Below are 57,671 nucleotides of genomic sequence, written 5' to 3'. Positions count from 1 at the left end.
GGCCGCGTCCACAAGTTCCTGGGCCTCCAGGTCGGCTGCATCCTGGCCAACATGACGCCGGCCCAGCGTCGCGAGCAGTACGGCTGCGACATCACGTACGGCACGAACAACGAGTTCGGCTTCGACTACCTCCGCGACAACATGGCGTGGTCCAAGGACGAGCTCGTCCAGCGCGGCCACAACTTCGCCTGTGTCGACGAGGTCGACTCGATCCTGGTCGACGAGGCCCGTACGCCGCTGATCATCTCCGGCCCGGCCGACCAGGCCACGAAGTGGTACGGCGACTTCGCCAAGCTGGTCACCCGCCTCACCAGGGGTGAGGCCGGAGTGCCGCTCAAGGGCATCGAGGAGACCGGCGACTACGAGGTCGACGAGAAGAAGCGGACCGTCGGCATCCACGAGTCCGGCGTCGCCAAGGTCGAGGACTGGCTGGGCATCGACAACCTCTACGAGTCGGTGAACACCCCGCTCGTCGGTTACCTGAACAACGCCATCAAGGCCAAGGAACTGTTCAAGAAGGACAAGGACTACGTCGTCATGGACGGCGAAGTCATGATCGTCGACGAGCACACCGGCCGTATCCTCGCCGGCCGCCGCTACAACGAGGGCATGCACCAGGCGATCGAGGCGAAGGAAGGGGTGGACATCAAGGACGAGAACCAGACGCTCGCCACGATCACCCTGCAGAACTTCTTCCGCCTCTACGACAAGCTCTCCGGCATGACCGGTACGGCCATGACCGAGGCCGCCGAGTTCCACCAGATCTACAAGCTCGGCGTCGTCCCGATCCCGACGAACCGGCCGATGATCCGCAAGGACCAGTCGGACCTGATCTACCGGACCGAGGTCGCCAAGTTCGCCGCCGTCGTCGACGACATCGCGGAGAAGCACGAGAAGGGCCAGCCGATCCTCGTCGGTACGACGTCGGTCGAGAAGTCCGAGTACCTCTCGCAGCAGCTCTCCAAGCGCGGCATCCAGCACGAGGTGCTCAACGCCAAGCAGCACGACCGTGAGGCCACGATCGTCGCGCAGGCGGGCCGCAAGGGCGCCGTCACCGTCGCCACGAACATGGCCGGCCGAGGCACCGACATCAAGCTCGGCGGCAACCCGGACGACCTCGCGGAGGCCGAGCTGCGCCAGCAGGGCCTCGACCCGGTCGAGCACGTCGAGGAGTGGGCCGCGGCCCTCCCCGCCGCCCTCGAGCGTGCCGAGAAGGCCGTGAAGGCGGAGTTCGAGGAGGTCAAGGAGCTCGGCGGGCTGTACGTGCTCGGCACCGAGCGCCACGAGTCGCGCCGGATCGACAACCAGCTGCGCGGCCGTTCCGGCCGTCAGGGCGACCCGGGCGAGTCCCGCTTCTACCTCTCCCTCGGCGACGACCTGATGCGCCTGTTCAAGGCCCAGATGGTCGAGCGCGTCATGGCCATGGCCAACGTGCCGGACGACGTGCCGATCGAGAACAAGATGGTCACGCGCGCCATCGCCTCCGCGCAGTCCCAGGTCGAGACCCAGAACTTCGAGACGCGTAAGAACGTCCTCAAGTACGACGAGGTCCTCAACCGGCAGCGCGAGGTCATCTACGGCGAGCGCCGCCGCGTCCTGGAGGGCGAGGACCTGCACGAGCAGATCCAGCACTTCATGGACGACACGATCGACGACTACATCCGCCAGGAGACCGCCGAGGGCTTCGCGGAGGAGTGGGACCTCGACCGGCTCTGGAACGCGTTCAAGCAGCTCTACCCGGTGAAGGCGACCGTGGACGAGCTGGAGGACGCGGCCGGCGACCGCGCGGGCATCACGGCCGAGTTCATCGCCGAGTCCGTCAAGGACGACATCCACGAGCAGTACGACGCCCGTGAGAAGTCGCTCGGCTCGGACATCATGCGTGAGCTGGAGCGCCGCGTGGTCCTCTCCGTGCTCGACCGCAAGTGGCGCGAGCACCTCTACGAGATGGACTACCTCCAGGAGGGCATCGGCCTGCGCGCGATGGCCCAGAAGGACCCGCTGGTCGAGTACCAGCGCGAGGGCTTCGACATGTTCACCGCCATGATGGAGGGCATCAAGGAGGAGTCCGTCGGCTACCTGTTCAACCTGGAGGTCCAGGTCGAGCAGCAGGTCGAGGAGGTCCCGGTGCAGGACGCGGCGCCGTCCCTCACCAAGGACGCGGTGCCGGCGGGCCGCCCGGAGATCCGCGCGAAGGGCCTGGAGGCCCCGCAGCGTCCGGACCGGCTGCACTTCACCGCGCCGAAGGTGGACGGCGACGGCAGCGTCGTCGAGGGCGACTTCGTCAGCGAGGACGCGTCGGCCGGCGGTGACGGGATGACGCGTGCGGAGCGTCGCAAGGCGCAGAAGAGCACGGGCGGGCGTCGCCGCAAGAAGTAACCCCTGGTGGGGGAGGAGGGGCCGGACACCTGGTGTCCGGCCCCTCCTTTTTGCATGGCTTCAAGGGCAGGCGGGCTGGGGTGGCACGCGCGCGTGGAGGTCGTCCAGCTCCACGGCCGCGCAGCGCCAGCGGCGGTCGGCGCCGAGTTCGAGGCGGAAGGCCATGGCCCGTACGCCCCGGCCCGTGGTGACGCTGGCGAAGGCCTCCAGGCCGCCGGTGGTCGTGGGCTGGGCGTGGCAGCGGCGGAGTACGGGGCGGATGCCGTGACCCCCGAAGGGGGTCGTGGGGGCGAGCTGGACCAGCTGCTCGTACGCCTCGCCCACGGTCTGGCCCAGCATCCAGTGGACGGGCCGCTGACCGCTCAGGACGAGGAGCAGGCGCTCGGCGAAGTAGGCGTGGGTGGGGAGGGCGCGGGCGGCGGTACGGGGAGTCGTACGGGCGTGGGGAGCCGTGGCTCCCGGGCGGGCGCCGGCACCGCCGCGGGGGCCGGTGCCGGCGGGGCCGCGGGGGCGGGCCTTGGCGGCGGGCGTGTGCGTGGTGGTGCCGGTCATGCGGGTCCCCGTTCCTCGTGGCCGGTGCTCTACCCGGCGGTAACTTCTGTTGGGGATCTTGTACGGGGGGCGTTCAGGGCGTCGCAAGGTGGGGGAACGCGCCTGGTGGGGGGTCGGCAGTTTCACCTATCAGGGTGACGGGGCCCGTACTCCGGGTCTGCTGGCGTGGGGTGGGGGATCCCTCGGGTGGACCGGCGAGAGCGTCGCCCGAAGACCCCGATGGGGTACTCCGCACGTATCCTGAGGGCGTTTCCGACTACGAAAGCGGCCAGCCATGCGCGTGTACGTCCCCCTGACCCTTCCCGGTCTCGCACAGGCGCACAAGGCGGGCGAGCTGGGCCCCGGTCCGCTGACCGCCTACGCCGTCACCCCCGCGCTGCGCGAGTGGTACGTCTCCGACGACATCGAGGAGCTCGAGTACGCGGCGCTCAGCCGGGCCGCGGCCGCGTCGCTGCGGATGCTCGCCGGGGACCCCTCGGCCGCGCGGCGCCGGATCGTCGTCGCCGTCGACGTGCCCGACAAGGAGGCCGTGGTCGACCCCGACCGGGGGCTCGACGCCGGCTCGCTGGGCGAGGTCCGTATCGCCGGAGCCGTACCGCTGGCCAAGGCGGCCGCCGTGCACGCCGACGCGGACGCCGCCGAGGCGGACGTCTCGGCGGCGGCGGACGCGCTGGGCGCGGCGGACCTGGGGGACGACGACGCCCAGTTCACGGTGGACGGGGCGGAGGACCACGAGCTGCTGTGGTTCGGGGTGCAGGAGATTCCCGGGCTGCTCGGCTGACTCCTCGCGTGTCGGTGCGGGCCGGTACCGTCTTCGCATGGGGACGCACGGGAAGCACGACGGGACGCACCAGGGGAAGCACCAGGGGAAGCACCTGGTCTGGGACTGGAACGGCACGCTGCTCGACGACATCGAGGCGGTCATCGGCGCGACGAACGCGGCCTTCGCCGAGCTCGGGCTCGAGCCGATCACGCTCGCGCGGTACCGGGAGCTGTACACGGTGCCGGTGCCGAAGTTCTACGAGCGGCTGATGGGGCGGCTGCCGACGGACGCCGAGTGGCTGGTCATGGACGACGCCTTCCATCGGCACTACTGGCAGCGCGCGGATGCGTGCGGGCTGACGGCCGGGGCGGCGGAGCTGCTGGCGGCGCGGCAGGAGTCCGGGTTCACGCAGTCCCTGCTGTCGCTGGCGCCGCACACGGAGCTGGTGCCGCTCGTGCGTCGGCACGGGATCGAGTCGCGGTTCGTGCGGGTGGACGGGCGGATCGGGTCGTCGACGGAGGGGAAGTCGGCGCACATGGTGCGGCATCTGGAGGCGCTGGTGGCGCTGGGGGGTGGCGTGGTTGCCGAGCGGGTCGTCGTCATCGGCGACGCGGCGGATGACGCGCGGGCGGCGGCGCATGTGGGGGCGCGGGCGGTGCTGTACACCGGGGGGTCGCACAGTCGGGCCTCGCTGGAGGCGGCGGGGGTGCCGGTGGTGGACTCGCTGGCGGAGGCGGTCGCGGTGGCGGAGGAGCTGGTCTAGGGGTGCGGGCGGCTGGGCCGGGTGCGGGCTGCGGGGCCGGGTGCGGCCCGGCACGGGGTGCGCCCGGCCTCCGGCCGGGCTGGGTGTTCCCACCCGCACCCCACGTGCGAGTGGGATGACAGAGGTGCGGGTCTTCCCGTCCGTGGCCTGGCGCCGTCGGCGGCTGCGGACCGTCAGCCACCCGGCCGCCGTGCGGCGGCGCGCGGCGCTGAGATGGCAGAGGTGCGGGTCCTCCCGCGCGTGGCCTGGCGCCGTCGGCGGCTGCCGCTGTGCGCCGGTTCCGCAGGTGCGTGGCGGTGTGGGTGACTCGTTCGTCAAGGGTCGCCGTGGGCCAAAACGGTGGCCGGCGCTGGCCGGAGTGTCAAAGTTCCGGGCCGGGTTTTGTACACATACGGATCATGACGGTACCCGGGGGGCGGGCGGTAGGCTCAAGGCTGCTGACGGATGGTCATGCGGGCCAACGGGCTTGTGGCCCACGCGTGTTGATCGGAAATTGCCGGCAGCGGCCCCGGGTGCGGAGCGCATCCGGCAGCCCTCTGAACGCGGCGAAGGGAGATCCGGAAGAGGCCCTAGCTTGCCGGCCGGCCTCTCCTCGTGGATCTCCCCTCGCGTGCCAATGGGGGCATCCCCCTGTTGCGAGGAGAGTGGTTCCCTTGGCGTCTCACGACGGTATCTCAGAGAGGGCCCGGCGCGGCAGCCGTGCTCTGGCCTGGTTCACGGCCTGCGTGGGCCTGCTGGCGCTGGTCGTCGCGGCCGTCCTGGCCCTCAGCGGTCATGGCCCGGTGGCTGTCGCCGTGGGTGCGGTCGGTGTGGCTGTCGCCGGTGGCGGTGGGCTGCGGGTGACGGTCAACGTGCGGCGGTGAGTCGGCGGGCGCGGGGTCGGCGGGTGGTCTCGTGTGCGGCTGCCCGCCGAGCCCGCCCCGCCCGCCGCCTCTCAGCCCGCCGCTCGCAGGACCTTCAGGAATTCGCGCATCCACGACGGGTGGTCCGGCCAGGCCCTGGAGGAGATCAGGGTGCCGTCCACCACCGCTTCCGTGTCCTGGAACGTGGCGCCCGCTGCCTGCATGTCCAGTTCCAGGGCCGGGTACGCCGTGACCCTGCGGCCCTCCAGGCCGCCGATCGCGGCCGTCAGGAGGGGGCCGTGGCAGATCTGGGCCACCGGCTTGTCCGCGTCGAAGAAGGATTTGAGGATCTTGCGGAGCTCCGGGTCGTTGCGGAGGTACTCCGGGGCCCGGCCGCCCGGGATCACGACCGCCACGTAGTCGCCCGGGTCCACCTCCGAGAACGCCAGGTCGGCGGGCCAGGTGTAGCCCGGCTTCTCCGTGTACGTGTCGTAGCCCGGCTCGAAGTCGTGCACGACGAAGCGGAGCTGCTTGCGTGCCGGGGCCGCGATGTGGACCTCGTAGCCCTCCTCCAGCAGGCGCTGGTAGGGGTACAGCACCTCCAGCGACTCCGCCGCGTCCCCGGTGACGATCAGGATCTTTGCCATGGTGACTCCCGGATCTCGATTCCTGCCCCAGGACACTGTGTCGCTGTCCATATCGTCAAACTTCCACCCCCTCTTTTGTACACATACGGACCATGACGATCGGGGGGGAGGGAGCGATAGGCTTTTCCCGTGATCAGCGCGATACGCCGAGGGGGCAGCGAAGCCCCCGGCCATCGCCCGGAGCGCCTACGCGGCCGGGCCGACATGGCGTTCGCTGATTTTCACGTCCCGGACGCCGTGCCAGAAATGGCCGATAACGGCTCGGGCATCTCCCATCGCGGCATAACGTCGACATCGACCGGTATCACCGCGTCGTGGCGTTGTGTCCTTTCTTCCACCGACGTCACGCAATGGCGCGCGACAGGAGCCAGAGGACATGCAGACCAAGCTGGACGAAGCCAAGGCCGAGCTGCTCGCACGGGCTGCCCGGGTAGCTGAGACCGGCCCGGTCGGGGGGCAACTTCCGACGGGGCCCGAGAACGGTAAGCGCCCGGACAGGGACACCGTGCTCGACTACCTCCAGCGCTACTACCTGCACACCGCGCCCGAGGACCTCGCCGACCGTGACCCGGTGGACGTCTTCGGCGCCGCTCTCTCGCACTACCGGCTCGCGGAGAACCGCCCCCAGGGCACCGCGAGCGTGCGCGTCCACACCCCGACGGTCGAGGAGAACGGCTGGACCTGCAGCCACTCCGTCGTCGAGGTAGTCACCGACGACATGCCCTTCCTCGTCGACTCCGTGACGAACGAGCTGTCGCGCCAGGGGCGCGGCATCCACGTCGTCATCCACCCGCAGGTCCACGTGCGCCGCGATCTCACCGGCAAGCTCATCGAGGTCATGAGCGGCGAGGCCGCCCAGGGCGAGCTGCCGCACGACGCGCTCGTCGAGTCCTGGATCCACGTCGAGATCGACCGCGAGACCGACCGCGCCGACCTCAAGCAGATCACCACCGACCTGCTGCGCGTCCTCTCCGACGTCCGCGAGACCGTCGAGGACTGGGAGAAGATGCGCGACGCCGCGCTGCGCATCGCCGACGAGCTGCCCAACGAGCCCATGGCCGACGACCTGCGGCCCACCGAGGTCGACGAGGCCCGCGAGCTGCTGCGCTGGCTCGCCGCCGACCACTTCACCTTCCTCGGCTACCGCGAGTACGAGCTGGTCAACGGGGACGCGCTGGCCGCCGTCCCCGGCACCGGGCTCGGCGTCCTGCGCTCCGACCCGCACCACAGCGGCGAGGACGAGAACCACGCCCACCCCGTCTCGCCCTCCTTCAGCCGGCTGCCCGCCGACGCCCGCGCCAAGGCGCGCGAGCACAAGCTGCTGGTCCTCACCAAGGCCAACAGCCGCGCCACCGTGCACCGGCCCTCCTACCTCGACTACGTCGGCGTCAAGAAGTTCGACCAGGACGGGAACGTCGTCGGCGAGCGGCGGTTCCTCGGGCTGTTCTCCTCCGCCGCCTACACCGAGTCCGTGCGGCGCGTGCCGGTTATCAGCCGCAAGGTCCAGGAAGTCCTCGACGGCGCCGGCTTCTCGCCCAACAGCCACGACGGGCGCGACCTGCTCCAGATCCTGGAGACGTACCCCCGCGACGAGCTCTTCCAGACCCCGCCCGACGAGCTGCGCGAGGTCGTCACCAGCGTCCTCTACCTGCAGGAGCGGCGCCGGCTCCGGCTCTACCTGCGCCAGGAGGAGTACGGCCGCTTCTACTCGGCCCTCGTCTACCTGCCCCGCGACCGGTTCAACACCACCGTCCGCGAGCGGCTCACCGACATCCTCAAGGAGGAGCTGGACGGGACCAGCGTCGACTTCACGCTGGTGAGCACCGAGTCCGTGCTCACCCGGCTCCACTTCGTCGTCCGCGTCGCCCCCGGCACCGAGCTGAGCCACCTCACCGAGGCCGACAAGGACCGCATCGAGGCCCGGCTCGTCGAGGCCGCCCGCTCCTGGGCCGACGGCTTCGCCGAGGCGCTCAACGCCGAGTTCGGCGAGGAGCGCGCCGCCGAGCTGCTGCGCAAGTACGGCAACGCCTTCCCCGAGGGCTACAAGGCCGACCACTCGCCGCGCGCCGCCGTCGCCGACCTGGTCCACCTGGAGCAGCTCAGCCGCAGCGCCAAGGAGTTCGCGCTCTCGCTGTACGAGCCGGTCGGCGCCCGCCCCGGCGAGCGTCGCTTCAAGATCTACAAGTCCGGTGACCAGATCTCCCTCTCCGCCGTGCTCCCGGTGCTCAACCGGCTCGGCGTCGAGGTCATCGACGAGCGTCCGTACGAGCTGCGCTGCTCGGACCGTACCCACGCCTGGGTCTACGACTTCGGCATGCGGATGCCCGCCCCCACCGACAACGGCCAGTCGTTCTCCGACGACGCCCGCGAGCGGTTCCAGGAGGCGTTCGCCGCGACCTGGACCGGCGAGGCCGAGAACGACGGCTTCAACTCGCTGGTGCTCTCCGCCGGGCTGACCTGGCGGCAGGCCATGGTGCTGCGCGCCTACGCCAAGTACCTGCGCCAGGCCGGTGCGACGTTCAGCCAGGACTACATGGAGGACACCCTCCGTAACAACGTCCACACCACCCGGCTGCTCGTCTCCCTCTTCGAGGCGCGGATGGCGCCCGAGCGCCAGCGGGCCGGTGTCGAGCTGATCGACGCGCTCCTCGAAGAGCTGGACGCCGCCCTCGACCAGGTCGCGAGCCTGGACGAGGACCGGATCCTGCGCTCCTTCCTCACCGTCATCAAGGCGACGCTGCGGACGAACTTCTTCCAGAACACCGCGGCCGGCGTCCCGCACGCCTACGTCTCGATGAAGTTCGACCCGCAGGCCATCCCCGACCTCCCCGCGCCCCGCCCGGCGTTCGAGATCTGGGTGTACTCGCCGCGCGTCGAGGGCGTCCACCTGCGCTTCGGCAAGGTCGCCCGAGGCGGTCTGCGCTGGTCCGACCGGCGTGAGGACTTCCGTACCGAGATCCTCGGCCTGGTCAAGGCGCAGATGGTGAAGAACACCGTCATCGTGCCCGTCGGCGCCAAGGGCGGCTTCGTCGCCAAGCAGCTCCCGGACCCGTCCGTGGACCGCGACGCCTGGCTGGCCGAGGGCATCGCCAGCTACAAGACCTTCATCTCGGCGCTGCTCGACATCACCGACAACCTGGTCGCGGGCGAGGTCGTCCCGCCGGCCGACGTGGTCCGCCACGACGAGGACGACACCTACCTCGTCGTCGCCGCCGACAAGGGCACCGCGACCTTCTCCGACATCGCCAACGAGGTCGCCGTCTCCTACGGCTTCTGGCTCGGCGACGCCTTCGCCTCCGGCGGCTCCGCCGGTTACGACCACAAGGGCATGGGCATCACCGCCCGCGGCGCCTGGGAGTCCGTCAAGCGGCACTTCCGCGAGCTCGGCCACGACACCCAGACCGAGGACTTCACCGTCGTCGGCGTCGGCGACATGTCCGGTGACGTCTTCGGCAACGGCATGCTGCTCTCCGAGCACATCCGGCTCGTCGCGGCCTTCGACCACCGCCACATCTTCATCGACCCGACCCCGGACGCGGCCGTCTCGTACGCCGAGCGGCGCCGCCTCTTCGAGCTGCCCCGCAGCTCCTGGGCCGACTACAACACCGAGCTGCTCTCGGCGGGCGGCGGCATCCACCCCCGTACCGCCAAGTCGATCCCGGTCAACGCGCAGATGCGTGCGGCCCTCGGCATCGAGGCCGGCGTCAGCAAGATGACCCCGGCCGAGCTGATGCAGGCGATCCTCCACTCGCCCGTCGACCTGCTGTGGAACGGCGGCATCGGTACGTACGTCAAGGCGTCCACCGAGTCGAACGCGGACGTCGGCGACAAGGCGAACGACGCCATCCGCGTCAACGGCGAGGACCTGCGCGTCAAGGTCGTCGGCGAGGGCGGCAACCTCGGTCTGACCCAGCTCGGCCGCATCGAGTTCGCCCGCAAGGGCGGCCCCGAGGGCGAGGGCGGCAAGGTCAACACCGACGCCATCGACAACAGCGCCGGCGTGGACACCTCCGACCACGAGGTCAACATCAAGATCCTGCTCAACGGGCTGGTCGCCGAGGGCGACATGACCGTCAAGCAGCGCAACCAGATCCTCGCGATGATGACCGACGAGGTCGGCGCGCTCGTCCTGCGCAACAACTACGCGCAGAACACCGCCCTGGCCAACGCCGTCACCCAGTCGCCGTCCCTGCTCCACGCCCACCAGCGCTTCATGCGCCGGCTCGGCCGCGACGGCGCCCTGGACCGTTCGCTGGAGTTCCTGCCCAACGACCGGCAGATCCGCGAGCTGCTCAACAACGGCAAGGGCCTGAGCCAGCCGGAGCTCGCCGTGCTCCTCGCGTACACCAAGATCACGGTGGCCGACGAGCTGATCCACACCGAGCTGCCGGACGACCCGTACCTGCGCGGGCTGCTCCACGCGTACTTCCCGACGCACCTGCGCGACCAGTTCGCCGACGCGGTCGACAGCCACCCGCTGCGCCGCGAGATCGTCACCACGGTCCTGGTCAACGACACCGTCAACACCGGTGGCTCGACCTTCCTGCACCGCCTCCGCGAGGAGACCGGCGCGTCGATCGAGGAGATCGTCCGCGCGCAGACCGCCGCCCGCGCCATCTTCCGGCTCGGCGAGGTCTGGGACGCCGTCGAGGCGCTCGACAACCAGGTCCCGGCCGACGTCCAGACCCGGATGCGGCTGCACTCCCGCCGCCTGGTCGAGCGCGGTACGCGCTGGCTGCTCGGCAACCGCCCGCAGCCGCTCCAGCTCGCGGAGACCATCGAGTTCTTCGCCGAGCGGGTCGAGGGCGTCTGGGCCAAGCTGCCGGAGCTGCTGCGCGGCGCTGACCTGGACTGGTACAAGTCGATCCTGGACGAGCTGACCGGGCTCGGCGTGCCGGAGGAGCTCGCCCTGCGGGTCGCCGGCTTCTCCTCCGCCTTCCCGACGCTCGACATCGTCGCGATCGCGGACCGTACGGCCAAGGACCCGATGGCGGTCGCCGAGGTCTACTACGACCTGGCCGACCGGCTGCGGATCACCCAGCTCATGGACCGCATCATCGAACTGCCGCGCAACGACCGGTGGCAGTCGATGGCCCGCGCCTCCATCCGCGAGGACCTCTTCGCCGCGCACGCCGCCCTCACGGCGGACGTGCTGTCGGCGGGCAACGGGACCTCGACGCCGGAGCAGCGGTTCGAGGACTGGGAGCTCAAGAACGCGGCGATCCTCGGCCGCGCGCGCACCACGCTGGAGGAGATCCAGGGCTCGGAGACCTTCGACCTGGCCAACCTCTCGGTCGCGATGCGGACGATGCGGCAGCTGCTGCGGTCGCACGGCTAGTCGTCGTTGAACGGTTCGGGCCCCGTCGGATTCTCCGGCGGGGCCCTTCCGTTGTGGCGTCCTGGGCGGTGCTCCTTCCGTTGTGGAGCCTGCCGTCACTTCCGGGTCGTCGACGTCCACAGGCGGCGCGCCGCAAGCACGGCCGCCGTGAGCAGCAGCGCGTTGCGCAGCACCATGACCGTCACGCCCTCCCAGGAGCCGGCCACCACCTCCTCGTAGAGGACCGGGTACGCCAGTGAGCTGAGCCCGGCCACCGGCAGGAGCAGCAGCGCCACCGGCCGCATCACGGTCCGGCGCGAGGTCAGGCAGACGGCGGCGAGGCCGAGCAGCCAGATCATGTACTGCGGGCTGATCACCCGGCTGGTGACCGTGAAGAGCAGGACCGCCGCGAGCGCCGCGTCCAGCGGGGTCGCCTCGGTCCAGGTGCGTGCCCGCAGCCGCCAGATCAGCAGCCAGACGAAGGCGAGGGCGGTCAGGAGCAGCGCGAACCGGCCGATGCTGGAGACGTACGGGCCGACGTACTCGAAGGCGCCGTAGCGGTACTCGACGGTGCCCGGCCAGATGTCGGCCGCCCGCGCGAGCGAGAGCGCGGTGCCGCCCAGCGACTCGATCTGGATGCCCCGGCTGCCCTGCTGGCGCAGGAAGGCGAGCGAGTCGGAGAAGCAGAGCGCCAGGATCGCGAGGAGCGCGACGACGGTCGTCGCGGCGGCGGTCCAGGCGTCGCGGGTGGTACGTCCCCGGGGCGTGCCGATCAGGGTCAGCACCGGCCACACCTTGACCAGCGCGCCGAGCCCGGCGAGCGCGCCGCCGATCCGGTGTCCCGCGGTCTTGCGGGACGCCACCGCGAGCAGGCCGAGCACGGCGAGGGCGGTGACCTGGACGTCGTACCGGGCGAGGGGGATGTGCAGGAGGAGCGGGAGGCCGGCGACCCAGACCCAGGTGCCGTGCGTGGCGCGGCTGCTGTCGGCGCGGGCGAGCGCCAGGGCGACGGCGGCGTCGGCGAGGAGGGTGAGCGCGACGAAGGCCTCGAAGTACGTGAGCCAGGGCAGCACGCCGGGGGACATGATGACCAGGCCGGCGCCGGGCGGGTACTGCCAGGTGACGTCGTCCACGGGGTAGGTGCCCTGGGCGAACTGGCGGTACCAGATCTGGTAGAGGACGTACACCTCGCGGCCGACCCCGCCGATGCCCAGGCTGTCGCGCAGCAGGAGCAGCAGCATGCCCGCGCGGGTGAGGACCCAGACGACGGTCAGGGCGAGGGCGGGGCCGCGGCCGACGTTGACGAAGGTCGCGGCGGTGAAGGTGTCCGACTCGAAGGGCGAGCCGGTGAGGGCGGGGGGCGCGGGGGCGCAGGCCGATGGGTCGGAGGCCCGCCGCCCGAGTCCGTCGTCGTCGGTCTCGGGCTTCGGCTGGGGCTGCGGGGCGCGGTCGCGATGCGTCGTCATCGAGACCGCACTCTATTGCGGTCTGGGCGGATTTCCAGGGTTTTGTCAGCCCTTCTTGGTGAACGCCTCGTACGCCGCCACCACCTCCTTCGCCGGACCGTCCATCCGCAGCGTGCCCGCCTCCAGCCACAGCGCCCGGTCGCAGGTCTCGGTGATGGTCGAGTTGGAGTGGGAGACGAGGAAGACGGTGCCGGCCTCGGCGCGCAGCTCGTCGATCCGTTCCTGGCTGCGGCGGCGGAACCGGGCGTCGCCCGTGGACAGCGCCTCGTCGATCAGCAGGACGTCGTGGCTCTTGGCCGCCGCGATGGAGAAGCGGAGGCGGGCGCCCATGCCGGAGGAGTACGTCCGCATGGGCAGCGAGATGAAGTCGCCCTTCTCGTTGATCCCGGAGAAGTCCACGATGTCGTCGTAGCGGTCGTCGACCTCGCCGCGCGTCATGCCCATCGCGAGCCCGCCGAGGATAACGTTCCGCTCGCCGGTCAGGTCGTTCATCAGCGCCGCGTTCACGCCGAGCAGGGAGGGCTGGCCACGGGTGTAGATGCTGCCCCGGTTGACCGGGAGGAGGCCGGCGACGGCCTTGAGGAGGGTGGACTTCCCCGAACCGTTCGAACCGATCAGACCGATCGCCTCACCCCGGTACGCGGCGAAGCTCACGCCCTTGACCGCGTGGACCTTGCGCGCGCCGGGCGTGGCGCGGCGCGCGAAGATCCGGTCGAGCGCGGCGGTGGCGCTGCCCTTGCCGGTGCGGGCGCCGTTGACGGTGTACGTGATGTGGACGTCGGCGGCGACGACGGTGGGTTCGCGTTCCGCGGTCTTCGCCGTGGTCGCCGTCAGGGTCTGTTCAGCCACGGCCGTACGTCTCCTCTGCCTTCCAGAAGTAGATGAACCCGCCCCCGAAGGCCACCAGCGCCCACCCGGCGGCGAGCGCCCAGACGTGGGACGGCAGTTGGCCGGCGGTGAAGCTCTCGATCAGGGCGAAGCGCATCAGGTCGATGTAGACGCTCGCCGGATTGCCCTGCAGGGCCGTGATCACCAGCTCCGGGAGCCGGCCGCTGCGCGCCAGGTGGTCGAGGGACCACATGACACCGGAGACGTACATCCAGGTGCGCAGCAGGAAGGGCATCAGCTGGGCGATGTCCGGGGTACGGGCGGCCAGCCGGGCCATCGCGAGCGCCACGCCCGTGTTGAAGAGCGCCTGCAGGAGGAGTGCGGGAACGGCGAGGAGCCAGCTCCAGCGGGGGAACTCGCCGAAGCAGAACAGGATGCCGACCAGCGCGGCGAGCGAGAGCACGAGCTGCTGGAGCTGCTGCAGCGCGAGGGCGATCGGGAGGCTCGCGCGGGGGAAGTGCAGGGCGCGGACGAGGCCCAGGTTGCCGCTGATGGCACGGGTGCCGGTCATGATCGACTGGGAGGTGAAGGTCCAGACGAAGACGCCCGTGATCAGGAACGGGACGTAGTCCGGGATGCCCTCCTGGACGTTCATCAGGACGCCGAAGATCAGGTAGTACACCGCCGCGTTCAGCAGCGGGGTCATCAGCTGCCAGAGCTGTCCGAGCTTCGCGTTGCTGTACTGGGCGGTGAGCCGGGCGGTCGCGAAGGCGGTGATGAACGCGCGGCGGGACCAGAGCTGCCGGACGTACGCCGGGAGGCTCGGGCGGGCGCCGCTGACCGACAGGCCGTGGCGCAGGGCCAGCGCGCGGAGGTCCTCCGGGGCGGTGGCCGGCGGGGTGGTCGTCGTGGGGGCGGTCCCGGTGGCGGGGGTGGGTTTCGTGAGCGTCTCGGTGGTCACGAGGTCGCTTTCGACGAGGCGGGTGGTGTGGGGCGTGGGCCGTGGCCGTGGGCCGTGGGGCGTGGAGCGTGAGGCATGGGTGGGGAGCGTCGGCGGCGACGATGGAACGGGTCCGTATCGTCGCTACGGGGAGAGTAGGACGGAGTCACGTCGCAACGCAACCGTTCCGTCGTGACGTAAGCGTGGCGTTGGCTAGGATCCCGCTCATGACGCCACCTCCCGGAACCCCCCGCCGCGCCCCCGCGGGAGCCGCCGTGCTCCGGGAGGACGTGACCGAGGCCATCCGCGCAGCCGTCTTCGACGAGCTGGCCGCCGTCGGCTTCGCCCGGATGTCCATCGAGGGCATCGCGCGCCGCGCCGGGGTCGGCAAGACCGCCGTCTACCGTCGCTGGAAGTCCAAGCTCTCGCTCGTCCTCGACCTGCTCGGCGCGTTCGCGGCGCAGGGGCTGCCGGCCCCGGCGACCGGTTCGCTGTACGGGGACGTCCGCGCGCTCCTCGTCGTCGGCTCCCACGCCCTGCGCCACCCGGTGGCCTCCCAGGTCATCCCGGACCTGCTGGTGGAGGCCGCGCGGCAGCCGGAGATCGCCGAGGCGATCAAGGCCGCGCTGCTCGACAGCCAGCAGGGCGTGGTGGCGCAGATCGTCCGCGAGGCCGTGGAGCGCGGCGAGCTGCCGGAGGGCACGGACCCGGACCGGGCCCTGGACCTGATCGTGGGGCCGCTCTACTGGCGGCTCGTGGTGGTGCGCGGCGAGCTGCCGAAGGGGTACGTGGACGAGCTCGCGCGCTCGGCGGTGGCGGCGCTCAAGGCGTAGGCACCGGCGCGCTCACTTCACCGCGCCCGCCATCACCCCCGAGACGAACTGGCGCTGGAAGGCGAAGAAGACCGCCAGCGGGATCAGCATCGACAGGAACGCGCCGGGCGCGAGCACGTCGATGTTGTTCCCGAACTGCCGGACCTGCTGCTGCAGCGCCACCGTGATCGGTGGCGATTCGGAGTTCGCGAAGATCAGCGCGACCAGCATGTCGTTCCAGACCCAGAGGAACTGGAAGATCCCGAGCGAGGCGATCGCGGGACCGCCGAGCGGCAGGACGACCCGGGTGAAGAGCCGGATCTCGCCGCACCCGTCGAGCCGGGCCGCTTCGAGGAGCTCCTTCGGGATCTCCGCGAAGAAGTTCCGTAGCAGGAAGATCGCGAAGGGCAGTCCGAAGGCGGTGTGGAAGAGCACGACCCCGAGGGTCGTCTCGAAGATGCCGATCGTCCCGAACAGCTTCGAGACCGGGATCAGCGCGACCTGCACCGGGACCACCAGCAGCCCCACGACCACCAGGAACCACCAGTCGCGGCCGGGGAAGTCCAGCCAGGCGAAGGCGTACCCGGCGAGGGAGCCGATGACCAGGACCAGGAGCGTGGCCGGGACGGTGATGAGGACGGTGTTGAGGAGGGAGCCGGTGATGGTCTCGTTGGAGAGCAGCGCCGAGTAGTTCTCGACGGTCAGCTGGGCGGGGGAGGTGAAGACCTGCCACCAGCCGCTCTCGCTGATGTCGGTGGGGCTGCGGAGGGAGGAGAGCAGCAGGCCGACCGTCGGCATCAGCCAGAAGAGGCCGACGAGGACGAGGAAGACCCGCATCGCGCCGCCGGCGGCCCGGGAGGCCAGCCGCGAGCCGAGCCCGGCGGACGGCCGTGCGGCCGCCCGAGCCTGCCCCCGCGCGGCGGGTGGTGCGGCCGAGCGAGTGGTGGGGGTTGTCACCTGCGGGCCTCCCTTCGCATCCGGCGGATGTTGAACGCCATCACCGGGATCACCAGCAGGAGCAGCAGGACGGCGATGGCCGAGCCCACCCCGAGATCGGCGTCCGTCCCGAACGACGAGCGGTACAGCTGGAGCGCCAGCACGTTCGCGTCGTCCTGGGCCGAGCCCGGCGCGATGATGAAGACCAGGTCGAAGATCTTCAGGACGTTGATCATCAGGGTCACCAGGACGACGGCCAGGACCGGCGCGAGGAGCGGCACGGTGATCCGGCGGAAGACCTGCCACTCGTTCGCCCCGTCGACCCGGGCGGCCTCGAGCAGTTCCCGGGGCATGCCGGCCAGTCCGGCCGCGATCAGGACCATCGCGAACCCGGCCCACATCCACACGTAGCTGCCGATGATCGCCGGGGTCACGAGCGAGGGGCCCAGCCACTCCACCCCGTTGTACTGCGCGCGGAAGTTGCTCGCGGGCAGCCGTAGGAGGGCGCCGTCGGCGGAGGGCGGGAGGGTGAACGAGCCGTCGGCCGCCGCCCGCGTCGTGGCCACCACCGTCCCGTCCTTGACCGCCTCGATCCGCAGCTCCTTGAGGCCGACCTCCTTCGGGTCGACGGCGTTCGGCTTCCCGCCGCCGCCCTTGGTGAAGTCCAGCCAGGCGGTGCCGGTGATCCCACCGCCCTGGGCGGTCTCCGGCCGGCGCGCCGGTCGGGCGTCCTCCGGCATCTGCGCCGGCGCCACACCGATCAGCGGGAGCCGCGCCGGCTCGCCCGCGCGGACCGGGCTCTTGGTGACGTACGCGCCTCCGCCGGCCGCTTCGAGCGGATGCACGGGCAACGGGCGCGCCCGGGGAAAGACGGAGGCCTCGGCGAAGGTGTCGTGGACGCCGACCCAGACGGCGTTGGCGACACCGCGGTCCGGGTCCTGCTCGTACACGAGGCGGAAGATGATGCCCGCGGCCAGCATCGAGATCGCCATGGGCATGAAGACGAGCAGCTTGAACGCCGTGCCCCAGCGCACCCGCTCGGTGAGCACCGCGAAGATCAGGCCGAGGGCGGTCGCGACGGTCGGCGCGACGACCGCCCAGATCGCGTTGTTGCGCACGGCGGTGAGGATCGTGTCGTCGGTGAAGAGGGCGACGTAGTTGTCGAGGCCCGCGAAGGAGTCCCCGGCCTTGTCGAAGAACGAGCGGTGGACGGAGTACCCGATGGGGTAGACGACGAGCGCGCCGAGCAGGACCAGGGCGGGGAGGAGGAACCCCACCGCGACCGTCCTGCGCGAGCCGGCTCTGCGAGCCGTGGGCGTGGTGCCTTCAGCTGCGGAGGGCACGGCGCGTCAGCTCTTGTAGGCCTTGGCGGCGTCCGCTTCGAGCCGCTCCTGCGTCCCCGTGATGTCCTTCGGGTTCTTCAGGAAGTCCTGCAGCGCCTTCCACTCGCCCTTGCCGGGGGTGCCGCCGAAGGACTGCGGCATCTGGTCCGACATGTCGAAGCGGAAGTCGTCCCCGGCCTCCAGGAGCGCCTTGGCGATCTCGCGCTGGACGTCGTTCGGGTACGCGCTCAGGTTCATGTTCTTGTTGGGGGAGAGGAAGCCGCCCGCGCCCGCCCAGATCGCGGCCGCGTCCGGGGAGGCGAGGAAGGTCAGCAGGGCCTGGGCGCCCTTGGTGTCCTTCAGGGCCACCGCCGCGTCGCCGCCCGTGACGACCGGGGAGGCCGCGCCGACCGCCGGGAACGGGAACACCTTCGCGTCCGTACCGATCTTCGCGCTGGTCTGCGCGATGTTGACGGCCGAGAAGTCGCCCTCGAAGACCATCGCGCCCTTGGGCTGGTCGCCGCCGGTGAACGTCTGGGTGACCGAGGCGGGGAACTCCGTCTGCAGCGCGCCGTCCGCGCCGCCCGCGATCAGCTCCGGCTTGCCGAACAACTCGGCGAGGGTCGTGAGGGCCTTGGTGACGGACGGGTCCGTCCACTTGATCCGGTGCTTGGCCAGCTGGTCGTACTTCTCGGGGCCCGCCTGGGAGAGGTAGATGTTCTCGAACCAGTCGGTGAGCGTCCAGCCGTCCGCCCCGCCGATGGAGACCGGGGTGACGCCGGAGGCCGAGATCGTCTCGGCGGTCGCCAGGAACTCCTTCCAGGTCTTCGGCTCGGTGGCGCCCGCGTTCTCGAAGGCGGCGTTGTTGTACCAGATCAGGGACTTGTTGGCGGCCTTGAAGTACACGCCGTACTGCTTGCCGTCGACCGCGCCGAGGTCCCGCCAGCCCGGGGAGTAGTTCTTGGCGAGCTGCGCCTCGGCCTCCGGGCCGACCGGCTTGAGCCACTTCTGGGCGGCGGCCTGCTGGATCGCGCCGACCTGCGGGAGCATCGCGATGTCGGGCGGGGAGCCGCCCGCGATCTTCGTGCCGAGGAAGTTCACGATCGGGTCCTGGGCGGGCACGAAGGTGACGGTGGCGCCGGTGCGCTTCTCGAACTCCTTCAGGACCTTGGTGAAGTTCTCCTGCTCGGGGCCGGTCCAGACGGCCGCGACCTCGATCTTCTCGCCCTTGAGGGAGGGCAGGGTGAGGCTGCTCGCGGAGGTCGCCGGCGGGCCGGGTTCCTTCGTGCCCGAGTCCTCGCCCTCGCTGCCGCCGCAGCCGGCGAGGGCGAGTCCGAGGGTGAGCGCGGTGACCGTGGCGACGGTCCGTGCGGCCCTGCGTGGACGAAGAGTTGTACGCATTTCTGCCCCGTCTCTCCTGTGCGCGGTGCGTGGCCCCCGCACTCAGGTCTACGCCGGGGGCCCGGGGCCCGCAATACCGCCTTCCGTGCCAAGTGGGCGATCGTGATGGGCTCGTGACGTCCTGTCAGGAGCCGTTCAGGTGCCGTCGGGGGTTGTCAGGTGCGCGTCGCGGGGGTGAGCGGGGAGAGCGGGGTCGCGTCGAGGGAGCGGGCGGCGCGGTCGAGCGCGCTGGCGAGGAGTGCCAGGTCGGTCGGGCCGTTGCCCAGCTCGCGGACGGGTCTGCGGGTGGGCGGATCGCCCATCCGCTCCCACTCCAGCGGGACGACCGTGGGCCGGAGCGTCGCCGTGCGCGGGATGCGGCCGGTGACCCGTCCGGCCTGGAACGGGGTGACCCGGCCGTCCGGGTGACCGAGCCGGCCCCGGCCGGGCGCGGGGTCGTCGGGACCGGGCGCGGCGGGGGCGGCGTCGAGCACGATCCGCAGCCGGGCGCCGTGGGCCAGCTCCGTGTCCGCCGTACGGTCGGGGCGCGCCGAGGTCGCGACCAGGTGCACCCCGAGCCGCGCACCGCCGCGCGCGACGGCTTCCAGGGCCCGTACGACCGACCCGGCGGCGGGCCGCCCGGGCGAACCGAGCGCGGGCGCGACGAGCGCGTCGAAGTCGTCGACCAGCACGACGAGCCGGGGGAGCGCGGCGGCCTCGTCACCGGCCCACAGCCGCTGCGGGTCCGGCTCACCGCCGGGCCGCGGCACGCGCCCCGACCCCGGCGCCACGAGCTCGTCCGCCCCGGGGCGTGGCGTGTGGCCGCTGGGGAGGTAGGTGAGGGCGTCCGTCCCGGGGTGGGGGGTGCGGCCGCTCGGGCGGTACGTGAGGTCGTCGGCACCCGCGCCGGGGTGCGGGGTCCGGCCGCTCGGGCGGTCGGCGAGGTCCTCGGCCCCGGAGCGGTGGGTCCGCGCGCTCGGGAGGTACGTGAGGTCGTCGGAGCCGGGGCGGGGTGTCCGGTCGCTCGGGAGGTACGTGAGGTCGTCGGAGCCCGGGCGTGGGGTGCGGGTGTCGGTCGGGGTGTCGGTGCCGCCCGGGCGTGCGCCGACCGAGCCCTCGCCCGTGCGGAGGGTGCGGCTGCTCGGGCGGTCGGCCAGGTCGCCCTTGCGGGCGTCCGGGATACGGGCGGCGCCCAGGGACTCCGCCGCGCTCGCCGTGCGCTGGCCGATCATGCGGGCCGCCTGGCGGTCCGCGAAGTGCCCGTCGCCCAGGATCTCCGCCCGGCGCTTCAGCTCCGCGCCCAGCGCCTGGGCGAACTCCCGCATCCGGACCGGGTCGGAGGCCACCAGGTGCTCGGTGACGTGCGGCAGCTCCGTGCACGCCGCGAGCCCCTCGCCGCGCTCACCGCCCGCGCCGTCCACGAGGAGCAGTCCCAGCCGGTCCGGCCGGCCGCCGGCCGCCAGGGAGGCCGCGATCGAGCGCAGCAGCTCCGTCCGCCCGCTGCCCGCGGGCCCCTCGATCAGCAGATGGGGCCCCTCCTCCGTCAGGTCGACGGAGACCGGCCCGCGCGGCCCGGCACCCAGGACGGCCGTGCCGTCCCCGGCCGCCGCCCAGCGCGCGAGGAGCGAGGCGGGCGTCGCCCGGGCCAGGCCCAACTCGTCGAGGAGCCGCGCGGACCGGGGCAGCGCCGTCGCGGCCGTCCGCCCCCGCGCGGCCGGGGCGTCGTCACGCAACGGGGCGAGCGCCCGTCCGAAGCGCTCCGCCCAGGCCACCGACACCGCGTCCACCACGCCCACGGTCCCGTGGCCCGCGGCCCGGCCCCCCGCCGTACGCAGCAGCCGCAGCGCCGTCGCCACGTCACCGCTCAGCAGGGCGACCGCCCCGCACTCGCGGAACGCGAGCGAGGCCGCGCAGGCGCTCTCGTACGTCGCGGCGACCGGGGAGACCGGCGACGCGGCCGGCGCCTCGGCCAGACAGATCAGGTGGATCCCGGCGGCCGGGCCCGCGCCCGCGAGCCGCGCGGTGGTCTCGCGCAGCGCCGCCGAACCGGGGTCGCCGTCCACGATCACGACCGTCACCGGCCCTTCGTACCGCGCCGCCGCCTCGGCGACCGTCGCGCGGTCGGCGCTCGGCCAGCCGGGGCCGAGCGGTCCGTCGTCGAGCCGCCGGGTCAGCTCCGCCGTACGGGCCTGGGCCTGATCGCGGTCGTACGCGAGGAGCAGGCGGCAGTCCTGGCCGTGCGCCGGGCGCAGGTGCGGGAGCCAGCCGAGCCAGCCCCAGGCCCGCCGCCGCTCCTCCACGGGGCGGGCGCGGTCCGCGCTGATCAGCACGATCTCCAGGTCGGCGGGGGAGTGCAGGGCCGCGAGCTGCGCGACCACGGAGCGCGCCAGACCGGCGAGGCGGGCGCCGGGGCCCGCGAGCCCGAGCGAGCCGGCCTCGCGCAGCCCGACGGTGACGGGCACCCCGGACAGCTCGGCCCGGTCGGTCGTGCCGAGCCGGACGACGAGCGCCTCGGGGTGGTCCGCCCCGCGCTCCCAGAGCCGGGGGCCGGGACCGAGCGCCGTGAGCAGGACGGCCGCCGGGTCCGGCCAGGTCTCGGGGCTCGGCGCGGCGGGGCCTGCGAGCAGGTCGCCGCCGGGCTGCCGGGTGTGGGTGTCCGTACCGGAGTCGCCGGAGGCCTGGACGTCCTCCCTGGCGCCGGTGAAGCGGCGGGCCCAGGCTCCTATCCCGCCGCGCCTGCCGCGTGGTGCCGGGGACTCGGGGTCGGTCGGCCGGATCCTGCTGTGCGTCTCGCCCGCGCCCTCGCCGTCCGCGTCCGTCCCCGTGCCCTGCGAGTCGGCCACGCGTGCGTGCGGCGGCGAGCCGGTGGCGGAGCCGCCGTCGCCGGCCGCTCCGTCGCGGGGCGCCGCCGTCGCGAGCTCCACGCGCAGGTGGCCTTCGCCGTCCGGCGCCGTGGGCAGGGAGGCCGAACCACCGGCCGTACCGCCGTCCTCCGGGCCCGTCAGACGGAGGGCGGACTCGCCGAGGCGCAGAAGCGCGCCCGGGGCGAGCCGGACGGGGCGGTCGCCGACCGCCGTGCCGTCCAGCGTCGTGCCGTTCGTGGAGCCGAGGTCCGCGACCGTGACCCGGCCGTCGTCCCCGACCGTGACCGTGCAGTGCACCCGGGAGACGTCCGGGTCGTCGAGCGGGACGTCCGCGTCCAGGGAACGGCCGATTCTGATCGGTCCGCGGTGCAGCAGGTGCACGCCTCCCGCGTCGGGCCCCGCGACGACGTGGAGCCGGGCCGAGGCGTCCTCGGCCGGGAGGTCGTCCTCGCCGGGGACGTGGAGCGTGAGGATCGCGCCGTCGACCAGTGGGGGCTCGCCGAGCGAGCATCGGCGCGCGTCGAGCCGCTCCCGGCCCGCGTACAGCACGGTGGAGCCCGACAGGGAGGTGTCCGGGCCGGAGACGGCCGCGGCGAGATTGGAGGCCACGGCGGCCAGGGCCGTCCCCGCGGGGGCGGTGACGAGCACGTCGCACGCGCGCCCGGCGCCGTGCCCGGCGTTCGGCGCGAGGACGGTCAGCCGGATCTGCATCGCCGTCAGCGGTCCCTTCTGCGCGTGTGCCCGGCAGGGGAACCACCCGTATCTCCCCCCACCCGGCACGGACGCGTCGCCCGGTACAGGTCGGCACGGCGCGAGGGGCTCCCGACCCGTTACGCGACGTGCTGTGTGCATCCTCGCACCTGCCACTGACAACCCGCCCGCGGGTCGCCTTCAAGTGATCTTGAATGGTCGGCTGTGGACCTAAAAGTGCCTGGTTGGGTACGGCTTCGGACGTGCGCGGCAACCACCGGCACCCCCTGCGCGTCTTGTTTTCGGACAAGTCGGATGCCGGAATCAGCCGTCCAGGGGTCGACCGTTGACCCGTGCGGCGGCACTAAAGTGGGTCGGACACCCGGACGGGTCACAACACAGGACAGGAACCCCGGGAACCCCAGGACCACGATCAGCAGGGAGCGCGTGACGTGCGGCCAATCGGCAGCAAGTACCTGCTCGAGGAGCCGCTCGGACGCGGCGCCACGGGCACCGTCTGGCGAGCCCGCCAGCGGGAGGCGGCAGGCGCCGAGGCGGCCGTGCAGGGCCAGCCCGGCGAGACCGTGGCGATCAAGGTCCTCAAGGAGGAGCTGGCCAACGACGCGGACATCGTGATGCGCTTCCTGCGCGAGCGGTCCGTGCTGCTCCGGCTCACCCACCCGAACATCGTGCGCACCCGCGACCTGGTCGTCGAGGGCGATGTCCTCGCCCTGGTCATGGACCTCGTCGAGGGCCCCGACCTGCACCGGTACATCCGCGAGAACGGCCCGCTCACCCCGGTCGCCGCCGCGCTCCTGACCGCGCAGATCGCCGACGCGCTGGCCGCCAGCCACGCCGACGGCGTCGTCCACCGCGACCTGAAGCCCGCCAACGTGCTGCTCGCGGAGCAGCACGGCCAGATGCACCCGATGCTGACCGACTTCGGCATCGCGCGGCTCGCCGACTCCCCGGGCCTGACCCGGACGCACGAGTTCGTCGGCACGCCCGCGTACGTCGCGCCCGAGTCCGCCGAGGGCCGCCCGCAGACCTCCGCCGTCGACATCTACGGCGCGGGCATCCTGCTCTACGAGCTGGTCACCGGCCGTCCCCCGTTCGCCGGCGGCACCGCCCTCGAAGTCCTGCACCGGCACCTGAGCGAGGAGCCGCGCCGCCCCTCGACCGTGCCCGCCCCGCTGTGGACGGTCATAGAGCGCTGCCTGAGCAAGGACCCCGACCGCCGGCCGAGCGCCGAGAACCTGGCCCGTGGCCTGCGTACGGTCGCGGCCGGCATCGGCGTCCACTCCACGCCCGCGCAGATCGAGGCCGCCGACGGCGTCGGCGCGCTGCTCGCCCCCGACCCGGCGCCCGCGCCGGTCCCGGGGATGCCCGGCGCCGCCGACCCGACCCAGGTGCTGCCGAGCAACGCCGGGCAGTACGACCCCGCCGCCCCGACGAGCGTCATGCAGACGAGCGGCCCCGGCGGCGGCCCGATGGGCGGCGCCGATCCGACGGCGGTCATGCCGCCCGTACCGTCGCAGCCGCCGCAGGTCGCGGCGAACGAGGAGCAGCCGCACCCCTGGCAGAGCCAGCTGGCCGCCGCCCGCGACCGCAACGAGCAGACGCAGATCCAGTACCTGGACCCGAGCGAGGACCCGCTGCGTCGGCGTCCGCAGCGCCAGCCGCAGCCGCCGCAGCACCAGCCTCAGCAGCACCAGCAGCAGCGGCAGGCCCCGCAGCCGTACCAGCAGCCTCAGCAGCAGCCCCGGTACCAGCAGCAGCCTCAGCAGCAGCAGTACGCGCCCGCGCCGCAGCAGGCGTACCACCCGCCCCAGCAGCAGTACAACCCGCCGCAGCAGCCCGCCCCGCAGGCTCCGCAGCCGCCGGCTCCGCGCGAACCGCGTCCGCCGCGCCGGCGCGGCGCCAACCCGATGCGGATCCCCGGTCTCGGCTGCCTGAAGGGCTGTCTGTTCTCGATCCTGATGTTCGTGGTCGCGGGCTGGCTCATCTGGGAGCTGACCCCGCTCCAGAGCTGGATCGCCGAGGGCAAGAGCTACTGGCAGGCCATCGGCGACGGAATCTCGTCCTTCACCGACTGGGTCTCCGAGCTCGCGGACTCCGGGAGCGGGAGCACCAGCGGTACCACTTCCGGCGGTACGGGGCAGTAAGTCTGCCGATTTATCGACTTCCGAGGGGTGATTTCGCTTCGGAAGTGACGACCAGCGGCTGCGGACGCGTAACTTTGACGCGTCCGCCAGCCGCTGAGGGAGCAGTCTTGGCACGCAATATCGGCAGCCGCTACACGGCCCACCAGATCCTCGGTCGGGGCAGCGCCGGCACGGTGTGGCTCGGAGAGGGCCCGGAGGGCCCCGTCGCCATCAAGCTGCTGCGCGAGGACCTGGCCTCGGACCAGGAGCTCGTCGGCCGCTTCGTCCAGGAACGCACCGCCCTGCTCGGGCTCGACCACCCCCGGGTGGTCGCCGTCCGCGACCTCGTCGTCGACGGCAACGACCTGGCGCTCGTGATGGACCTGGTCCGCGGCACGGACCTGCGCACCCGGCTCGACCGCGAGCGCAGGCTCGCCCCCGAGGCGGCCGTCGCGATCATCGCCGACGTCGCGGACGGCCTCGCCGCCGCGCACAAGGCCGGCGTCGTCCACCGGGACGTCAAGCCCGAGAACATCCTGCTCGACATGGAGGGCCCGCTCGGCCCCGGCGGCGCCCACCCCGCGCTCCTCACCGACTTCGGCGTCGCCAAGCTCATCGACACGCCCGGCCGCACCAAGGCGACGCGGATCATCGGCACGCCGGACTACCTCGCCCCGGAGATCGTCGAAGGCCTGCCGCCGCGCGCCGCCGTCGACATCTACGCCCTCGCGACCGTCCTGTACGAGCTCCTGGCCGGCTTCACGCCCTTCGGCGGCGGCCACCCGGGCGCGGTGCTGCGCCGCCACGTCACGGAGACGGTCGTCCCGCTGCCGGGCATCCCCGAGGAGCTGTGGCAGCTCATCGTCCAGTGCCTGGCCAAGGCCCCGGCGTCCCGGCTGCGCGCCTCGGAGCTGGGCAGCCGGCTGCGGGAGTGCCTGCCGCTGCTCAAGGGGCTGCCGCCGTTGGACGTGGACGAGCCCGACGACGCCGAGCAGCAGGCACAGGAGCCGCGCGAGGACGACCCGTACCCGACGGGCGCGAGTGCGGGCGGGGCGGGCACGCCCTCCGGGACGGCCGCCCCGCGCCGGGCCGCCGTGCCCCTGGTCCCGGGCGCGTCTCCCGACTCCAACCGGGACACCCACACCTCCATGCGCGTCCCCGCCCCCGACGAGCTGGCGGGCGGCCCCCTGGGCACGGCCCGCGCCCCGCGCTCGGCGGGCGCCCGGCGCCCGGGCTCGGCCCGCCACAAGGCGGAGACGGTCCGCAAGCGCCGGATCACCCTCGCCGTCGCGGCGCTCCTGGTCGCGGGCGCGGTGGGGGTGGGCGGCTACCTGGCGACCGCGGAGGAGTCGGACGTACCCCCGCAGGACTCGAAGACGTCGACGCAGCCCTAGGGCCTGTCTGGGCCCACGGGGGCCCACCGGGGCCCGTCGTGGCCTGGGGGGCGGGGGATTCGCGGCGAGCCGTTACGCTGGACGCGTGGCAGTCGTCGATGTATCCGAAGAGCTGAAGTCCCTCTCCTCGACCATGGGGTCGATCGAGGCCGTCCTGGACCTCGAAAAGCTGAGGGCCGACATCGCCGTGCTCGAAGAGCAGGCCGCGGCCCCGTCCCTGTGGGACGACCCGGAGGCGGCGCAGAAGATCACCAGCAAGCTTTCGCACCTCCAGGCCGAGGTCCGCAAGGCCGAGGCCCTGCGTGGCCGGATCGACGACCTCGGGGTGCTCTTCGAGCTCGCCGAGGAGATGGACGACCCGGACACCCGCGTCGAGGCGGAGACGGAGTTGGTCTCCGTCCGCAAGGCGCTGGACGAGATGGAAGTCCGTACGCTCCTCTCCGGCGAGTACGACGAGCGCGAGGCGCTGGTCAACATCCGCGCCGAGGCGGGCGGCGTCGACGCCGCCGACTTCGCGGAGCAGCTCCAGCGCATGTACCTGCGCTGGGCCGAGCGGCACGGCTACGGCACCGAGGTCTACGAGACCTCGTACGCGGAAGAGGCCGGCATCAAGTCGACCACCTTCGTGGTCAAGGCCCCGTACGCGTACGGCACGCTCTCGGTCGAGCAGGGCACGCACCGACTGGTGCGCATCTCGCCGTTCGACAACCAGGGCCGCCGCCAGACCTCGTTCGCGGGCGTCGAGATCCTGCCGGTCGTCGAGTCCTCGGACCACGTCGAGATCGACGAGTCCGACCTGCGCGTGGACGTCTACCGCGCGTCGGGCCCCGGCGGCCAGGGCGTCAACACGACCGACTCGGCGGTGCGCATCACGCACATCCCGACCGGCATCGTGGTCTCCTGCCAGAACGAGCGCTCGCAGATCCAGAACAAGGCGAGCGCCATGAACGTCCTCCAGGCCAAGCTCCTCGAGCGCCAGCGCCAGGAGGAGCGCGCCAAGATGGACGCCCTCAAGGACAGCGGCAGCTCCTGGGGCAACCAGATGCGCTCGTACGTCCTGCACCCGTACCAGATGGTCAAGGACCTCCGCACGGAGCACGAGGTCGGCAACCCGCAGGCGGTCCTCGACGGCGAGATCGACGGCTTCCTGGAGGCGGGCATCCGCTGGCGCAAGCAGCAGGAGAAGTAGCCTCCAGCTTTTCGTCCGACCACGCGACGGGCCCTACTCGACCACGAGTGGGGCCCGTTCGTGCGTACGGGTGCGAGCGAACTCCGCGGCGACGGCGCCGACACCGGGCTGGGCGGTGTGACGATCCGTCTGCGCCGGCCGGCGGGTGGGGTCTGAGGGCGGGTGAGCCCGTTCGCGGGCGCAAGTGCCTGCGGGGCGATCCTGACGCTTTGTCGACATGGGAACTGGCCTTGGAGGGACGGTAGTTCCGCGTTTACGTCACAGTTGCATCCCCGCATGCTGGGCAACTGGTGATCTTTCGGGCATCGCACGCGCAACGACCTTGACGCGTATGCGGAAACTCGGAAGGGTGACAGGTTGCATGCGTATCTCTGGGGCGTGTGTGAAACGGGGGCCGGTTGAGTGACACGCCGCTCCCGGTGCCCGAGGCCCCGAGCGCTGCTCCAATGACGAGATGAGCTACTGGGGGTAGCAGCCAGATGACCAAGAAGACGCGGATCCGTGTAGCGCGTATAGCGGCCGGCGCGGTGATCGCGGCCGGCGCGTCGCTCACCGCGGCGGGTGCCGCTTCCGCCGTTGGTGTGTCCTTCGGGGCCGAGGTCAACGACGGCACGGTCGAGGTCAAGGCCGGCGTCGAGGGCCTTGATGGTGGCGTTGACGGCGGCGTCGACGGCGGCGTCGATGGCGGCGTTGACGGTGGCGCCGGTAACGGTGGCAACGACGGCGGTGCCGGCAATGGCGGTAACGACGGCGGTGCCGGTAACGGTGGCAACGACGGCGGTGCCGGTAACGGTGGCAACGACGGTGGCGCCGGTAACGGTGGCAACGACGGTGGCGCCGGCAACGGTGGCAACGACGGTGGCGCCGGCAACGGCGGTAACGACGGCGGTGCCGGTAACGGTGGCAACGACGGCGGTGCCGGTAACGGTGGCAACGACGGTGGCGCCGGCAACGGTGGCAACGACGGCGGTGCCGGCAACGGTGGCAACGACGGTGGCGCCGGTAACGGTGGCAACGACGGTGGCGCCGGTAACGGTGGCAACGACGGTGGCGCCGGTAACGGTGGCAACGACGGTGGCGCCGGCAATGGTGGCAACGACGGTGGCGCCGGTAACGGCGGTAACGGCAACGGCGGCAACGGTGGCAACGCCGGTAACGGCAACGGCGGGAACGGGAACGGTGGCAACGCCGGGAACGGGAACGGCGGGAACGGTTCCTCCGAGAACGGCGGCAACGGCAACGGCGGCAACGGCAGCGCCGACAACGGTGGCAGCACCTCCACCAACGGTGGCAGCACCTCCACCAACGGTGGCGCCGGCACCTGCACCGTCGACCTCGACGGGGCCGAGTGCGTGAGCAACAACCCCGACACCGACAACGCCGGCTCGCAGCCCGTCGAGCAGGGCAAGGCCAAGGAGGAGCTGGCTGAGACCGGCGCCGCCGAGACCTCGTTCCTGCTCATCGGTGCCGCGACCATGATCGCCGGTGGCATCGGCTTCCGCATGCTGCCGCGTCTGGTCGGTGGCGGCCGCGCCGCCGTCTGAGGCGACGAGCGGTAGCGCGTCGGCGCGGGTAAGTCAGCGCGAAGGCGCGTAGAGCGTACGAGAGGGCCGGGGGGTCACCCCCGGCCCTCTCTCACGTTCCGGCTCGCGTGCGGGGCCTACGCCGCCTGCAGCGCCGCCAACAGGGCCATCGTCGCCAGCAGGGCGATCACGAGGGCCAGCACCATCGCAGGGGTCAGGCCCGTCGACGGGTCCAGCCGTTCCCGGTTCGCGCGGCAGACGGGGCAGCGACCCTCCGCGACGGGGGCCGCGCAGTTGGCGCACACCAGTCGGTCATACGTCATGCGCTCTCCTCCTCCCGCACAGCGGTCCACACGGGGTTTCACACCAAGGACAACGCCCGGTGGCACCCGAGCGTTCCCCCTACCACTGTGCCAGCTCCGACGCGTTTCGGCGCGCCCCGTCGGATTACACCCGGATCGCATCGCTTCCGCCCCGGAGGGCGAAAAGGATAAAGCACGCAAGCCGGGACCGCGACTGCGCGGGCCATCCCCGGTCGCGTAAGGTCGCGCACACCTACTCCCGGCCGACCGTGGTGCATCCGTGATCCGATTCGACAACGTCTCCAAGTCCTATCCGAAGCAGAACCGCCCCGCGCTCCGGGATGTATCCCTGGAGATCGAGAAGGGGGAGTTCGTCTTCCTCGTCGGTTCCTCCGGCTCCGGAAAGTCGACTTTTCTCCGGCTGATCCTGCGCGAGGAGCGCTGCAGCCACGGCCAGGTGCACGTCCTCGGCAAGGACCTCGCCCGGCTCTCCAACTGGAAGGTGCCCCACATGCGGCGCCAGCTCGGGACCGTCTTCCAGGACTTCCGGCTGCTGCCCAACAAGACCGTCGCCGAGAACGTCGCCTTCGCCCAGGAGGTCATCGGCAAGCCGCGCGGCGAGATCCGCAAGGCCGTGCCCCAGGTCCTCGATCTCGTCGGCCTCGGCGGCAAGGAGGACCGGATGCCCGGCGAGCTCTCCGGTGGTGAGCAGCAGCGCGTCGCCATCGCCCGGGCCTTCGTGAACCGCCCCATGCTGCTGATCGCGGACGAGCCCACCGGCAACCTCGACCCGCAGACCTCCGTCGGCATCATGAAGCTGCTCGACCGGATCAACAGGACAGGGACCACCGTCGTCATGGCGACCCACGACCAGAACATCGTCGACCAGATGCGCAAGCGCGTCATCGAGCTCGAAAAGGGCCGCCTCGTCCGCGACCAGGCGCGCGGCGTCTACGGATACCAGCACTGAGCAGGTAGGGGATAGATCACCATGCGCGCTCAGTTCGTGCTCTCCGAGATCGGCGTCGGCCTTCGCCGCAATCTCACGATGACCTTCGCCGTCATCGTCTCCGTGGCCCTCTCGCTCGCCCTCTTCGGCGGTGCGCTGCTCATGCGCGAGCAGGTCAGCACGATGAAGGACTACTGGTACGACAAGGTCAACGTCTCCATCTTCCTCTGCAACAAGAACGACGCGGCCGCCTCCACCAAGTGCGCCAAGGGTGCGGTGACCGCGCAGCAGAAGGAGCAGATCCAGGCCGATCTGAAGAAGATGGACATCGTCGAGTCCGTCCACCACGAGACGACCGACGAGGCCTACAAGCACTACAAGGAGCAGTACAGCGACACCGCCATCGCCTCGGTCATCACGCCCGACCAGATGCAGGAGTCGTTCCGGGTCAAGCTGCACGACCCGGAGAAGTACAAGGTCGTCGCCACCGCCTTCGCCGGCCGGGACGGCGTGGAGTCCGTGCAGGACCAGCGCAACATCCTGCAGAACCTCTTCGACCTGATGAACGGCATGAACATCGCCGCCCTCGGCATCATGGGGCTGATGCTCGTCATCGCGCTGATGCTGATCGTCAACACGGTGCGCGTCTCCGCCTTCAGCCGGCGGCGCGAGACCGGCATCATGCGGCTGGTCGGCGCCTCCAGCTTCTACATCCAGATGCCGTTCATCATGGAGGCCGCCTTCGCCGGACTCCTCGGCGGCGCCGTCGCCTGCGTCATGCTCCTGGTCGGCCGGTACTTCCTCATCGACCACGGCATCGCCCTCGCCGACAAGATGCAGCTCGTCAACTTCATCGGCTGGGACGCCGTCCTGGCCAAGCTGCCGCTCGTCATCGCCATCGGCCTGCTGATGCCCGCCCTTGCGGCCTTCGTGGCGCTGCGCAAGTACCTGAAGGTGTGACAAGGAACCCTCAGACACCCTTGGCGCCGTACGGTCAACCACCGTACGGCGCCATTGCTTTGTCCTAGAGTGAGCGCCATGCCTACCGGCCCCGACCCCAGTCCGCGGCCCCGCGGAGTTCTGCGCGGGGCCGCCCTGACGCTGGTCTTCGCCGGAGTGCTCGCGACGGCCGCGGCCACCGGGGCCCTGCCGCGGCAGGAGCCCATCGCCCTCAAGCGCGCCCCGCAGGCCGCGCCCGCCCGCGACCGGGACACCGTCGACCCGGCCGACCTCTCCCGCGCCGCAGCCGAGGCGATGGCCGACGGGAAGTCCGGCAAGCAGGCCGCCGAGGAGTTCGTCAGCCGCAGCGGCGACCGCTGGGGGGCGGTGTACGGCAAGGCCGAGTTCGAGGAGTTCACGCAGGCCCTCGACGGCTCGTACACCGGCGTCGGGCTCTCCGCGCGCAAGGCGGGGGCGGACCGGATCGAGATCTCCCGCGTCCACGCCGGCGGCCCCGCCGCCAAGGCCGGGCTGCGCGCCGGCGACCGGCTCGTCACCGTCGACGGGCGCTCCCTGGCCGGCCTCTCCGTCTCCGAGGTCGTCGCCCTGCTGCGCGGCGACGGCGCCGGCCGGGCCGGTTCCACCGTCGCCCTCGGCGTCGAGCGCGGCCGCGCCGCCTGGACCGAGACCCTGACCCGGGCCCGGCTCGCCAACGACGACGTGACCGTGCGGCGCCTCGACGACGGCGTCGTACTGATCAAGGTCGCCGCCTTCACCAAGGGCGTGGGCGAGCGGGTACGGGCGGCGGTACGGGCCGCCCCGGCCGGCGCCGGGGTCCTCCTGGACCTGCGGGGCAACGCCGGCGGCCTGGTCGCCGAGGCCACCGTGGCCGCCTCCGCCTTCCTCGACGGCGGTCTGGTCGCCACGTACGACATCGACGGCGAGCAGCGCGCGCTGTACGCGCAGAGCGGCGGCGACACCGCCCGGCCCGTCGTGGCCCTGGTCGACGGCGGCACGATGAGCGCCGCCGAGCTGCTCACCGGCGCCCTCAAGGACCGCGGCCGGGCCGTCACCGTCGGCTCGCGCACCTTCGGCAAGGGCGCGGTGCAGATGCCGAGCACACTGCCCGACGGCTCCGTCGCCGAGCTGACCGTCGGCCACTACCGCACTCCGGCGGGTCACGGCGTCGACGGCCTCGGCATCATCCCGGACCTCGTGGTCAGCGACAGCACGGGCGAGCGGGCCGAGGAGCGGGCCAGAACAGTATTGAGTGGCCTCGGAGGGGGCTCGTAGTGCGAAAATGGCCGCACTATGGCTAAGGGACTCGTGAACGTGCAGGGCAAGCCTGCCAAGAAGAAGGACCAGGACAAGGCTCCTGAGCGCAAGCTCATCGCGCAGAACAAGAAGGCGCGCCACGACTACCACATCATCGACACCTACGAGTGTGGTCTGGTGCTCATGGGCACCGAGGTGAAGTCGCTCCGCATGGGCCGGGCGTCGCTGGTCGACGGCTTCGTCCAGATCGACCGCGGCGAGGCGTGGCTGCACAACATCCACGTACCGGAGTACTCCCAGGGCAGCTGGACCAACCACTCGGCGAAGCGGAAGCGCAAGCTGCTGCTTCACCGCGCCGAGATCGACAAGCTGGAGTCGAAGTCCCAGGAGACGGGTCACACGATCGTGCCCCTCGCCCTGTACTTCCTGAACGGCCGGGTCAAGGTCGAGATCGCGCTGGCCAAGGGCAAGAAGGAGTACGACAAGCGGCAGACGCTGCGGGAGAAGCAGGACACCCGCGAGACGAGCCGGGCGATCGCGGCGGCCAAGCGGCGCCAGCGGGCGGCCCAGCTCGCATAGGACCCGTAGGGCCCCGTTAAGTCGCTGGCAACCGTGCGCGGTCGTCACGTACGATGGGTCACGCACCTCACAGCGGGTGCAGGCATTTGAAAAATCAACATGGGGATGATCGGTTTCGACAGCGGATGTCGAAGCAGGGGAAGCGTGTCGAGGAAGCGGCAATGATCTCGTAAACCATATGTCGCAACCAATAATCGCCAACACCAAGCGCGATTCCTTCGCCCTCGCTGCCTAAGTAGCGACTTGCGAAGTGTCAGCCCGGGGGTGATCCCGACCCGGATCCTGGCATCATCAAGGGATCTAAACTTCTAAGCCCGGTCACGGGGCCTAGAAGGAAATCAAACAGTGACTGAGCCCGTCGGAGACTTGTCCGCGTGATCTCCGGGGCCGAGAAAATCGCAGCGGACTGCACACGGAGAAGCCCTGATTCTGCACCGTTGGACGCGGGTTCGATTCCCGCCATCTCCACTCATCCCATGTGGGCACGGGCCCGGCAGTCGTCACGACGACCGCCGGGCCTTTGTCATCCCCGGGTGCTCACAGCAGTTGTGCGGGTCCGGTGAGAGCTAGGTTCCGTACCCGTCACTTCGCGCCACCGGCGCCGAAACGCGGCTTGCCTAGCGTCAGCGCTCAAGAGGTCCAGAGCATCTGGACGCTCGGGACCCGACACCGTGGAGGTACGTGATGGGCGGCCGGTGGATCGAACGCTGGGAGCCGGAGGACGAGACCTTCTGGCGTGAAGAGGGAGAACGGATCGCCCGGCGCAATCTGATCTTCTCCGTGCTCTCCGAGCACATCGGGTTCTCCATCTGGAGCCTGTGGTCCGTGATGGTCCTCTTCATGGGGCCTCAGTACGGGATCGACCCGGCGGGCAAGTTCTTCCTGATCGCGACCGCGACCTTCGTCGGGGCGCTGATCCGCGTCCCGTACACCTTCGCCGTCGCCCGCTTCGGCGGCCGGAACTGGACGATCGTCAGCGCGCTGCTGCTCCTGCTGCCGACGGGCGTCGCCTACGCGGTGATGGAGCCGGGCACCTCGTACGGCACCTTCCTGCTGGTCGCCGCGCTCACCGGGGTCGGCGGCGGCAACTTCGCCTCCTCGATGACCAACATCAACGCCTTCTTCCCGCTCCGGAAGAAGGGCTGGGCACTCGGGCTCAACGCGGGCGGCGGGAACATCGGCGTCCCCGTCGTCCAGCTCGTCGGCCTGCTCGTCATCGGCACCGCCGGCGCGCTGCACCCGCGGATCGTCCTCGGCGTCTACATCCCGCTGATCGTCGTCGCCGCCCTGTGCGCGGCGCTCTTCATGGACAACCTCGCCCCGGTGAAGAACGACACCGGCGCCGCGAAGGAGGCCGTGCGGGCCGGCCACACCTGGATCATGGCCTTCCTCTACATCGGGACCTTCGGCTCCTTCATCGGCTACAGCTTCGCCTTCGGGCTCGTCCTGCAGACCCAGTTCGGGCGCACCCCGCTCCAGGCCGCCTCGCTCACCTTCATCGGCCCGCTCCTCGGCTCGCTGATCCGGCCCGTCGGCGGCTCCCTCGCCGACCGGTACGGCGGCGCCCGCATCACGCTGTGGACGTTCGCCGCGATGGCCGCGTCGACCGGCGTCGTGGTCTACGCCTCGGTGGTCGAGTCCCTCACCGTCTTCCTCGTCGGCTTCATCGGGCTCTTCGTCCTCAGCGGCCTCGGCAACGGCTCCACGTACAAGATGATCCCCGCGATCTTCCTCGCGCAGGGGCACCGCCGGGGCCTGTCGGGCGAGGCGGCGGAGGCGTACGGCCGCAGGCTCTCCGGGGCCGCCATGGGGCTGATCGGGGCCGTGGGCGCGCTCGGCGGGCTCGGGATCAACCTGGCCTTCCGGCAGTCCTTCCAGACCGCGGGCACCGGCACCGCCGCGTTCGTCGCCTTCCTGCTCTTCTACGCGGCCTGCATGGTCGTGACCTGGGCGGTATACCTTCGCCGGCCGGCGGTCGTACCGGACACGGCCGAGGGCGTCGAGGCGGGCGACGGTGCCAGCGACAAGGCCCGGCAGCCCGGTTACGCCGAGGTGTGAGCCCTCCAGTGGTCCGTAACGGGCAGGAAATCCAGGTGAACCGCATCCGTCACGCATCGCCGTCAGGCTCGGCTCTCATGGACGAGCAAGAGCAGGGACCCCTCGCGGGGTTCACCGTGGGGGTCACCGCGGCACGGCGCGCGGACGAACTCGGCGCGCTGCTGCGCCGCCGGGGCGCGGCCGTGACGCACGGCCCCGCGCTGCGGATCGTGCCGCTCGCGGACGACACGGAACTGCTCGCCGCGACCAAGGAACTCATCGACCACGCCCCGGACGTCGTCGTCGCCACGACGGCGATCGGCTTCCGGGGCTGGGTCGAGGCCGCCGACGGCTGGGGCCACGGCGAGGAACTCCTCGACTGCCTACGGGGCGTGGAGCTGCTCGCCCGTGGCCCCAAGGTCAAGGGCGCGGTACGGGCGGCGGGACTCACCGAGTCGTGGTCGCCGTCGTCCGAGTCCATGGCCGAGGTCCTCGACCGGCTGCTCGCCGAGGGGGTGGCCGGGCGGCGGATCGCGCTCCAGTTGCACGGGGAGCCGCTGCCGGGGTTCGTGGAGGCCCTGACGGCGGGCGGCGCGGAGGTCGTCGGCGTACCGGTCTACCGGTGGATGCCGCCCGAGGACATCGGCCCCCTCGACCGGCTCCTGGACGGGGTCCTGACGGGCGCGCTCGACGCGGTGACCTTCACCAGCGCGCCCGCCGCGGCCTCGCTGCTGTCCCGGGCGGAGCACCGGGGCGCACTGCCCGAACTCCTCGAGGCGCTGCGGCACGACGTGCTCGCCGTGTGCGTGGGGCCGGTGACCGCGCTGCCGCTCCAGGCGCACGGCATCGACACCCTCCAGCCCGAGCGCTTCCGGCTCGGCCCGCTGGTCCAGGTGCTCTGCCAGGAACTCCCCGCCCGGGCGCGCAGCCTGCCGGTGGCCGGGCACCGGATCGAGATCCGCGGCCACGCGGTCCTCGTCGACGGCCTGCTGCGCCCGGTCCCGCCGGCCGGGATGGCCCTGCTCGCGGCCCTGGCCCGGCGCCCCGGCTGGGTGGTCTCCCGCCCCGACCTGCTCCGCGCCCTGCCCGGCGCGGGCCGGGACGAGCACGCGGTGGAGACGGCGATGGCCCGGCTCCGCACGGCCCTCGGCACCCCGAAGCTGATCCAGACGGTCGTCAAGCGCGGCTACCGGCTGGCGGTGGACCCGGTGGCGGAGACGAAGTACGGGGACGGTTAGGGCCTGGGCCCCTCAGCGGGGCACTTGGTGGACGTTGTGCTCCGCCAGGTCCGAGAGGAGACTCGCCGCGGCGCCGAAGTCCTTGTCGTCGTGGAGCACGATCAGTCCGTGGCTCGCTGCGGTGGCGCAGATGAGCCAGTCGACGACCGAGAGGCTCTGATGCCGCCCCCGCTGTGCGAGGCGGTACTGGGCCGTCTCGATCCAGCGCCAGGCGTGCTTGGGAACGGGGGTATCGGGGTAAAGGGCTCCGAGGCTGTCAGTCATCCTGTCGTACTCGTCCAGGTTGCGCGCCGATCTTCGGAACTCGATGCGCTGCGGATGGCACGATCCGATGTTGCCCTCGTCGATCTCGTGCGCCCATGCCTCGTTCAGAGACTTGTCGCGCTGGAGACGCCACACGGCGGTGGAGTCCACGAGATAGCGCAACATCTCAGGATTCACCCTTCTCGGCCGCGTGCTGACGCCAGAAGCTCTCGTCGTCCCACTCCTGGGCCTCCTCGAAGAAGCGGAGGCGGGCCTCGGTGCGACGACGCCGCTCGTTGTACTCGCGCAGTGCGAGATTGACTGTCTCCTTCTTCGTTCGCGCGCCGGAGAGTCGCATGGCCTCGGCGAGGGCCTCATCGTCTATGTCGATCTGCGTCGCGGTCATCCTGGCCTCCAGAGTGGCTGGCATGGGCTCCATATAAACGTAACCCACTTCATGTATGAGAGTTACGGTACGGAGGTGATCCGGATACGCCCCGCCACCGCCGCCGACGCCCCCGCCCTCGCGGCCGCGCTGTCGCGCAACCGCGCGCACATGCGGCCCTGGGAGCCGTACCGGAGCGAGGCGTACTACACCGCCGAGGGGCAGGCGGCGCGGCTCGGGGACGGTGGGCGGCGGTGGTTCGCGGTGGACGGGGACGAGATCGTCGCCTCCGCCACGCTCTCCGGGATCGCCCTCGGGCCCTTTCGCAGCGCCTCCCTCGGTTACTGGGTCGACGCCCGGTGCACCGGGCAGGGCCTCGCCACCCGGCTCGTCGAGGAGGTCTGCCGGGCGGCCCGGGAGGAGCTCGGCCTGCACCGGATCGAGGCCGGCACGGTCCTCGCCAATCACGCCTCCCAACGCGTCCTCGCCAAGAGCGGGTTCGAGCGGATCGGGACGGCGCCCCGCTATCTGCACATCGACGGGGAGTGGCGCGATCACCACCTCTTCCAACGGATCCTCCACGACGAGTCCCCGCCACAGGGCTAGCCGGACCCGCCCCGGCTGGGCACTCTGGTCGGGACGACTGCTTCCGATCGTGAGGTGGTGACAGGGGCATGACCGTACGGTTCGACTCCGGCCGGATCAGCCTGGACCTGGCCGCCCAACCGCTCCGTGATCCCCGGGCGCTCGACCACTTCCTGCGGACCGCCGGACTCGTCCCCGCCGCCACCCCGCTCCGCGGGATCGACGTCGTCTGGGTCGTGCGCTTCCGCGAACTGCGCGACTGCGTCGGCGAGCTGGCGCACGCCCAGCTCGACGGCCGGCGCGCCGCCGACCGGGCCCTGGAGCGGCTCAACGTGCTCGCCGCCGCCTCCGCGCCGCCCGCGCCCCGTGCCGTACGCACCGAAACCGGCGGGCTCGTACGGGCCTTGGACGCCGAACCCGACTGCCGGGCCCTGCTCGCCGCCGTCGCCAGGGACGCCGTCGACCTGCTCACCGACCCGACCGCCCGCGCCCTGCTGCGCCGTTGCGAGCGCGACGACTGTCGCCGCTGCTACCTCGACACCTCGCGCGGGCGCCGCCGCCGCTGGTGCTCCAGCGAGGCCTGCGGCAACCGCGAGCGCGTTGCCCGGCATCGGGCAGCCCGGCGGGCCGACGCACCCGCCGACGCACCCGCCTGAGCGCCCCGCGCGACCTCCCGAAAAAACTTCGCGCGCCGTTGAGTCGAACCCGCACCCGGCTCCGTACCCCTGCACGACAAGAGGGACTCGACCGGGGAGGTTCAGGTGCGCAAGGATGCGGCCGTGGCCGATGAACGTCCGCATCGGGCCCGGCATCGCAGCGAGACGTCGCGGGTCAGCCCCGACGTCCCCGACGAGGAGTTGATGCGTGCTCTTTACCGCGAACATGCCGGTCCCCTGCTCGCCTACGTACTCCGTCTCGTCGCCGGCGACCGCCAGCGTGCCGAGGACGTCGTGCAGGAGACGCTCATCCGTGCCTGGAAGAACGCCGGCGCGCTCAACCGGGCGACCGGCTCCGTTCGACCTTGGCTGGTGACGGTTGCCCGGCGCATCGTCATCGACGGTCACCGCAGCCGGCAGGCCCGGCCGCAGGAGGTCGATCCGTCACCGCTCGAGGTCCTGCCCGCGGAGGACGAGATCGACAAGGCTCTGTGGCTGATGACGCTCTCTGACGCGCTCGAGGATCTGACCCCCGCCCACCGGGAAGTACTGGTCGAGACCTACTTCAAGGGGCGTACGGTCAACGAGGCGGCCGAGACTCTCGGCATACCCGCAGGGACCGTGCGTTCCCGGGTTTTCTACGCACTGCGTTCGATGAAGCTCGCGCTGGAGGAGAGGGGGGTATCGGCATGAGCAACGACATGACACCGCCGCACGACGCAGCGGGCGCGTACGTGCTGGGCATCCTGGACGACGTCGACGCCGCCGCCTTCGAGGCGCACCTGGTGGACTGCGATGTGTGCGCCGCGCACATGGAGGAGTTCGCCGGAATGGAGCCGATGCTCGCCATGCTGGCGGACGACGAGGCCGCCCGGCGCGCGCCCCGCCCGCCGGGGGCGTCCGACCCGTACGCCGAGGACGTCTTCGACGCCTTCGCGCCCCGGCCGCCGACCGCGGTGCCCGGACCGCCCCTGCCCCGCCCGCGGCGCGGTCACGCGAAGTCGGCCCCGATCGCCGTCGCTCCCGCGCCCGAGCTGCTCGACCGGCTCATCGACGAGGTCGGTGCCAAGCGCGCCCGCTCGCGCCGCCGCTCCTTCTACCTCGTCGCGGCCGCCGCGATCCTGGTCGTCGGCGGTCCCGCCGTCGCCGTCGTCGCCACCTCCGACGGCGGTACGGACCACGTGGCGATCGAACCGCACCCCACCAGCCCCGCCGAGGACGCCTTCTTCCACCACATGGAGGAGAAGATCCAGGCCACCGACCCGAAGACCAAGGTCAGCGCGACCGTCGGCCTGGAGAAGAAGGGCTGGGGCACCCACACGGTCCTGGAGCTCAAGAACGTCAAGGGCCCCCTGAAGTGCCGGCTCGTCGCCGTCTCCAAGAGCGGCGAGGAGGAGGTCGTGACCTCCTGGGGCGTGCCGAAGTGGGGGTACGGCATACCCGGCGCCACCCAGGAGTCCGCCAAGAACCCGCTCTACGTGCACGGCGGCGCGGCCATGGACCGTGCCGACATCGACCACTTCGAAGTCCGGACCTTCGACGGCGAACGCCTCGTGGAGGTCGAGGCCTGACATTTTGCCCCCCTGTGGCGTACGCTCGACGGCTGCCCAGCACGTCAGAAGGGGGCCTCAGTGGCCGCGCAGGAAGCCGTGGAGGCCATGGACGCCGCCATGGACGCCACCGACACGGTCCGGGACCGTGAGATCGGTGTCGAGCAGGAACATCTGGACAAGGTCTACCGCCGCCTCGAGGAGAAGATCCACGAGGCGGAGTTCCTGATGAACGACGCCGCCAAACGCGGCCAGGTCGGCACCCCCGGCGCGCTCGCGGAGCGGGACGCCCAGGTGTTCCGGGCCGGTGTGCACCTCAACCGGCTCAACAACGAGTTCGAGGACTTCCTCTTCGGCCGGATCGACCTGCTGTACGGCAAGGACGGCAAGAAGGGCCCCGACGGCGCGTACACCTCCGTGGAGCCCGCCGAGGACGCCGTACGGCCCGACAACACGGCCGAGATCGGCGAGACCCTCCACATCGGCCGGATCGGCGTCCTGGACTCCGACTACGCCCCGCTCGTCATCGACTGGCGGGCCCCGGCCGCCGCGCCCTTCTACCGCTCCACGCCGGTCGACCCGGGCCGCGTGGTGCGGCGCCGGGTCATCCGCTCCAAGGGCCGCAAGGTCCTCGGCGTCGAGGACGACCTCATGCGCCCGGAGCTGACGGCGACCCTCGACGGGAACGCGCTGCCGGTGATCGGCGACGGCGCCCTGATGGCCGCGCTCGGCCAGGCCCGCAGCCACACCATGCGCGACATCGTCTCCTCCATCCAGGCCGAGCAGGACCTGGTCATCCGCGCGCCCGCCGCCTCCGTCACGTACGTCGAGGGCGGCCCGGGCACCGGCAAGACGGCGGTCGCCCTGCACCGGGCGGCCTACCTGCTCTACCAGGACCGGCGCCGGTACGCGGGCGGCATCCTGATCGTCTCCCCGACACCGCTGCTCGTCTCGTACACCGAGGGCGTGCTGCCCTCGCTCGGCGAGGAGGGGCAGGTCGCCATCCGCGCGCTCGGCTCGCTCGTGGACGGCGCGGAGGCCACCACGTACGACGAACCGGCCGTCGCCCGCGTCAAGGGCTCCTCCCGCATGCTCGCCGTGCTCCGCAAGGCCGCCCGCGGGGCCCTGGAGAGCCCGGCCCCCGCGCCGCAGGCCCAGCTCGCCCTGGACGACGAGGAGGCGCCCGCGCCCACCGGCACGCCCACCCGCCTCCGGGTCGTCGCCTTCGGGCGCCGTCTGGAGCTGGAGGCCGACGAGCTCCAGCGGATCCGGCACAACGTGCTCGGCGGCTCCGCGCCCGTCAACCTGCTGCGCCCGCGCGCCCGCAAGCTGCTCCTCGATGCCCTGTACGCCAAGTCCGGCGCGGCCGGGCGGCACAGCGACCCCGAGCTCGCCGCCGAGCTGCGCTCCTCCTTCGACGAGGACATCTCCACCGAGGACGCCTTCCTCGGCTTCCTCGACGCCTGGTGGCCCGAGCTGACCCCGCGCCAGGTCCTCGACGCGATGGGCGACGAGAAGCGCCTCGGCCGCTGGGCCCGGCGCGTCCTCAACCAGGGCGAGATCCGCCGGCTCGCCCGCTCGCTGCGCCGCGAGGGCCTCTCCGTGCACGACGTGGCGCTCCTGGACGAGCTGCACACCCTCCTCGGCTCCCCGGCGCGGCCGCGCAGGAAGCGGGAGTACGACCCGCTGGACCAGCTGACGGGCCTGGAGGAGCTCATGCCCGTACGGGAGGAGACGCAGCGCGAACGGGCCGAGCGGCTCGCCGCGGAGCGCACCGAGTACGCGCACGTCATCGTCGACGAGGCCCAGGACCTGACGCCCATGCAGTGGCGGATGGTCGGCCGGCGCGGGCGCACCGCGACCTGGACGGTCGTCGGCGACCCGGCGCAGTCCTCCTGGTCGAGCCCGGACGAGGCCGCGGAGGCCCGCGACGAGGCGCTCGGCAGCCGCCCGCGCCGCCGCTTCGAGCTGACCGTGAACTACCGCAACCCCGCCGAGATCGCCGAACTGGCCGCCAAGGTGCTCGCCCTCGCCATGCCCGGCAAGGAGTCGCCGCGCGCGGTCCGCTCGACGGGCGTGGAGCCCCGGTTCGTGGCGCTGCCGAGCAAGGACGATCTGGCCGAAACCGTACGGGCGGAGGCCCGCCGGCTGCTCGAACGGGTGGACGGCACGGTCGGCGTCGTGGTCGCCATGAACCGCCGCGAGCAGGCCGCGGGCTGGCTGGCCGAGCTCGGCGACCGGGTGGTGGCGCTGGGCTCGCTGGAGGCGAAGGGCCTGGAGTACGACGCCACGGTGGTGGTCTCGCCCGCGGAGATCGCGGACGAGTCCCCGGCCGGCCTGCGGGTCCTGTACGTGGCGCTGACCCGCGCCACCCAGCAGCTGACGGTGGTCTCGGGCGCCCGTGACGTGCCGGACGAGGCGGGGGTCCCGGACCTGCTCAGGGACTGATTTCAGGTCAACCTGCGTCGCAGGAATCACTTACCAGAGTGGTTTGTTAGCCTGTCTATGGCACCGGCTCGATCCAAGCCCCCGGGCCCAACCTTCGTCCCTTAGAGGGACCACTTGCCGCGAGGCGAGCATGGCGGGTCGGTGCCATCTTGTACGTACATACAGAAGAGGTCCGCGTCACCCACGGGTGATCGCGGACCTCTTCTGTTTTCCCGCAGCTTCTCGTATGGTGGAAACTACTTTCCGAAAACGAAATGACCGCATTACCTGCTACCGGCGGGTAGGTGCGACGATCGGAGGGCGCCGCCGGGCGACCAGCCCGGGCGGCGTAGCAACGAAGCTCAGGGAAAGCAGAGGAACTCGGCCATGGCAACGGCGCCCAGCGTCTCGTACTCGATGACGGTCCGGCTGGAGGTTCCCGCCAGCGGAACCGCGGTCTCCCAGCTCACCACGGCGGTGGAGTCCCACGGCGGTTCCGTCACCGGCCTCGACGTGACCGCCTCCGGCCACGAGAAGCTCCGGATCGATGTCACCATCGCCGCGACCTCCACCGCGCACGCGGACGAGATCGTGGCGCAGCTGCGCACCATCGAGGGCGTCACCCTCGGCAAGGTCTCCGACCGTACGTTCCTGATGCACCTCGGCGGCAAGATCGAGATGGCGTCCAAGCACCCCATCCGCAACCGTGACGACCTCTCCATGATCTACACCCCGGGCGTGGCCCGCGTGTGCATGGCGATCGCCGAGAACCCCGAGGACGCCCGCCGCCTCACCATCAAGCGCAACTCCGTCGCAGTCGTGACGGACGGCTCCGCCGTCCTCGGCCTCGGCAACATCGGCCCGATGGCCGCGCTGCCCGTGATGGAGGGCAAGGCGGCCCTCTTCAAGCGCTTCGCCGGCATCGACGCCTGGCCGATCTGCCTGGACACGCAGGACACCGACGCCATCGTCGAGATCGTCAAGGCGATCGCCCCCGGCTTCGCGGGCATCAACCTCGAGGACATCTCCGCGCCCCGCTGCTTCGAGATCGAGGCGCGGCTGCGCGAGGCCCTCGACATCCCGGTCTTCCACGACGACCAGCACGGCACGGCGATCGTCGTCCTCGCCGCCCTCACCAACGCCCTGCGCGTGGTGGGCAAGGGCATCGGTGACGTACGGGTCGTCATGTCCGGTGCGGGCGCGGCCGGTACGGCCATCCTGAAGCTGCTCATCGCGGCGGGCGTCAAGCACGCCGTCGTCGCCGACATCCACGGCGTCGTGCACGCGGGCCGCGAGGACCTGGTCGAGGCCGCCCCGGGCACCCCGCTGCGCTGGATCGCCGACAACACCAACCCCGAGGGCGTCACCGGCACCCTCAAGGAGGCGGTCGTCGGCGCGGACGTCTTCATCGGCGTCTCGGCCCCGAACGTGCTCGGCGCGGACGACGTGGCCGCCATGGCGGACGACGCGATCGTGTTCGCGCTCGCGAATCCGGACCCGGAGGTGGACCCGGCGATCGCCCGTCAGACGGCGGCCGTCGTGGCCACCGGCCGCTCGGACTTCCCCAACCAGATCAACAACGTGCTGGTCTTCCCGGGTGTCTTCCGCGGTCTCCTCGACGCCCAGTCCCGCACGGTCAACACGGAGATGATGCTGGCGGCCGCCGCGGCGCTCGCCGACGTCGTCACCGAGGGCGAGCTGAACCCGAACTACATCATCCCCTCGGTCTTCAACGACAAGGTCGCGGGCGCGGTCGCGGGCGCCGTCCGCACCGCGGCGAAGGCGGCGGGCGCGGGCGCCGGCAACGGGACGAACGGGCTCTGAGGGGGCTCTGGCGGGGCCCTGACCGGGGCTTGTGGGGCGGCGTGGGGGCGTGACCGGCTCCACGTCCGCCCGGCTGTCCGCCCTGCCGTGCGCCGGGCTGCCCACCCGCCTACGGCGCGTCGCGGGTCGCGGTGTCCCAAACCCGCCTTTAGGGTGGCCCTTCGGCTCCAAAGAGTTTCGGCGGAGTCGACGGAACGTCACCATGCCAGTGGCCGTGGCGCTTTTCGTGTGACCCCAGAGGGTGCCGGATTGGCGTTCCCGCCGCTGGTGGGGGCAGGATGCCTATTCGGGCGCGAGGGTCTGTCAGCAGACCCGGGTCCGGGGACTGTCCGAGGGCCCTGGCAGCATCGGCATCGATCTCACGCCTCACAGGCAAGAAGAACACGGGAGTAACAACATGAACCGCAGTGAGCTGGTGGCCGCCCTGGCCGACCGCGCCGAGGTGACCCGCAAGGACGCCGACGCCGTGCTGGCCGCTCTCGCCGAGACCGTCGGCGAGATCGTCGCCAAGGGCGACGAGAAGGTCACCATCCCCGGCTTCCTGACCTTCGAGCGCACCCACCGTGCCGCTCGCACCGCTCGTAACCCGCAGACCGGCGACCCGATCAACATCCCGGCCGGCTACAGCGTGAAGGTCTCCGCGGGCTCGAAGCTCAAGGAAGCCGCCAAGGGCAAGTAAGGCGCCAAGGGCCTGGAAGCGGGCCTGAAGCGACAGAAGGGCGGCCACCCCTCCAGGGGGTGGCCGCCCTTCTGTTCGCCGTCGTACGCGCGCTACACGAGCGCGCTGCCCGGAAGCTCGACCTTCGCGCCCAGCTCGACGAGCTTCTCCATGAAGTTCTCGTAGCCGCGGTTGATCAGGTCGATGCCGTGGACCCGGGACGTGCCCTGGGCCGCGAGGGCCGCGATCAGGTACGAGAAGCCGCCGCGGAGGTCCGGGATGACCAGGTCGGCGCCCTGGAGCTTCGTCGGGCCCGACACGACCGCCGAGTGCAGGAAGTTGCGCTGGCCGAAGCGGCAGTCCGAGCCGCCCAGGCACTCGCGGTACAGCTGGATGTGCGCGCCCATCTGGTTCAGCGCCGAGGTGAAGCCGAGCCGGGACTCGTACACCGTCTCGTGGACGATGGAGAGGCCGGCGGCCTGCGTCAGGGCCACCACCAGCGGCTGCTGCCAGTCGGTCTGGAAACCGGGGTGCACGTCCGTCTCCAGGGCGATCGCGTTGAGAGAGCCGCCCGGGTGCCAGAAGCGGATGCCCTCGTCGTCGATCTCGAAGGCGCCACCCACCTTCCGGTACGTGTTGAGGAAGGTCATCATCGACCGCTGCTGCGCGCCGCGGACGTAGATGTTGCCCTCGGTCGCCAGCGCCGCCGACGCCCAGGACGCCGCCTCCAGGCGGTCCGGGAGCGCGCGGTGGTTGTAGCCGTCGAGCTTGTCGACACCGGTGATCCGGATGGTCCGGTCGGTGTCCATGGAGATGATCGCGCCCATCTTCTGCAGGACGCAGATCAGGTCCTCGATCTCGGGCTCCACGGCCGCGTTGGAGAGCTCGGTGACGCCCTCCGCCAGGACGGCGGTCAGCAGCACCTGCTCGGTCGAGCCGACCGAGGGGTACGGCAGCCGGATCTTGGTGCCGCGCAGCCGCTGCGGGGCCTCCAGGTACTGACCGTCGGCCCGCTTCTCGATCGTCGCGCCGAACTGGCGCAGCACGTCGAAGTGGAAGTCGATCGGCCGGCCGCCGATGTCGCAGCCGCCCAGGCCAGGGATGAAGGCGTGGCCGAGGCGGTGCAGCAGCGGGCCGCAGAAGAGGATCGGGATCCGCGACGAACCGGCGTGGGCATCGATGTCAGCCACGTTGGCGGACTCGACGTGCGTCGGGTCGAGGACCAGCTCGCCCGGCTCCTCGCCGGGGCGGACCGTCACCCCGTGCAGCTGGAGGAGTCCGCGGACCACGCGGACGTCACGGATGTCGGGCACATTGCGCAGCCGGCTCGGGCCGCTGCCGAGCAGGGCGGCGACCATCGCCTTGGGCACGAGGTTCTTCGCGCCGCGGACGCGGATCTCGCCCTCCAGCGGGGTTCCGCCGTGGACAAGCAGTACATCGTCTGTGCCGGTCATGAATCTCGCGTTCCGGAGAGGTCGGGCAAGGGGCCAGGGAAAAGGGTAAGGCTCGCGTACCCCCGTCTTGGAAGCCCAAGGGGGCCTCACAGATGTAATGAATACGGCACAACACGTTCCGCTCATGCGATCTTGCGGAGCGTCACCGTCCGTTTGTGTTCGTACGAGGCCGTCGGCGACCCTCTGAACTGCGAGGCTCGCCGGTCTGTCCACAGTCGGCCCTTCGGCCCCCGCGAACCCGGAAGATGCGGGATCATGTGTCGCATGACCGAGGTGTCCTCGCTCACAGGACGGCTGCTCGTCGCCACCCCCGCCCTGGCCGACCCCAACTTCGACCGTGCGGTGGTGCTCCTCCTCGACCACGACGACGAGGGCTCCCTCGGCGTGGTCCTCAACAGACCGACGCCCATAACGGTCGGCGACATCCTCGCCCCCTGGGCCGATCTCGCGGGCGAGCCGGGCGTGGTCTTCCAGGGCGGGCCCGTCTCCCTGGACGCGGCGCTCGGCGTGGCGGTGATCCCCGGCGACGAGGGCCCGCTGGGCTGGCGCCGGGTCTTCGGCGCGATCGGCCTGGTCGACCTGGAGACCCCGCCCGAACTCCTCGGCCCGGCCCTCGGCTCCCTGCGGATCTTCGCCGGCTACGCGGGCTGGGGCCCGGGCCAGCTGGAGACGGAGCTGGGCGACGGCGCCTGGTATGTGGTCGAGTCCGAACCCGGCGACGTCTCCTCCCCACGCCCGGAATCCCTCTGGCGCGACGTCCTGCGCCGCCAGCGCAGCGACCTCGCGATCGTGGCGACGTACCCGGACGACCCTTCGCTCAACTGACCCGATGACCTTCCGTCGCGATGCGAACGTGCGAGCGGGAAGTCGCTGGATGTGGGGTGCTTGAACGAATCCGGTCCAGGTGTGCGAGTCGATGGCTGGCGTGATCGCCGATGAAGGTGACAGTGCAGGTCGAACTGGACCCGACGCCCGAGCAGCGGCTGGCGCTCGCGGCGACTCTGCATGCCTGCAATGAAGCTGCGTCCTGGGTCGGGAAGATCGCTTTCGAGGCGGGGGAGTTCAAGAACTTCTCGCTGCGCAAGCATGTCTACGCGCAGGTGAAGGATCGGTGGGGGCTGGGCGCGAAGTCTGCCAAGCGTCGCGCCCGCCGTCGCCGGCGCAAGGAAGCGCGGCGATCGAAGGACGTCAACCGCAAGATCGCGAAGAGGATCGTGGCCGAGGCTGAACGCACCGGTCGTGGGATCGCCCTGGAGGACCTCACGGGCATCCGCGAGCGGGTACGGCTTCGCAGGCCCCAACGGGCCACGTTCCACTCCTGGGCCTTCGCTCGGCTCGGGGGGTTCATCGCGTACAAGGCGCGCCGTGCCGGGGTGCCGGTGGTGTACGTGGATCCGGCGTACACCTCCCGCACCTGTGCCGAGTGTGGCCACATCGACAGGGCGAACAGGGTCTCTCAGGCCCGGTTCGTCTGCCGATCCTGCGGATTCGTTGATCACGCGGATCGGAACGGCTCCCGCAACATCCGGGCCCGAGGTCTGGATCTGTGGCGAAGCGGGGCCCCATCAGCGGCCCCTGCCTCCTCGAATCCGAGGGTGGCTGGACGCGGGCGGAGTGTCGAACAGTTCGATGTCCGTTATGCAAGCCCTGTCGCCTCCACGGCGGGCGGTTGATTACCCTTGGTTCCCATGAGCACTCTCGAGCCCGAGCGCGGGGCAGGAACGGGAACCCTCGTCGAGCCGACGCCGCAGGTGTCCCACGGTGACGGCGACCACGAGCGCTACGCCCACTACGTCCAGAAGGACAAGATCATGGCGAGCGCCCTCGACGGCACTCCCGTGGTGGCGCTGTGCGGGAAGGTCTGGGTTCCGGGGCGTGACCCCAAGAAGTACCCGGTCTGTCCCATGTGCAAGGAGATCTACGAATCCATGGGCGCCGGTGGTGGCGACAAGGACAAGGGCGGCAAGGACAAGAAGTAGGTCGGACGGCCCTGGGAGACGGTCCCGCGAGGGACGGTCCAGGGCGGGTCCTGTCGTCGGGGCGGCCCCCGGTGCGCGCACTTCGGTGCGGGCGCCGGGGGCCGTTCGCGTGTCCGGGGGCAAGTGGGGGTGCGGCGGTGGGGCGTTGCACGGGGTGCGTCGGCCGGTCACAGAGTGGTTGAGACCACTTGTCCGGGAGTTGGTCCGCCCCTAACCTCACGCGTGTTGTGCAGCACGAAACGCCCATTGCGCATGTTGCAACACCCTCGGAGGGGACCCGCCATGAAGCTTCCTGCCTTCCCCATCACCGCCCTCGTCCTCGCCGGACTCGCCGTCACCGGCTGCGCCCCGCAGACCTCCGACGGCAAGGCCGCGACCGACGAGAAGAGCGGCACCCTGCGCGTCTGGCTCTTCCAGGAGGTCGACAACGCGCCCAAGAAGAAGGTCGTCGACGAGGCGGTCGCCGCCTTCGAGCAGCGCAACAAGGGCGCGAAGGTGGAGGTCGAGTACATCCCCGTCGAGACCCGCGCCCAGCGCGTCAAGGCCGCCTTCAACGACCCGAAGTCCGCGCCCGACCTCATCGAGTACGGCAACACCGACACCGCCGGCTACGTGAAGGACGGCGGACTCGCCGACATCAGCGCCGAGTTCGGCGCCTGGGACCAGGCCAAGGACACCGACGCCACCGCCAAGGCCTCCGTCACCGTCGACGGCAAGGTCTACGGCGCGCCCCTCTTCGTCGGCGTCCGCGCGCTCTACTACCGCACCGACGTCTTCAAGGACCTCGGCCTCTCCGCCCCCAAGACCCAGGCCGAGCTGATCGCGACCGCGAAGAAGGTCCACAAGGCCGAGCCCGAGCTCTACGGCATAGCCGTCGGCGGCGCCTACACCTACGGCGCCATGCCGTTCATCTGGGCCAACGGCGGCGAACTCGCCACGCCGAACGGCGCGTCGTACACCTCCGCCATCAACAGCGAGGCCGCCCGCACCGGCATCACCGCGTACACCTCCCTCTTCGGCGACGACAACTGCCCCGCCGCCAAGTGCGCCCAGATGGGCGGCAACGCCACCGTCACCGCCTTCGCCTCCGGCAAGGCCGCCATGGCCATCGGCGGCGACTTCAGCCACGCCGCCGTCGAGGCCGGCGCCGTCAAGGGCAAGTACGCCGTCGTCCCGCTGCCCGGCCTGACCCCCGGCTCGATCGCCCCGGCCTTCGCCGGCGGCAACAACATCGGCCTGATGAAGAGCACTTCGCACCGGACCCTCGCCGTCGACCTGATGAAGTCCCTCGCCGGCAAGGAGACGCAGGGCAAGCTCTTCGGCGCGATGGGCTTCCTGCCGACCTACACCGACGTCCGGACCAAGGCCGCCGAGAAGCAGCCCTTCGTGAAGCCCTTCATCGACACCCTCGGCGCCGGTACGAAGTTCGTCCCCGCCTCGCCCGGCTGGGGCCAGATCGACGCCTCGCTGGTGCTGCCGACGATGTTCCAGGAGATCGTCAGCGGCCGTAAGGACGTGAAGGCGGCCTCCGACGACGCCGCGAAGAAGATGGACGCGGCGTTCGCGGCCGCGGGCTGACCGCCATGACCCTGACCACCACGAAGACCGCGGGGGCGGGGGAGGGCACGGGCGCGGCGGCCGCCGTCCGCCCGCCCCGCCGCCCCCGTCACCCCCGCGGCGGGTCCGGCTGGACGCCCTGGCTCTATCTGCTCCCCGCCCTCGTCGTCCTCGGCGGCCTCCTGCTCTACCCGATCTACCAGCTCGGGCTCATCTCCTTCCTGGAGTACACCCAGGCCCAGGTCAGCGGCGGCGAGCCCACCTCCTTCCAGGGCTTCGGCAACTACGCCACCCTCTTCGGCGACCCGCAGTTCTGGCAGGTCCTCCTCGCCACGGTCCTGTTCGCCGCGGCCTGCGTCGTCACCACCCTCGCGGTGGGCTGCGCGCTCGCGGTGCTCCTGACCCGCGTACGGGCCCTGCCACGCCTCGCGCTCATGCTCGCCGCGCTCGGCGCCTGGGCCACCCCCGCCGTCACCGGCTCCACCGTCTGGGTCTTCCTCTTCGACCCCGACTTCGGCCCGGTCAACCGGCTGCTCGGGCTCGGCGACTTCTCCTGGACGTACGGGCGCCACAGCGCCTTCGCCCTGGTCCTCTTCGAGGTCGTCTGGTGCTCGTTCCCGTTCGTGATGGTCACCGTCTACGCGGGCATCAAGGCCATCCCGGGCGAGGTCCTGGAGGCCGCGGCGCTCGACGGCGCCTCGCAGTGGCGGATCTGGCGCTCGGTGACGGCGCCGATGCTCCGACCGATCCTGGTCGTCGTCACGATCCAGTCGATCATCTGGGACTTCAAGGTCTTCACCCAGATCTACGTCATGACGAACGGCGGCGGCATCGCCGGCCAGAACCTCGTCCTCAACGTGTACGCGTACCAGAAGGCCTTCGCGTCCTCCCAGTACAGCCTCGGCTCGGCGATCGGCGTCGTCATGCTGCTGATCCTGCTCGCGGTGACGCTGGTGTACCTGCGACTGCTGCGCCGTCAGGGAGAAGAACTGTGAGCACTCTTCGCATCAGGCGGCCCGGCCGCCTCGCCGCCGAGGCCACCGCCCTCCTCGTCGCGGTCGTGGTCGCCTTCCCGCTGTACTGGATGGTCCTCTCGGCCTTCAAGCCGGCCGGCGAGATCCAGTCGGCCCAGCCGCGGCCCTGGACCCTCTCCCCGTCCCTCGACTCCTTCCGGCGCGTCTTCGAACAGCAGGACTTCGGCCGGTACTTCCTCAACTCGCTGACCGTCGCCTGCGCGGTGGTCCTCGCCTCCGCGCTCATCGCCTTCCTCGCGGCGACCGCGGTCACCCGGTTCCGGTTCCGCTTCCGGACCACGCTGCTGATCATGTTCCTCGTCGCCCAGATGGTGCCGATCGAGGCGCTGACCATCCCGCTGTTCTTCCTGATGCGGGACTTCGGGCAGCTCAACACCCTGGGTTCGCTGATCCTGCCGCACATCGCCTTCTCGCTCCCGTTCGCGATCTGGATGCTCCGCGGCTTCGTCAAGGCGGTGCCGGAGGCGCTGGAGGAACAGGCCGCGATCGACGGCGCGAGCCGCACCCGCTTCCTCTGGCAGATCCTCTTCCCGCTCGTCTTCCCGGGCCTTGTGGCGACGAGCGTCTTCTCGTTCATCTCGACCTGGAACGACTTCCTGTTCGCGAAGTCGTTCCTCATCAGCGACACCTCGCAGTCGACCCTCCCGATGGCGCTGCTCGTCTTCTTCAAGCCGGACGAGAACGACTGGGGAGGCATCATGGCGGGATCGACCGTGATGACGATCCCGGTGCTCGTCTTCTTCGTACTCGTACAGCGCCGCCTGGTCTCCGGACTGGGCGGGGCGGTGAAGGACTGACGTACATGACCGACATGGCCGACAAGGACCTCATCCCCGCGCCCTCGAAGGTCGAGGGCCCCCACTCCGGCGACTTCCTCCTGGGCGGGCGTACGACCCTCACGGCGGCGCCCGGCACCGAGTCGACGGAGCGCTGGCTGCGCGCCACTCTCGGCGCCGCGTTCGGCCTGCCGCTGCCGCCCGCGCCGGAGGGCACGGGCGGCCTGTCCCTGCGCGTAGACGGCACGCTGGGGCCGGAGGCGTACCGCCTCACCGTGACGACGGACGGCGCCGAGATCGTGGGCGGCGACCCGGCCGGGGTCTTCTGGGGCGCCCAGACGCTGCGTCAGCTCCTCGGCCCCGACGCCTTCCGGAAGGCCCCGCGCCCCGGCACCGTGGCGGCCGTGGCCGCCCAAGTCGTCACCGACGCCCCCCGGTTCCACTGGCGCGGGTTCATGCTCGACGTGTCCCGGCACTTCCTGCCCAAGGACGACGTCCTGCGCCAGCTCGACCTGATCGCCGCGCACAAGCTGAACGTCTTCCACTTCCACCTCACGGACGACCAGGGCTGGCGCGTCGAGATCAAGCGCCACCCGCGCCTCACCGAGGTCGGTGCCTGGCGGGCCCGTACGAAGTGGGGGCACCGGGCCTCGCCGCTGTGGAACGAGACGCCGCACGGCGGGTTCTACACCCAGGACGACATCCGCGAGATCGTCGCGTACGCCGCCGAGCGGCACATCACCGTCGTCCCCGAGATCGACATCCCGGGCCACTCCCAGGCCGCCATCGCCGCCTACCCCGAACTCGGCAACACCGACGTCGTCGACACGAGCGCGCTGACCGTCTGGGACACCTGGGGCGTCAACCCGAACGTCCTCGCCCCCACGGACGCCACCCTGCGCTTCTACGAGGGCGTCTTCGAGGAGATCCTCGACCTCTTCCCGTCCGCCTTCGTCCACATCGGCGGCGACGAGTGCCCCAAGGACCAGTGGAAGGAGTCCCCGACGGCCCAGGCCCGCATCAAGGAGCTGGGCCTCGCCGACGAGCACGAGCTCCAGTCCTGGTTCATCCGCCACTTCGACCGCTGGCTCGCCGACCGGGGCCGCCGCCTCATCGGCTGGGACGAGATCCTGGAGGGCGGCCTGGCGCCCGGCGCCGCCGTCTCCTCCTGGCGGGGGTACGCGGGCGGCGTCACCGCCGCCGAGGCGGGCCACGACGTCGTCATGTGCCCCGAGCAGTACGTGTACCTGGACCACCGTCAGGCGGCGGGCGAGGACGAGCCGATGCCCATCGGTTTCGTACGGACCCTGGAGGACGTCTACCGCTTCGAGCCCGTCCCGCCGGGTCTGAGCCCCGAGGCCGCCGCCCACGTCCTGGGCACCCAGGCCAATGTGTGGACCGAGGTCGTGGAGAACCGCTCCCGGGTCGACTACCAGACCTTCCCGCGCCTCGCCGCCTTCGCCGAGGTCGCCTGGTCCGCCCTGCCCGCGCCGGACGAGCGGGACTTCGCCGCGTTCGAGCGCCGGATGACCGCCCACTACCGCCGCCTGGACGCCCTCGGCGTCGACTACCGGCCGCCCGCCGGACCCCACCCGTGGCAGCAGCGGCCCGGGGTCCTCGGCAGGCCGATCGAGGGGGCGCCCCCGAACGTGTGAGGCACCTCGCGTCCCCACGTCACCCAAGAGCGGCAAAACGGAAGTTACCGTCTCCGGTGGGGCTTCCTGGACGGAACCGTCCTTCGCGGACCCTCGCGTCGGACGGCTCGGAAGATGTGCCAGAGTTGCCACGTCCAGCCTGTGAGCACGTACGGTACGGCCACACAGGCGCGACAGCCGGGGACGAGTCGGGGACCGCCGGGGACACCGGGAAGGGGCAGCGGGTTGACCACGCACGCACCACAGACGGCGCAGTCCGTGACGTTGCCGGCCTCGCTCGACGAGGCCGTGGCGGCGCTCACCGCCATGCCCGCCGCCGTACCGGTCGCGGGCGGCACGGACCTGATGGCCGCCGTCAACAGGGGCCAGCTCAGGCCGGCCGGCCTGGTCGGCCTCGGCCGGATCAACGAGATCCGCGGCTGGCAGTACCAGGACGGCCACGCCCTCCTCGGCGCCGGCCTCACCCACTCCCGGATGGGCCGCCCCGACTTCGCCGCCCTCATCCCCGCCCTGGCCGCCGCCGCACGTGCCGCCGGACCGCCCCAGATCCGCAACGCGGGCACCCTCGGCGGCAATGTCGTCACGGCGGCGCCCACGGGCGACTCGCTGCCCGTCCTGGCGGCCCTGGAGGCGGACCTCGTCGTCATGGGCCCGCTCGGCACGCGCGAGATCCCGGTCTCCCACCTGCTGGCGGGCCGCGACCTGCTGGCCCCCGGCGAGCTGGTCGCGTTCGTCCGCGTACCCCTCCTGCACGCCCCGCAGGTCTTCCTCAAGGCCACCGGACGCACCGGCCCGGCCCGCGCCACCGCCTCCGTCGCCGTCGTCCTCGACCCGGCGCGACGCGGCGTGCGCTGCGCCGTCGGCGCGATCGCCCCGATGCCGCTGCGCCCCCTGGAGGCCGAGCACTGGATCGCCTCGCTGGTGGACTGGGACGGCGACCGGGGCCTCGCCCCGGAGGCGCTGACGGCCTTCGGCGAGTACGTGGCGGCGGCCTGCATCCCGGACCCGCCGGGCGAGGAGCAGCTGCCACCTGCCGTACTGCACCTGCGGCGCACGGTCGCCGCGCTGGCTCGACGGGCACTGGGGAGGGCGCTGTCGTGAGCAACGAACCGAACGAGAACCAGAACGCGAGCGGGAGCGGGCACGGGAACGCGGGCGGCTGGGAGCCGATCCCGCAGAGCGAGGGGTACGACGGCGACGCCACGGCCTTCGTCCACCTGCCCCCGGAGTTCATGCTCGACGGCGTCCCGCTGGAGGCCCCGGGCCACGGCTACGTACCGCCGATGATCGTGCCGCTGACGCCGCTCACCCCGGCCGCGGGGACGGACCCGGCGGCGACGGGCCAGTGGGTGGTGCAGACGCCGACGGCGGCGGAGCACGTCGAGCAGCCGGACGCGCAGACCACGGCCGAGTGGACCTTCCCCGATGCGGGGGAGCCCGACCCGCACGCGACGGGCCAGTGGAACTTCACGGAGGAGGCCCTCCCGGCCGACTCCGGCTCCGCCTCGACCGGTCAGTGGACGATTCCGGTCGTGACGGAGGGCGCGGACGCGTCCGAGGAGTCGGGCGAGTACACGACGTCGATGCTGGCGCAGTACGCGAGCAGCGCCCCGGCGACCCTGCCGGGCGGCGCTCCGGCGCCGTGGGCGGTGCAGGAGCCGGAGGCCGCGGAGGCGCCGGTCGAGGAGCGGCCGGAGGAGCCGGTCGCCGCGTCCGAGGAGCTGTCGGTCGAGGAGCCGTCGGTCGAGGAGCCGGAGCCGCTCCCCGCCGTGGAGGACCCCGTTCCCGCCGCCTCCACGGGCAGCAGCGCGGACAGCGAAGAGCACCCGCACATCTCGTACACCCTGCGTGTGAACGGCGCCGACCGTCCGGTGACGGAGTCGTGGATCGGCGAGTCGCTGCTCTACGTCCTGCGGGAGCGGCTCGGCCTCGCGGGCGCCAAGGACGGCTGCTCGCAGGGCGAGTGCGGTGCGTGCAACGTGCAGGTCGACGGCCGGCTCGTGGCCTCCTGCCTGGTGCCGGCGGCGACGGCGGCCGGCAGTGAGGTGCGTACGGTCGAGGGCCTGGCCACCGACGGCGAACCGTCGGACGTGCAGCGGGCCCTGGCGCGCTGCGGGGCCGTCCAGTGCGGCTACTGCGTACCCGGCATGGCCATGACCGTCCACGACCTCCTCGAGGGGAACCACGCTCCGACCGAGCTGGAGACCCGCCAGGCGCTCTGCGGCAACCTCTGCCGGTGCTCGGGCTACCGGGGCGTGCTCGACGCCGTGCGCGAGGTCGTCACCGAGCGCGACGCGCAGGCGGCGGCGTCGGCCGCGGCAGCCGAAGAGGCGCGCATCCCGCACCAGATTCCCCACCCGCACGACGGAGGCATGGCGTGAGCAGCGACGCGACCACCGCGCCACCCACCCCCACGGTGGTCGACCCCCTCGACCTCGAACCGGAGGAGGCGGCCCCGCACGGCCTGGGCACCTCCCTGCCGTCGGCCGACGCACGGGCGAAGGCCGAGGGCACCTTCCCGTACGCCTCCGACCTGTGGGCCGAGGGCCTGCTGTGGGCGGCGATCCTGCGCTCGCCGCACCCGCACGCCCGGATCGTGTCGATCGACACGAGCGCGGCGGCGGACCTGCCGGGCGTACGGGCCGTGGTGACGCACGCGGACGTGCCGGGCGAGGCGACGTACGGCAGGACGGTCGCCGACCGCCCGGTCTTCGCCTCCGACCTGGTCCGCCACCACGGCGAGGCGATCGCGGCCGTGGCCGCGGACCACCCGGACACGGCGCGGCTCGCGGCGGCGGCGATCGCGGTCGAGTACGAGGTGCTGGAGCCGGTCACCGACCCGGAGAAGGCGTTCGCGGCCGAGGCGCTGCACCCGGACGGGAACCTGATCCGGCACATCCCGCTGCGGTTCGGGGACGCGGACGCGACCGGCGAGGTCGTGGTCGAGGGCCTGTACCGGATCGGGCGGCAGGACCCGGCCCCCATCGGCGCGGAGGCCGGCCTCGCCGTGCCGCGCCCCGACGGCGGGGTCGAGATCTACACGGCCTCCACCGACCCGCACACCGACCGGGACCTGGCGGCGGCCTGCTTCGGCCTGGCGCCCGAGCAGGTCAAGGTGGTCGTGACGGGCGTCCCGGGAGCCACCGGCGACCGCGAGGACCCGGGCTTCCAGATCCCGCTGGGCCTCCTCGCCCTGCGCACGGGCTGCCCGGTCAAGCTCACGGCGACGCGCGAGGAGTCCTTCCTCGGCCACGCCCACCGCCACCCGACGCTGCTGCGCTACCGCCACCACGCGGACGCGGAGGGCCGCCTGGTGAAGGTGGAGGCGCAGATCCTGCTGGACGCCGGCGCCTACGCCGACGCCTCCTCGGAGTCCCTCGCCGCGGCCGTGTCCTTCGCCTGCGGCCCGTACGTCGTGCCGCACGCCTTCATCGAGGGCTGGGCGGTCCGTACGAACAACCCGCCGTCCGGCCATGTGCGGGGCGAGGGCGCGATGCAGGTGTGCGCGGCGTACGAGGCACAGATGGACAAGCTGGCGGCGAAGCTGGGCCTGGACCCGGTGGAGGTACGGCTGCGCAACGTGCTTGCGACCGGCGACATCCTCCCGACGGGCCAGACGGTGACGTGCCCGGCCCCGGTGGCGGAACTCCTCGCGGCGGTCCGCGACTTCCCCCTCCCGTCCCTCCCGATGGACACCCCGGAGGAGGACTGGCTGCTGCCCGGCGGCCCCGAGGGCGCGGGCGAACCGGGCGCGGTGCGCCGGGGCGTGGGCTACGCGGTCGGCATGGTCCACATGCTCGGCGCGGAGGGCGCGGACGAGGTCTCGACAGCGACGGTGAAGGTCCAGGACGGCGTGGCGACGGTCATCTGCGCGGCCGTGGACACGGGTTCGGGCTTCGCGACCCTCGCGCGCCAGATCGTCCAGGAGACGCTGGGCCTGGAGGAGGTCCATGTCGCGTCGGTGGACACGGACCAGCCGCCGGCGGGCCCGGCGACGCACGGCCGCCACACGTGGGTGTCGGGCGGCGCCGTGGAACGCGCGGCGAAGATGGTCCGCACGCAGCTCCTGCAACCCCTGGCCCACAAATTCGGGATGTCGACGGAGCTGCTCCAGATCACGGACGGCAAGATCACGTCGTACGACGGTGTCCTGTCGACCACGGTGACCGAGGCGATGGACGGCAAGGAACTGTGGGCCACGGCCCAGTGCCGCCCGCACCCGACGGAGCCCCTGGACGAGTCCGGCCAGGGCGACGCGTTCGTGGGCCTGGCGTTCTGCGCGATCCGCGCGGTGGTGGACGTGGACATCGAGCTGGGTTCGGTACGGGTCGTGGAGATGGCGGTGGCCCAGGACGTGGGCCGCGTCCTGAACCCGGCCCAGCTGTCGGCCCGTATCGAGGCGGGCGTCACGCAGGGCGTGGGCGCGGCCCTCACGGAGAACCTCCGCACGGCCCGCGGCCTCCTGCGCCACCCGGACTTCACGGGCTACGCCCTGCCGACGTCCCTGGACGCCCCGGACATCCGCCTCGTCAAGCTCGTCGAGGAGCGCGACGTGGTGGCCCCCTTCGGCGCGAAGCCGGCGAGCGCGGTCCCGGTCGTCACCTCCCCGGCAGCGGTCGCCTCCGCGGTCCGCGCGGCGACGGGCCGCCCGATCAACCGCCTCCCGATCCGCCCGCAGGCGGCGGTGGGGGCGGCGCCCGCGTAGCCGCGGCCGACTGGCCGGAACGCGCCGCTGGACACAGAGGGTGACTTTGCGTCTGGCTAGGGTGGCGTTCCGTGTCGGTCTCGGTGTCGGTCTCGGTGTCGCGAGGGGGAACT

The 57,671-nt window shown here is 71.7% G+C and carries 46 protein-coding genes and 1 other RNA gene (1 of these 47 only partly in view); 34 read left to right on the top strand and 13 right to left on the bottom strand.

Annotated elements, in window-relative coordinates; translation table 11 throughout:
- A protein-coding gene (gene secA / locus AB0F56_RS21480; protein WP_362011938.1) for a preprotein translocase subunit SecA crosses the window boundary here: on the top strand, window positions 1–2,379 show its 3' portion. The gene continues 423 nt to the left of window position 1, outside the view; only the last 2,379 of its 2,802 coding nucleotides appear in the window; the start codon falls outside the window, past its left edge; its stop codon occupies window positions 2,377–2,379.
- Window positions 2,380–2,439: 60 nt separating this feature from the next.
- Here secA and AB0F56_RS21475 read toward each other — a convergent pair whose 3' ends face one another.
- Window positions 2,440–2,931, bottom strand: coding sequence for an Rv3235 family protein (locus AB0F56_RS21475; RefSeq protein WP_362011936.1), 492 nt, complete (start codon window positions 2,929–2,931; stop codon window positions 2,440–2,442).
- A 274-nt stretch (window positions 2,932–3,205) separates the two neighbouring features.
- On the opposite strand from AB0F56_RS21475, the gene AB0F56_RS21470 reads away from it, so the two are divergent.
- The 3 genes from AB0F56_RS21470 (at window position 3,206) to AB0F56_RS21460 (ending at window position 5,320) form a co-directional block, all read left to right on the top strand.
- Entirely contained in the window at window positions 3,206–3,712 is a 507-nt protein-coding gene (locus tag AB0F56_RS21470) for a hypothetical protein (protein WP_362011934.1), read from the top strand.
- Between the two features lie 37 nt (window positions 3,713–3,749).
- Window positions 3,750–4,457: an HAD family hydrolase gene (locus AB0F56_RS21465; RefSeq protein WP_362011932.1), complete on the top strand. Its 708-nt coding sequence runs from the start codon at window positions 3,750–3,752 to the stop codon at window positions 4,455–4,457.
- A 653-nt stretch (window positions 4,458–5,110) separates the two neighbouring features.
- Window positions 5,111–5,320: a hypothetical protein gene (locus tag AB0F56_RS21460; protein WP_362011929.1), complete on the top strand. Its 210-nt coding sequence runs from the start codon at window positions 5,111–5,113 to the stop codon at window positions 5,318–5,320.
- A 71-nt stretch (window positions 5,321–5,391) separates the two neighbouring features.
- Here AB0F56_RS21460 and AB0F56_RS21455 read toward each other — a convergent pair whose 3' ends face one another.
- Window positions 5,392–5,946 (bottom strand): DJ-1/PfpI family protein, encoded by a 555-nt coding sequence (locus AB0F56_RS21455; RefSeq protein WP_362011927.1) that lies wholly within the window; start codon window positions 5,944–5,946, stop codon window positions 5,392–5,394.
- Between the two features lie 376 nt (window positions 5,947–6,322).
- Between AB0F56_RS21455 and AB0F56_RS21450 the strand changes: the two genes are divergently transcribed.
- Complete coding sequence (locus AB0F56_RS21450; protein ID WP_362011924.1) at window positions 6,323–11,284, top strand: NAD-glutamate dehydrogenase; 4,962 nt, start codon at window positions 6,323–6,325, stop codon at window positions 11,282–11,284.
- A gap of 95 nt (window positions 11,285–11,379) precedes the next feature.
- Here the strand turns inward: AB0F56_RS21450 and AB0F56_RS21445 are convergent, their stop codons facing one another.
- The 3 genes from AB0F56_RS21445 to AB0F56_RS21435 all read right to left on the bottom strand — a co-directional run bounded on the left by AB0F56_RS21445 (window position 11,380) and on the right by AB0F56_RS21435 (window position 14,422).
- Window positions 11,380–12,504 (bottom strand): glycosyltransferase family 87 protein, encoded by a 1,125-nt coding sequence (locus AB0F56_RS21445; RefSeq protein ID WP_362012018.1) that lies wholly within the window; start codon window positions 12,502–12,504, stop codon window positions 11,380–11,382.
- Between the two features lie 270 nt (window positions 12,505–12,774).
- Window positions 12,775–13,578, bottom strand: coding sequence for an ABC transporter ATP-binding protein (locus AB0F56_RS21440; RefSeq protein ID WP_362011921.1), 804 nt, complete (start codon window positions 13,576–13,578; stop codon window positions 12,775–12,777).
- Entirely contained in the window at window positions 13,571–14,422 is an 852-nt protein-coding gene (locus AB0F56_RS21435) for an ABC transporter permease (RefSeq protein WP_362012015.1), read from the bottom strand. Before AB0F56_RS21435 ends, AB0F56_RS21440 begins: the two co-directional genes overlap by 8 nt.
- A 302-nt stretch (window positions 14,423–14,724) precedes the next feature.
- Here AB0F56_RS21435 and AB0F56_RS21430 point away from each other — a divergent pair, with 302 nt between their 5' ends.
- Window positions 14,725–15,330 carry a TetR/AcrR family transcriptional regulator gene (locus AB0F56_RS21430; RefSeq protein WP_362011918.1) on the top strand — a complete coding sequence of 202 codons (606 nt, stop codon included), beginning with the start codon at window positions 14,725–14,727 and terminating at the stop codon, window positions 15,328–15,330.
- A 12-nt stretch (window positions 15,331–15,342) separates the two neighbouring features.
- Here the strand turns inward: AB0F56_RS21430 and AB0F56_RS21425 are convergent, their stop codons facing one another.
- The 4 genes from AB0F56_RS21425 to AB0F56_RS21410 form a co-directional block, all read right to left on the bottom strand.
- Window positions 15,343–16,146, bottom strand: a complete 804-nt coding sequence (locus AB0F56_RS21425) for a carbohydrate ABC transporter permease (protein ID WP_362012012.1) — start codon at window positions 16,144–16,146, stop codon at window positions 15,343–15,345.
- A gap of 116 nt (window positions 16,147–16,262) precedes the next feature.
- Window positions 16,263–17,588 carry a sugar ABC transporter permease gene (locus AB0F56_RS21420; RefSeq protein WP_362011916.1) on the bottom strand — a complete coding sequence of 442 codons (1,326 nt, stop codon included), beginning with the start codon at window positions 17,586–17,588 and terminating at the stop codon, window positions 16,263–16,265.
- Between the two features lie 6 nt (window positions 17,589–17,594).
- Window positions 17,595–18,968 (bottom strand): ABC transporter substrate-binding protein, encoded by a 1,374-nt coding sequence (locus AB0F56_RS21415; protein ID WP_362011913.1) that lies wholly within the window; start codon window positions 18,966–18,968, stop codon window positions 17,595–17,597.
- A gap of 155 nt (window positions 18,969–19,123) precedes the next feature.
- Window positions 19,124–22,522, bottom strand: a complete 3,399-nt coding sequence (locus AB0F56_RS21410; protein ID WP_362011911.1) for an FHA domain-containing protein — start codon at window positions 22,520–22,522, stop codon at window positions 19,124–19,126.
- A gap of 431 nt (window positions 22,523–22,953) precedes the next feature.
- On the opposite strand from AB0F56_RS21410, the gene AB0F56_RS21405 reads away from it, so the two are divergent.
- From AB0F56_RS21405 to AB0F56_RS21390, 4 genes are all read left to right on the top strand, one after another.
- Window positions 22,954–24,666 carry a serine/threonine-protein kinase gene (locus AB0F56_RS21405; protein WP_362011909.1) on the top strand — a complete coding sequence of 571 codons (1,713 nt, stop codon included), beginning with the start codon at window positions 22,954–22,956 and terminating at the stop codon, window positions 24,664–24,666.
- Between the two features lie 107 nt (window positions 24,667–24,773).
- A complete protein-coding gene (locus AB0F56_RS21400; RefSeq protein ID WP_362011906.1) occupies window positions 24,774–26,039 on the top strand; it encodes a serine/threonine-protein kinase in 1,266 nt (421 codons plus the stop codon).
- An 85-nt stretch (window positions 26,040–26,124) separates the two neighbouring features.
- The gene (prfB, locus tag AB0F56_RS21395; protein ID WP_362011903.1) at window positions 26,125–27,228 is read left to right on the top strand and encodes a peptide chain release factor 2; all 1,104 of its coding nucleotides are present in this window, start codon (window positions 26,125–26,127) and stop codon (window positions 27,226–27,228) included.
- A 479-nt stretch (window positions 27,229–27,707) separates the two neighbouring features.
- Window positions 27,708–28,772 (top strand): hypothetical protein, encoded by a 1,065-nt coding sequence (locus AB0F56_RS21390; RefSeq protein ID WP_362011901.1) that lies wholly within the window; start codon window positions 27,708–27,710, stop codon window positions 28,770–28,772.
- Between the two features lie 116 nt (window positions 28,773–28,888).
- Here AB0F56_RS21390 and AB0F56_RS21385 read toward each other — a convergent pair whose 3' ends face one another.
- Entirely contained in the window at window positions 28,889–29,074 is a 186-nt protein-coding gene (locus AB0F56_RS21385) for a hypothetical protein (RefSeq protein ID WP_362011899.1), read from the bottom strand.
- Window positions 29,075–29,333: 259 nt separating this feature from the next.
- Between AB0F56_RS21385 and ftsE the strand changes: the two genes are divergently transcribed.
- From ftsE to AB0F56_RS21350, 7 genes are all read left to right on the top strand, one after another.
- A complete protein-coding gene (gene ftsE / locus AB0F56_RS21380; protein WP_215071052.1) occupies window positions 29,334–30,023 on the top strand; it encodes a cell division ATP-binding protein FtsE in 690 nt (229 codons plus the stop codon).
- A gap of 21 nt (window positions 30,024–30,044) precedes the next feature.
- Window positions 30,045–30,962, top strand: coding sequence for a permease-like cell division protein FtsX (gene ftsX / locus AB0F56_RS21375; RefSeq protein WP_362011897.1), 918 nt, complete (start codon window positions 30,045–30,047; stop codon window positions 30,960–30,962).
- Window positions 30,963–31,040: 78 nt separating this feature from the next.
- On the top strand, window positions 31,041–32,234 hold the full coding sequence (locus AB0F56_RS21370; RefSeq protein WP_362011894.1) for a S41 family peptidase: 1,194 nt from the start codon (window positions 31,041–31,043) through the stop codon (window positions 32,232–32,234).
- 18 nt (window positions 32,235–32,252) lie between these two features.
- Window positions 32,253–32,795 (top strand): SsrA-binding protein SmpB, encoded by a 543-nt coding sequence (gene smpB / locus AB0F56_RS21365; RefSeq protein ID WP_362011892.1) that lies wholly within the window; start codon window positions 32,253–32,255, stop codon window positions 32,793–32,795.
- 101 nt (window positions 32,796–32,896) lie between these two features.
- Window positions 32,897–33,266: a transfer-messenger RNA gene (gene ssrA / locus AB0F56_RS21360) on the top strand.
- 213 nt (window positions 33,267–33,479) lie between these two features.
- Window positions 33,480–34,853 (top strand): nitrate/nitrite transporter, encoded by a 1,374-nt coding sequence (locus AB0F56_RS21355; RefSeq protein ID WP_362011889.1) that lies wholly within the window; start codon window positions 33,480–33,482, stop codon window positions 34,851–34,853.
- A gap of 77 nt (window positions 34,854–34,930) precedes the next feature.
- The gene (locus AB0F56_RS21350) at window positions 34,931–36,070 is read left to right on the top strand and encodes a uroporphyrinogen-III synthase (RefSeq protein WP_362011887.1); all 1,140 of its coding nucleotides are present in this window, start codon (window positions 34,931–34,933) and stop codon (window positions 36,068–36,070) included.
- A gap of 12 nt (window positions 36,071–36,082) precedes the next feature.
- Here AB0F56_RS21350 and AB0F56_RS21345 read toward each other — a convergent pair whose 3' ends face one another.
- A complete protein-coding gene (locus tag AB0F56_RS21345) occupies window positions 36,083–36,499 on the bottom strand; it encodes a PIN domain-containing protein (protein ID WP_362011884.1) in 417 nt (138 codons plus the stop codon).
- A 1-nt stretch (window position 36,500) separates the two neighbouring features.
- Window positions 36,501–36,719, bottom strand: coding sequence for a type II toxin-antitoxin system VapB family antitoxin (locus AB0F56_RS21340; protein ID WP_362012010.1), 219 nt, complete (start codon window positions 36,717–36,719; stop codon window positions 36,501–36,503).
- A 51-nt stretch (window positions 36,720–36,770) separates the two neighbouring features.
- Here AB0F56_RS21340 and AB0F56_RS21335 point away from each other — a divergent pair, with 51 nt between their 5' ends.
- From AB0F56_RS21335 to AB0F56_RS21305, 7 genes are all read left to right on the top strand, one after another.
- Entirely contained in the window at window positions 36,771–37,304 is a 534-nt protein-coding gene (locus AB0F56_RS21335) for a GNAT family N-acetyltransferase (protein ID WP_362011882.1), read from the top strand.
- A gap of 68 nt (window positions 37,305–37,372) precedes the next feature.
- On the top strand, window positions 37,373–37,939 hold the full coding sequence (locus tag AB0F56_RS21330) for an ABATE domain-containing protein (protein ID WP_362011880.1): 567 nt from the start codon (window positions 37,373–37,375) through the stop codon (window positions 37,937–37,939).
- Window positions 37,940–38,044: 105 nt separating this feature from the next.
- Window positions 38,045–38,632, top strand: a complete 588-nt coding sequence (locus AB0F56_RS21325; RefSeq protein WP_362011878.1) for a sigma-70 family RNA polymerase sigma factor — start codon at window positions 38,045–38,047, stop codon at window positions 38,630–38,632.
- Entirely contained in the window at window positions 38,629–39,510 is an 882-nt protein-coding gene (locus tag AB0F56_RS21320) for a zf-HC2 domain-containing protein (protein ID WP_362011876.1), read from the top strand. Before AB0F56_RS21325 ends, AB0F56_RS21320 begins: the two co-directional genes overlap by 4 nt.
- 87 nt (window positions 39,511–39,597) lie before the next feature.
- On the top strand, window positions 39,598–41,937 hold the full coding sequence (locus AB0F56_RS21315) for a UvrD-helicase domain-containing protein (protein WP_362012003.1): 2,340 nt from the start codon (window positions 39,598–39,600) through the stop codon (window positions 41,935–41,937).
- A gap of 366 nt (window positions 41,938–42,303) precedes the next feature.
- Window positions 42,304–43,740: an NAD-dependent malic enzyme gene (locus AB0F56_RS21310; RefSeq protein ID WP_362011873.1), complete on the top strand. Its 1,437-nt coding sequence runs from the start codon at window positions 42,304–42,306 to the stop codon at window positions 43,738–43,740.
- A 397-nt stretch (window positions 43,741–44,137) separates the two neighbouring features.
- Window positions 44,138–44,419 (top strand): HU family DNA-binding protein, encoded by a 282-nt coding sequence (locus AB0F56_RS21305; protein WP_003968811.1) that lies wholly within the window; start codon window positions 44,138–44,140, stop codon window positions 44,417–44,419.
- A gap of 92 nt (window positions 44,420–44,511) precedes the next feature.
- Here the strand turns inward: AB0F56_RS21305 and murA are convergent, their stop codons facing one another.
- On the bottom strand, window positions 44,512–45,852 hold the full coding sequence (murA, locus tag AB0F56_RS21300; protein ID WP_362011870.1) for a UDP-N-acetylglucosamine 1-carboxyvinyltransferase: 1,341 nt from the start codon (window positions 45,850–45,852) through the stop codon (window positions 44,512–44,514).
- 264 nt (window positions 45,853–46,116) lie between these two features.
- On the opposite strand from murA, the gene AB0F56_RS21295 reads away from it, so the two are divergent.
- The 10 genes from AB0F56_RS21295 (at window position 46,117) to AB0F56_RS21250 (ending at window position 57,558) form a co-directional block, all read left to right on the top strand.
- On the top strand, window positions 46,117–46,677 hold the full coding sequence (locus AB0F56_RS21295; RefSeq protein WP_362011868.1) for a YqgE/AlgH family protein: 561 nt from the start codon (window positions 46,117–46,119) through the stop codon (window positions 46,675–46,677).
- Window positions 46,678–46,787: 110 nt separating this feature from the next.
- A complete protein-coding gene (locus tag AB0F56_RS21290) occupies window positions 46,788–47,525 on the top strand; it encodes a transposase (protein ID WP_362011866.1) in 738 nt (245 codons plus the stop codon).
- Window positions 47,526–47,540: 15 nt separating this feature from the next.
- Window positions 47,541–47,831: a DUF3039 domain-containing protein gene (locus AB0F56_RS21285; protein WP_318106551.1), complete on the top strand. Its 291-nt coding sequence runs from the start codon at window positions 47,541–47,543 to the stop codon at window positions 47,829–47,831.
- Between the two features lie 282 nt (window positions 47,832–48,113).
- Entirely contained in the window at window positions 48,114–49,409 is a 1,296-nt protein-coding gene (locus AB0F56_RS21280; RefSeq protein WP_362011863.1) for an extracellular solute-binding protein, read from the top strand.
- 5 nt (window positions 49,410–49,414) lie between these two features.
- Window positions 49,415–50,383: a sugar ABC transporter permease gene (locus AB0F56_RS21275; protein WP_362011861.1), complete on the top strand. Its 969-nt coding sequence runs from the start codon at window positions 49,415–49,417 to the stop codon at window positions 50,381–50,383.
- The gene (locus AB0F56_RS21270) at window positions 50,380–51,219 is read left to right on the top strand and encodes a carbohydrate ABC transporter permease (protein ID WP_362011858.1); all 840 of its coding nucleotides are present in this window, start codon (window positions 50,380–50,382) and stop codon (window positions 51,217–51,219) included. Before AB0F56_RS21275 ends, AB0F56_RS21270 begins: the two co-directional genes overlap by 4 nt.
- A gap of 14 nt (window positions 51,220–51,233) precedes the next feature.
- Complete coding sequence (locus AB0F56_RS21265) at window positions 51,234–52,853, top strand: beta-N-acetylhexosaminidase (RefSeq protein ID WP_362012002.1); 1,620 nt, start codon at window positions 51,234–51,236, stop codon at window positions 52,851–52,853.
- 225 nt (window positions 52,854–53,078) lie between these two features.
- Window positions 53,079–53,954, top strand: coding sequence for an FAD binding domain-containing protein (locus AB0F56_RS21260; protein WP_362011855.1), 876 nt, complete (start codon window positions 53,079–53,081; stop codon window positions 53,952–53,954).
- Window positions 53,951–55,234 (top strand): 2Fe-2S iron-sulfur cluster-binding protein, encoded by a 1,284-nt coding sequence (locus tag AB0F56_RS21255; RefSeq protein WP_362011853.1) that lies wholly within the window; start codon window positions 53,951–53,953, stop codon window positions 55,232–55,234. Before AB0F56_RS21260 ends, AB0F56_RS21255 begins: the two co-directional genes overlap by 4 nt.
- A gap of 35 nt (window positions 55,235–55,269) precedes the next feature.
- Window positions 55,270–57,558 (top strand): molybdopterin cofactor-binding domain-containing protein, encoded by a 2,289-nt coding sequence (locus AB0F56_RS21250; protein ID WP_362012000.1) that lies wholly within the window; start codon window positions 55,270–55,272, stop codon window positions 57,556–57,558.
- Window positions 57,559–57,671: the final 113 nt, after the last annotated feature.

It is taken from the genome of Streptomyces sp. NPDC026092, from assembly GCF_040638605.1.
Taxonomy (GTDB): Bacteria; Actinomycetota; Actinomycetes; order Streptomycetales; family Streptomycetaceae; genus Streptomyces.
Note: the sequence above shows the minus strand (reverse complement) of the source record. Positions and strands in the feature narration are given on the sequence as shown.

Excerpts from the sequence above, each read along its gene's own strand:
- AB0F56_RS21335 (WP_362011882.1), top strand. The coding sequence starts at position 36,771 with ATGTATGAGAGTTACGGTACGGAGGTGATCCGGATACGCCCCGCCACC.
- AB0F56_RS21265 (WP_362012002.1), top strand. The coding sequence starts at position 51,234 with ATGGCCGACAAGGACCTCATCCCCGCGCCCTCGAAGGTCGAGGGCCCC.
- AB0F56_RS21450 (WP_362011924.1), top strand. The coding sequence starts at position 6,323 with ATGCAGACCAAGCTGGACGAAGCCAAGGCCGAGCTGCTCGCACGGGCT.
- murA (WP_362011870.1), bottom strand. The coding sequence starts at position 45,852 with ATGACCGGCACAGACGATGTACTGCTTGTCCACGGCGGAACCCCGCTG.
- AB0F56_RS21430 (WP_362011918.1), top strand. The coding sequence starts at position 14,725 with ATGACGCCACCTCCCGGAACCCCCCGCCGCGCCCCCGCGGGAGCCGCC.
- AB0F56_RS21330 (WP_362011880.1), top strand. The coding sequence starts at position 37,373 with ATGACCGTACGGTTCGACTCCGGCCGGATCAGCCTGGACCTGGCCGCC.
- AB0F56_RS21445 (WP_362012018.1), bottom strand. The coding sequence starts at position 12,504 with ATGCTGCTGCTCCTGCTGCGCGACAGCCTGGGCATCGGCGGGGTCGGC.
- ftsX (WP_362011897.1), top strand. The coding sequence starts at position 30,045 with ATGCGCGCTCAGTTCGTGCTCTCCGAGATCGGCGTCGGCCTTCGCCGC.
- AB0F56_RS21350 (WP_362011887.1), top strand. The coding sequence starts at position 34,931 with ATGGACGAGCAAGAGCAGGGACCCCTCGCGGGGTTCACCGTGGGGGTC.
- AB0F56_RS21305 (WP_003968811.1), top strand. The coding sequence starts at position 44,138 with ATGAACCGCAGTGAGCTGGTGGCCGCCCTGGCCGACCGCGCCGAGGTG.
- AB0F56_RS21425 (WP_362012012.1), bottom strand. The coding sequence starts at position 16,146 with ATGCGGGTCTTCCTCGTCCTCGTCGGCCTCTTCTGGCTGATGCCGACG.
- AB0F56_RS21340 (WP_362012010.1), bottom strand. The coding sequence starts at position 36,719 with ATGACCGCGACGCAGATCGACATAGACGATGAGGCCCTCGCCGAGGCC.
- AB0F56_RS21320 (WP_362011876.1), top strand. The coding sequence starts at position 38,629 with ATGAGCAACGACATGACACCGCCGCACGACGCAGCGGGCGCGTACGTG.
- AB0F56_RS21470 (WP_362011934.1), top strand. The coding sequence starts at position 3,206 with ATGCGCGTGTACGTCCCCCTGACCCTTCCCGGTCTCGCACAGGCGCAC.
- AB0F56_RS21310 (WP_362011873.1), top strand. The coding sequence starts at position 42,304 with ATGGCAACGGCGCCCAGCGTCTCGTACTCGATGACGGTCCGGCTGGAG.
- AB0F56_RS21410 (WP_362011911.1), bottom strand. The coding sequence starts at position 22,522 with ATGCAGATCCGGCTGACCGTCCTCGCGCCGAACGCCGGGCACGGCGCC.
- AB0F56_RS21355 (WP_362011889.1), top strand. The coding sequence starts at position 33,480 with ATGGGCGGCCGGTGGATCGAACGCTGGGAGCCGGAGGACGAGACCTTC.
- AB0F56_RS21385 (WP_362011899.1), bottom strand. The coding sequence starts at position 29,074 with ATGACGTATGACCGACTGGTGTGCGCCAACTGCGCGGCCCCCGTCGCG.
- AB0F56_RS21390 (WP_362011901.1), top strand. The coding sequence starts at position 27,708 with ATGACCAAGAAGACGCGGATCCGTGTAGCGCGTATAGCGGCCGGCGCG.
- AB0F56_RS21315 (WP_362012003.1), top strand. The coding sequence starts at position 39,598 with ATGGACGCCGCCATGGACGCCACCGACACGGTCCGGGACCGTGAGATC.
- AB0F56_RS21295 (WP_362011868.1), top strand. The coding sequence starts at position 46,117 with ATGACCGAGGTGTCCTCGCTCACAGGACGGCTGCTCGTCGCCACCCCC.
- smpB (WP_362011892.1), top strand. The coding sequence starts at position 32,253 with ATGGCTAAGGGACTCGTGAACGTGCAGGGCAAGCCTGCCAAGAAGAAG.
- AB0F56_RS21345 (WP_362011884.1), bottom strand. The coding sequence starts at position 36,499 with ATGTTGCGCTATCTCGTGGACTCCACCGCCGTGTGGCGTCTCCAGCGC.
- AB0F56_RS21455 (WP_362011927.1), bottom strand. The coding sequence starts at position 5,946 with ATGGCAAAGATCCTGATCGTCACCGGGGACGCGGCGGAGTCGCTGGAG.
- AB0F56_RS21275 (WP_362011861.1), top strand. The coding sequence starts at position 49,415 with ATGACCCTGACCACCACGAAGACCGCGGGGGCGGGGGAGGGCACGGGC.
- AB0F56_RS21370 (WP_362011894.1), top strand. The coding sequence starts at position 31,041 with ATGCCTACCGGCCCCGACCCCAGTCCGCGGCCCCGCGGAGTTCTGCGC.
- AB0F56_RS21465 (WP_362011932.1), top strand. The coding sequence starts at position 3,750 with ATGGGGACGCACGGGAAGCACGACGGGACGCACCAGGGGAAGCACCAG.
- AB0F56_RS21280 (WP_362011863.1), top strand. The coding sequence starts at position 48,114 with ATGAAGCTTCCTGCCTTCCCCATCACCGCCCTCGTCCTCGCCGGACTC.
- AB0F56_RS21475 (WP_362011936.1), bottom strand. The coding sequence starts at position 2,931 with ATGACCGGCACCACCACGCACACGCCCGCCGCCAAGGCCCGCCCCCGC.
- AB0F56_RS21290 (WP_362011866.1), top strand. The coding sequence starts at position 46,788 with ATGAAGGTGACAGTGCAGGTCGAACTGGACCCGACGCCCGAGCAGCGG.
- AB0F56_RS21285 (WP_318106551.1), top strand. The coding sequence starts at position 47,541 with ATGAGCACTCTCGAGCCCGAGCGCGGGGCAGGAACGGGAACCCTCGTC.
- AB0F56_RS21415 (WP_362011913.1), bottom strand. The coding sequence starts at position 18,968 with ATGCGTACAACTCTTCGTCCACGCAGGGCCGCACGGACCGTCGCCACG.